The sequence below is a fragment of the uncultured Ruegeria sp. genome (assembly GCF_947489545.1).
In the GTDB taxonomy this organism is placed as follows: Bacteria; Pseudomonadota; Alphaproteobacteria; order Rhodobacterales; family Rhodobacteraceae; genus Ruegeria.
The window spans coordinates 112,058-168,101 of sequence record NZ_CANLDZ010000004.1 but is presented as its reverse complement, the minus strand read 5'-3'; the positions used below and the strand labels follow the sequence as shown (position 1 = coordinate 168,101).

The following is a 56,044-nucleotide window of genomic DNA, read 5'->3' as shown; positions in this document are numbered from 1 at the left end:
CTCAAGGCCTGTATGCATCGAGCCCATCAGGACTCGGTTCTTCAACGTGGTAAAGCCCAAGTCCAGCGGGGCCAGCATATTTGGGTACGCAGTCATGGCGAACTCTCCCTCCCGATTTGGACCGTAGATTGACGCGAACGTAATCGTTGTCACGCGAAACCTAACGTCACACCCTTTGCGGGCGCTGCGGCTCTTGTTACAGGTTGACCAAACAACCCATGAGGCCGCGCATGACCCCGGAAGACATCGCCAAATTACCCTATCGTCCCTGCGTCGGGCTGATGTTGATGAACGCAGAGGGCAAGATTTTCGTAGGTCAGCGCAACGACCGCCACAAGGACGCCTGGCAAATGCCTCAGGGCGGCGTGGACAAGGGGGAAGCCCCGGGCGATGCCGCCTTGCGCGAGTTGTGGGAAGAGACCGGAGTGACCGCCGATCTGGTCGAGATCATCGCTGAGACTGAAGGGTGGTTGCCTTATGATCTGCCCCACGACATCGTTCCAAAGATCTGGAAAGGCCGTTATCGCGGTCAGGAGCAGAAATGGTATCTGCTCCGCTTTTCCGGCCGTGACGACCAGATCAACATTGAGACCGATCATCCGGAATTCACCCGCTGGAAATGGCAGGATCAGGATCGTTTAGTAGAAGAAATTGTGCCCTTCAAGCGGGACGTTTATACACGCGTGGTTGCCGAGTTCAGCGATTATCTGGGTTAGCAACGTTCCCTCACTCGCGTTGTATGACTTGTCACTGACGCTCCGGAAACTGTGGACATCTAAGGTGTCAGCAGTTAGCGCAAGACATCCCATTTAAGATTTCGCCATGACCCAAACGACCTACCCAAGCCTGGTTCTGTCCCATCGTCGCGCTGATATGGTTGTCCATGCGATTGGGTTGGTATTGATCCTGTCGGCCGGCGGCTTGCTTGTCTCGAAATCCTACATCAACCTTCAAGGCGGGTTGGTGTTTGCGGTCGCTGTGTATGTCTTGTGCGCGCTCGCGTCCAACTTGGCCTCCTGCGCCTACCACTTCTCCGGGTTGCATCAAAATCGCAAATTGCTGCGCCGTATTGATCACGCCGCGATTTATCCCAGCATCTGTGGGACGTTCACACCATTTTTCGTGCTGGCCGGGACAACATGGACGATGACCTTGCTTTGGGTGTGTTGGGGTCTGACCGCAGTGGCCGTGTGGAACAAAATCACAAACGAAACGGTTAAATCCCGGTGGTCGACGGCTTCATATCTTGGGCTGGGGGCAATCGGATTGAGTGCAATACCCGATCTTACAAGCGTACCCATCGCCACATTGTGGTGTATCGTGGGTGGGGCGGCGTGTTATGTCATCGGCACGGTGTTCTACGCCCAAAAGGCTTTAGCTTTCCGGTATGCGATATGGCACACTTGGGTGAATTTTGGCGGAATAATGATGTTTGCAGGCATTTGGATGGCCCTGTTCACACAAGGATAGAGCCACCCAAGCGGAGAGAGCTTTGCGCCATCTCCAACGCGACGGGCTTTAAAGCAGCCCTTCGCCTCGCAACAGTTCAAGCATGTTTGCCTCGGGGCGTGGTCCGATGTGGCTGATGACTTCGCGGGCACAGACATTGCCGATGCGCGCGCAAGTCTCGTAGTCCCGGCCTGTGGCCATACCAAACAAAAACCCGGCGGCGAATTGATCACCGGCACCTGTTGCATCCACTGGCACAACTTTTTCTACTGGAACGTCGATACGGCTACCTTTGCTTAGAACGGTCACACCATCGCCTGAACGGGTGCACACGATCAGCGGACAAATCTCGGCCGTTTTGGCCAAGGCCTCTTCCAGGTCGTCGGTTTCAAACAGCGATTTGATCTCGGCCTCGTTGCCAATCACGAAATCCAATTCGTTTTCGATCAGCAGCAGGAAATCCACGCGGTGGCGTTCCACGCAAAACGGATCGGAAATGGCGATCCCGGCCTTGCCGCCGTCCTTATGGCAGTTGCGGGCCGCTTCAAGGAATGCGGCTTTGCCCTTTTCCTTGTCGAACAGATACCCCTCAAGGAACATGATCTGGCTGTTGCCCGCCACGTCACTGGAAACGTCTTTCGAGGAAAGCTCGGACGAAATCCCCAAATAGGTGTTCATCGAACGCTCACCATCGGGCGACACAAAGATCATTGATCGGGATGTGGGCAATTCTCCACCCGGTACCGGAGGGTTGACGAAATCCACGCCATCTTCGTTCATGGCGTCGGCGTAAAACCGGCCCAGCGCGTCATCATGCACTCGCCCGATAAACGCGGCGTCCAGACCCAATGCACCCGCACCTGCAATCGTATTGGCGACAGACCCACCGGGTGTCTGAACCCGGGTTTCCATTGCGGCATACAGAACTTCACCGCGATCCCGTTCGATCAGCTGCATGATGCCCTTTTCAATGCCCATCAATTCCAGAAAACTGTCATCAGCCTGAGAAATAACGTCCACAACGGCATTGCCGATGCCTGTCAGTTGGTAGGTTTTCATAGAGTTTTGTCCTCAAATTCGCAGAGATCGCGGATGATACAGGTGGGGCATTGCGGCTTGCGCGCTTTGCAGTGATAGCGGCCATGTAGGATCAGCCAGTGATGCGCGTGCAGCTGAAAATCGGCCGGGATGTTGTCTTCGATGGCCCGTTCGACGGTGTCAACGTCTTTGCCCGGGCAAATTCCGGTGCGATTGCCGACGCGGAAAATATGGGTGTCCACCGCCTGTGCCGGCTGTCGCCACCACATATTTAGAACCACATTCGCAGTTTTCCGTCCGACACCCGGTAATGATTGCAGTGCGGCGCGGGAATTGGGGACCTCGCCGCCGTAGTCTTCGACCAGAATACGGCTCAGCTTGATCACGTTTTTCGCCTTTTGGCGAAACAGGCCGATGGTCTTGATATGTTCGATCAGGCCCTCTTCGCCCAGGTCCAGCATCTTTTGCGGTGTATCGGCGACTTTGAACAGGTCGCGCGTGGCTTTATTGACGCCTGCGTCCGTGGCCTGCGCCGACAAGGCAACGGCCACAACCAGCGTATACACATTCACATGCTCCAGCTCACCCTTGGGTTCCGGGTCGGCGTCGTGGAAACGTGTAAAGATCTCGCGGATCGTGTGGTAGTCGAGTTGTTTTGCCATCCGGCCCTTAATGCCGCCGGTCTGGCCTTGGCACAAGCCCAAAGGCTTTGCGCAAGTTCCGGGTCGCGAGGTCGTGGCCTGCGCGCTATTGTTGTTTCAACGAGTGAGGTAAGTCATGAACATTCAGAATCCCGAGACCGGCTATCACTACAACGTCATGCGGCGGGCGATCGAGTTGATCGATCAGGGGGGCGAAAACCTGAGCCTTGAAGATCTCGCCCGCCAGATGGATATGAGCCCTGCACATTTCCAGCGGCTATTCTCACGCTGGACCGGTGTGTCGCCAAAGCGGTATCAGCAATATCTGACGCTGGGCCACGCCAAGGCGTTGCTGCGTGAGAGATTCACAACACTGGAAACGGCCCACAATGTCGGGCTGTCCGGCAGCGGCCGTTTGCACGATTTGTTCCTGAAATGGGAATCCATGAGCCCGGGCGAATATGCTCGCAAAGGTGCCGACCTGACCATCTATTGGGGGTGGTTCGAAAGCCCGTTCGGTCCGGCTTTGGTCATGGGGACAGACAAGGGCATCTGTGGTGTGGCCTTTGGTGCCGAGACCGGCGAAGAAAACGCGATGGAGGACATGTTGTCCCGCTGGCCAATGGCGGCATTTGTCGAAGACCCAATGCGTCTGCGGCCCTGGGCTCTTAGCGCCTTTGGCTCGGCCAGCGATCGGTTAGAACTCACGCCGCTTTATCTGATCGGCTCACCCTTGCAGATCAAAGTGTGGGAGGCCCTGATGCATATCCCGTCGGGTCAGGTCACGACATATTCCGAGATCGCACAACGGGTTGGATCGCCGCAGGCGGTTCGCGCTGTGGGCACGGCTGTTGGGCGAAACCCTGTGAGCTGGCTGATCCCCTGCCACCGCGCCCTGCGCAAATCCGGTGGATTGGGCGGGTACCATTGGGGTCTGCCGGTCAAACGCGCCATGCTGGCCTATGAAGCGGCGCAGGTTGACGCTTAGGGCGAGAAAAGGTTTGGGCTTTCTAGGTCGGTTCATGTGATACTCGGCTGTTAATGACGCAAGATTCCTGGCCGACACCCCAAACATTTGCCGCATGGACCATTCCGGTATCCGTTGCCGTTCTGACATTAAAGCTTCTGGCCTGGTGGTTGACCGGATCCGTTGCATTACTGTCGGATGCGTTGGAATCAATCGTCAATGTTGCTGCGGCTTCACTGGCCTACTTCGCCGTTTGGATTTCATCGAAACCACCCGACAAGAAACACCCGTTTGGCCACAAAAAGGCTGAATATCTGTCCGCCGTCGTCGAAGGCGTCCTGATCGTTCTGGCCGCAGTTCTGATCATCCGCGAGGCCATTTCGGCGTTGCCCAATCCACATCTGGATGATTCCCCTTTTCTTGGGCTGGCGATCAACATGCTGGCCACTTGCCTGAATGGCGCCTGGGCTTTTGTTCTTCTTCGGGTCGGGCGACGCGAGAAATCGCCAGCTTTACAAGCCAGTGCCCGTCATATCTTCACTGATATTCTGACTTCGGTTGGCGTTGTCGCTGGATTGTTGTTTGCCATGGCAAGCGGATGGCTGATCCTGGACCCGATCATCGCGATTCTGGTCGCCCTGAACATCCTGTGGGAGGGGTGGAAGGTCATCCGGCACTCGGTCGACGGGTTGATGGATGTCTCTTTGTCTGATGCTGAATTACAGGCTGTTCGCAATGGTATTGAGGCAAATCTCGGCCCGGCGCTGCAATATCACGACCTGCGCGGTCGCCGGTCTGCCAATATGATTTTTGCCGAGTTTCATCTGGTGGTCGACGGCAAAATGTCCGTCGCTGCGGCGCATGATATCTGCGACGATATCGAAGCCGCTCTTCTGAATGAGTTCCCGGGGTCGGTATTCGTTATCCATCTTGAGCCAGACAGTGAGTTGAAAAGCGCAAGCACTTGATTGACAGGGCGTTCAACCGATGACAATACACCGCGCAGGTTCGGGTATCCTGCCGTTCGCGGTCAATTGGCCATGGTGAAACCCGAGTGTCCTGACATCTGTTGCCCAATCTCCCGGCGCACGGATGGAAATGCGAACCCCGTCCAGAATTCGCGCCCGTTCAAGGAAACGAGGCAAGACATGAAGACATCAGACATCGCTCGGATTGACGAGCTGAAAGCCCACGCGAAACGATTGCGGGAAGACCTGCGACATGAGGGCGTTGAGATTTCACATAGCAGGGCGCTGGAATTGCTGGCCCATCAGCACGGCGTTCGCGATTGGAACACGTTGCACGCAATGGCCGGAAACCGGATGCGTTTGCGCGTTGGCGACCGGGTTTTCGGGCGCTATCTAGGGCAGCCATTTACTGCGGAAATCCGTGGAATGACCATGCTGGGTGACGGAGGACATCGCCGCGTTACTCTGCATTTCGACGCGCCCGTGGACGTTGTGCAGTTCGACAGCTTTTCGGCCTTTCGGCAGCGCGTCACCGGAGAGATTGGATGGGATGGTCGATCCAAGCGACATACGTCAAACGGCGAGCCGCAATTGGTGGTGCACCCGGTTTGATCGAATAAGGCGGGGGGCGAAAGGCCCTTCGCCAACCAAACACTGACCATTCCGACCCGTTTCCTGCACAATCTTAACTTCGCAATCGCTTCGAGCAGTATCCGGGTCGCGGGATCATCAGGCGGTGTTTTATCGGTTCTCCTGCCAATAAACAGGAGACTTGGAATGGATTTTGCAGATCAGACACTCATTGTCACCGGAGCGAACAGCGGCATCGGCAAGGCCGCCGCTGAGGTGCTGGCGAAACAGGGTGCGCGACTTGTCCTTGGCGCCCGCCGATCCGAGCCGTTGGACAGCGTCGCACACGAGATTGAAAAAAAAGGTGGCCATGCGATCGCCGTGGCCGGGGATATCGGCGACCCAGACTACGCGGCAAAGCTGGTCAAGGCAGCTGAAGATCACTTCGGATCCCTGAACGGTGCCTTCAACAATGCGGGCATTGTTGGAGATCTGGCGGCGGCAGAAAACATGTCTTTGTTGACCTGGGACGATGTCCTGCGCACCAACCTGACCAGCGCCTTTCTGGCAGCGAAGGAGCAAATCCCGGCCCTGAAACGCGCGGGCAGCGGCACACTGCTGTTTACGTCGTCATTCGTTGGTTATTCAAACGGTGGCTTGCCGGGAATGGGGGCCTATGCTGCGTCAAAGGCCGGCTTAATTGGTTTGGTGCAGTCGTTGGCCGCGGATCATGGCAAAGACAACATCAGGGTCAACGCAATCCTGCCTGGTGGCACCATGACCCCTATGGCCGGAGATGACCCGGATATTCATACTTATATCTCGGGCAAGCACGCGCTGGGGCGCTTGGCGCAGCCCGCAGAAATAGCGCGGACGGCGCTGTTCCTGTTATCTCAAAACGCCAGTTTCGTGACTGGCTGCGCGATGCTGGCCGATGGTGGCGTGTCCGTGCGTTTTGATTGAACAGTTTTGGCCGCCTGAATGAGGCGGCCAAAGCCCAACCTGCCGGTTACTCGGCGGCCCAGCCGCCAACAGCTTTGACCTCTAGGAAGTCCTCCAGGCCCCAGACGCCGCCTTCGCGGCCGTTGCCGGATTGCTTCATACCGCCAAAGGGCGAACCCGCACTGCGCGATTTGCCGTTCATCTCGACCATCCCGGATCTCAGCACGCGCGCCATACGATTGGCGCGGTCGCCGTCCTGCGTCTGGACATAGTTGGTCAGGCCGTAAGGCGTGTCGTTGGCGATCTCGACGGCCTCTTCTTCGGTGTCAAACGGGATCATGGTCAGCACTGGGCCAAAGATCTCCTCGCGGGCGACGGTCATCTGGTTGTTGGCGTCAGCAAAGACTGTGGGGCGCACTTAGTACCCCTTGTTCAGGCCCTCGGGCCGTCCAGTGCCTCCAGCAACAAGGCGGGCACCTTCGTCGATGCCTTTCTGGATCAGGTCCTGGATCTTGCCCCACTGAAGCTCGTTCACAACCGGGCCGATATGGCGACCTTCTTCCGACGCCGGTCCAACTGAAACCTTGTTGGCCACCTCTGCCGCCGTCTCTACGGCCTGATCATAGATCGGGCGCTGCACCAACATCCGGCTGGGGGCGTTACAGCTTTGACCGGTGTTGTTCATCATATGCAAAACGCCGCGTTTGACGGCCTTTTCATCGGCATCCGCAAAGACGACATTCGCGCCTTTGCCACCCAGTTCCAGATGCACCTTTTTCAACGTATCGGCTGCGGCTTTGGAAATCGCCGTTCCTGCACGGGTCGAGCCGGTAAAGCTGACCATATCCACATCCGGATGCGCCGAGAGTTGCGAACCGACACCTGCGCCATCCCCGTTCACCAAATTGAACACACCGGGCGGGAAGCCTGCCTCATCCATCATCTCGGCGAAGATCATCGCGTTCAACGGGCTTTGTTCGGACGGCTTCAGAACCATCGTGCAGCCCGCAATCGCCGCCGCACCAACTTTTAGCGTGACTTGATTCATCGGCCAGTTCCATGGCGTGATCAACGCTGCGACTCCAACGGCCTCATAGATGATCCGGTCATTGGGGGCATGCTCGCCCAGTGGGCGTTCAAACTCAAACGCTTTGGCGGCGCGAACAAAACCATCAAGATGCCAGGACCCGGCACCGACCTGTTGACTGCGCGCCATGTCAATTGGCGCGCCCATCTCCTGTGACATGGCTTGTGCCAGATCCTCAGTGCGGGTCTGGTAAATGCCGATCAGTTTTTCAACCAACGCAATACGATCAGCGGCGGGGGTTGCCATCCAGCCGGGCAGGGCCGCCTTGGCTGCAGCAACGGCCGCGTTGGTATCTGCTTCGGACCCCAGTGAAATCACCGCACACGGATCTTCGGTCGATGGGTTGATCACCTCGAAGTCATTTGCCGCAGATGGGGCAGCCCACTGTCCGTTGATATAGAAATTGCGTTTTTCGATCATGGCACATCCTCCTGACCATACAGCCACTGGGGCAGTTTCGCGGCCACTCTGTCACCGGTATGCAGGGCGGGCAAGAGGGAGAAATCGAAATTTGATCAAATTTTTTCGGGCGAAACAGAGCTAAATAAATTCGGCGGTTCCAAACGGATGGTTTAACCTGCGCGCAAAGTGTTTAGGTTTACAACAACCGACTCGGTTTTTAATAGGAAAGGAGATGCCCCATGGGTTTGCGCATCAACGATACGGTTCCGAATTTCACGGCAGAAACGGATCACGGCACTATTCAGTTTCATGACTGGATTGGCGACAGCTGGGCCATCCTGTTCTCACACCCGAAAGACTTCACGCCTGTCTGCACCACCGAGTTCTCGGCCGTTGCCCAGTTGAACGACGAATGGGCCGCCCGGAACACCAAGGTGATCGGTGTGTCTGTGGATGGCGTTGAAGACCACAAAAAGTGGAAAAAGGACATCGAGGAATACGGCAAAGCCAATGCCGGATTCCCGATTATCGCCGACGACGGCCTGGCCGTGTCTAAAGCCTTCGATATGCTGCCCGCCGAAGCTTATCTACCCGACGGCCGCACGCCAGCCGACAGCGCCACGGTGCGCTCGGTTTTCATCATCGGGCCTGACAAGCAGCTGAAGCTTTCGATGACATATCCGATGACAGTTGGTCGGAACTTCGCCGAGATCCTGCGTGCGCTGGATGGTCTTCAGATGAGCTCAAAGGGTGTTGCGACGCCAGCAAATTGGGTGCCGGGTGAAGATGTCATTATCCCACCCAGCGTTTCGAACGAAGATGCCAAGGCGAAATTTGGCGAGTTCGAAACGATCTTCCCTTATCTGCGCAAAACCAAAGCGCCATCGTAATATGGAAGGGGGCCGCTGGCCCCCTGATCCTCGTTAGGCGCATTCCAAGTTTGGTGACATCGGCGGGAGTTGCGGATGTAGGTGCAGTTTTGTCCGGTACGCAGCACGTTTGAACTCGCGGGTCGTCTTGTCACTGACGGGTGGATTCGATTGAATTGTCGAACCGCCGATTTCACTTGCCACTTCCTGATTTCCGCGGCCGGATGGGGTTTGTAGCGAAATTTTGCGCTGTTTGACCGGTATCTGGACATGGTGATCGGGCGTTGCAATCGGCCGCAGAATCTCCAGAACCTGCTTTATGCTGTCCAGGTCTACGCGTAGGCCTGCTTTGGCGATGATTGCGAGGCCGGTCCGCTTTTCCATCATTTTTTGCCATATCTGGCGGTGGCTTTGAAAGGCCCCGATTTCTGCAGGTCGCAAAGCGAAGGGATAATGGCTACGGTGCAGTTTACCGCGATGGATGCGGATACCCGCGACCTGATCCGTGTCCCGCCCATCTACAGCCTACAAGAGCTTTGCATTGGGCAAGTCTCTGCAAAGCTGTTCGGCATTGGGCCGTCGCGCTGTGCTGGTAGACACATGGATGATAAAGGACCGCATGCCCACTGCGCAGAATACGAAGCTATGTGGGGGAAGCGAAACCGGGGGTAAACACTGCCAGTTGATTGGGCCAAAATCCATAGCGTCGGTTTAAACGGATACGGATCGTTCTAAGGTTGTTGTGGGCGAACCCGAGCGTCACGCTGACTGAGGTGCCCTGTGCCCAGCCGAACAGAAAAATCGCGTTGCAACAAACGTGCCTCGTACGGTTTCATTACAGGCAAAGCCGTCTCCCCATACCCAGTGTCCTTGGTCATCAGTTTAGGAAACAGGTCGTATAGTTCGCGCTTGGTCTCTGCGGCCAGCGCGCCGAGCGTAACGGCGCCGGGGAAGAAAGACTCAGACCAGATGCCTTCGACATTCACCAACTCATGCTGGTCAAACAGGATGTGAATATATTCAACACCCCGGTCGGGCGGTTCTTGAGTGATTGTCGTACCATCAATCAGCCCCTTGGCCGGGGCGAGCATGACCGGATCCGCGTAGTAGAGCTCCATGCTAACGGACGAGACTGCAATCCGGTGTTGGGGTGAGACCAGAAGGTCGCGGCTTGGGCAGTCCTTTCCGAAACTGCCCTTCCTGATCCGAATGGGGCATAGATGTGGGTCCTGTTTCAACTCGGCCGCCGAGAGGCGCCGCCGCCCGATCCAACGGACCGGTTTCACGCTGCCGTCGCCAACATGTACCGGATCACCGGGATGAAGCGTCTCAATCCGACGCATGCCTGTTGGCGTCTGGATCAGTGAGCCTGAGGTGAAGCAAACAAATGTCGGTAGTGTATCGTAGTCAACAGGCGGGGCGGTTATGATTGAATTGTTGGTGCCCGCAATGACGTTGCCCACTTGCACCTGGCCTGAGGTAACGACGATGTACTGCGGGTTGGAGAATTGCAGCAAAGTAAACGTGACCGGATTTCCGCCCACATTTCCGCTATAGGTTTCGAAGGTCTGGAAGTTTGTGGAATTGCCGATAAATCCGGGAACGCCGCTGACATCAATCTGCTGGCCCCCGTCCGCATCAGGGTCTTCCAGCGCATCGTCACCGTCGACAATCGCAACCTGAAATGACTGCAGAACCGTGACATTTGTACTGCTTAGCGGGTCGTTATTGATCTCGTAAATGGTAATGAACTTCATGGCTGAAATACGCCTCAGGAAAACTCAAAAGTTTAAATGCTTCTATATTTATACACGCGTAACGTGCATATGCCTAGCGTTGTTCAGGACTATCAGCAGGTCAGGTATTGTGCCGTCGCAAAAGACAAGGTGTCGTGCATTGAGCTTGCAGCGTCCTCCGCCGTCATGCTTGACGTTTGAAATCTACTACGCGCAACAAAAAAAGACCCCGGTCAAAACCGGGGTCTTCCGCGTTTAAAAAGGAAGGACAGATTACTCTGCGCCTTCTTCTTTCTTTTCTTTCTTCTCAGGAGCGATCTCTTCGCCGGTTTCCTGATCAACGATTTTCATTGACAGGCGAACCTTGCCGCGATCGTCAAAGCCCAGCAGCTTGACTTTCACTTCCTGACCTTCCTTCAGAACGTCCGACGGATGGTTCAGGCGGCGGTTCTCGATCTGGGACACGTGAACCAGACCGTCGCGCTTGCCAAAGAAGTTCACGAAGGCACCGAAGTCGACGATCTTGACCACCTTACCAGTGTAGATCTGACCTTCTTCCGGCTCGGCGACGATCGAGTGGATCATCTCATAGGCCTTCTTGATCGACTCACCATCGGGCGAGGCGATCTTGATGACGCCATCGTCATTGATGTCGACCTTGGCACCCGAAACCTCGACGATTTCGCGGATGACTTTACCGCCCGAACCGATCACTTCACGGATCTTGTCGGTTGGGATGTTCATGGTCTCGATGCGCGGGGCGTGGACCGAGAATTCGTTGGTCTCGCTCAGCGCCTTGCCCATCTCGCCCAGGATGTGCATCCGGCCGTCCTTGGCCTGTGCCAGGGCTTTCTCCATGATCTCGGGCGTGATACCCGCGACCTTGATGTCCATCTGCAGCGAAGTGATGCCGTTTTCGGTACCAGCGACCTTGAAGTCCATGTCGCCTAGGTGGTCTTCGTCACCCAGAATGTCCGACAGGATGGCATATTCGCCGTCATCTTCCAGGATCAGACCCATGGCCACACCGGCAACTGCCGATTTCAGCGGAACGCCTGCATCCATCATCGACAGCGAACCGCCGCAGACCGACGCCATCGAGCTGGAGCCGTTGGATTCAGTGATCTCCGACACGATACGGATTGTGTAGGGGAAGTCGGTTGCCGCAGGCAGAACCGCCTGCAGTGCGCGCCATGCCAGTTTGCCATGACCAATCTCACGACGTCCCGGAGGACCCACACGACCAGCTTCACCAACCGAGTAGGGAGGGAAGTTGTAATGCAGCAGGAAGTTCGATTTGAAGTTGCCATGCAGCGCGTCGATGAACTGTTCATCGTCACCGGTGCCCAGCGTGGTCACGGCCAGAGCCTGCGTTTCACCACGGGTGAACAGGGCAGAACCATGGGTCCGTGGCAGCATCGAGGTTTCTGCGACGATCGAACGGATGTCGGTGGTAGACCGACCGTCGATCCGCTTGCCGCCTTTGACGACGTCTCCGCGCAGAATGCCAGCTTCCAGCTTCTTCATTGCGGAACCGAGGTTGCCGTCTTCCAGTTGTTCTTCGGTCAGGGCTGCCATGATTGCTTCACGGGCCGCGGCAACAGCGGCGGTGCGCTCTTGCTTGTCGGTGATCGCGAAGGCTGCGCGCATCTGCTCTTCACCTGCGGCCTTTACGGCAGCGGACAGCTCAGAATAGTCGGGTGCCTGGAAGTCAAACGGCTCTTTCGCGGCGTCTTCGGCCAGTGAGATGATCAGGTCGATCACCGGCTGGATCTGTTCATGTGCGAATTTGACGGCACCCAGCATCTCGGCCTCGGACAACTCGTAAGCTTCCGATTCAACCATCATCACGGCGTCTTTGGTGCCGGCAACAACCAGATCCAGTCGCTGTTCAGGGTTGAGGCGCAGGTCCTGCATGTCGTCTACGGTCGGGTTCAGGACGTAATCGCCATCCTCGAAACCCACGCGGCAACCGGCGATCGGGCCCCTGAACGGTGCGCCGGAAATGGTCAGCGCGGCAGAGGCTGCGATCATCGCCACCATGTCGGGGTCGTTGACCAGATCGTGGCTCAGCACGGTGCACATCACCAGAACTTCGTTCTTGAAGCCGTCAACGAACAGCGGGCGGATCGGCCGGTCGATCAGACGCGCGGTCAGCGTCTCTTTTTCAGTCGGGCGCGCCTCGCGCTTGAAGAAGCCACCCGGAACTTTACCGGCGGCATAGTATTTCTCTTGGTAGTGGACGGTCAGCGGGAAAAAGTCCTGACCGGGTTTTTGTTTCCGCGCAAAGGTCACGTTTGCCATCACGCTGGTCTCGCCCAGCGTGGCAATCACGCTGCCGTCCGCCTGACGGGCAACCTTGCCGGTTTCCAGTGTCAGCGTCTCTTCGCCCCACTGAATTGATTTCTTTGTTACATCAAACATTTGCGTATCCTAGAAGGGAGCACTCCCGCCCCTGCGGGTCTCCCGTTTTGCATGGCGGCCCCATTGCCGCCGACCCCATTTTAGCTTTCGTCTGAGTGCAGGGGTCAGGGCACAACGTCTCAGATGCAGCGCCCATACATGAGAATGGGCCGGATTGAAAGAGGTGTCACTTTCGTGAACGACCATTGGTCTGGGTAAGTCTGGCTTGAACCGCGAAGGTCCCCAAGCTCAGAATGATCGCTCGCGAGATTTGCGCAGCCCCCGGATGTCGGTTGCCGTTTCCGTCTCGGGAGATGAGGCCGGCGCGCGCGGGGTTTCATTGCCGTCAAATTTCAGCAGCGCAAGTGCAGCCACTGACCAAATCCACGAATTGAGCCAAAGAAGGGCGGCGCCCGAAGCTATCCCTTTCAGAATGGTGTCGAGATCGAAACTCGGCAACGACTGCGTGAGTACAAGAGACACAACCGACAGAATGAGGGGAAAGATCGCAAACAAAGAGGTAAAAACGTCGAAAAAGAACTGCAGGAAGATTGAAACGAAGAAGACGCAGAACAATGGAATGAAACTACGTCCGAACCCATTGAAAAAGCCTTTGCTTGGCGCACCTTGGCCTGATCCTCGGGCTGCGCTTGCCATTGGTACGGCCATGACGGCATAGGCAACCGCCAACAGAATGTATGCCACGACAACTTTGACGCCCATAGCGAGAAATGCGAACGAAATCTTGATGGGTTCTGCAGCATCCCTGAGCGCAGTCAGGGATACCGGCTCGCCTAACGTCCATAGGGAAGACAGCACAGCTACGATATTTGCAAAAACGGCTAAGCCACCTAATGCGACCATAAAGAACACCCCGTACAGGAGTGAGTTCAATGCCAGCGTCGTTAGATCTGTGCGGCGTAAATCACCTTTGATTGCCAAGGCTACACGAATTCCGAACAGGCTGATGAACACCGCTGTGACCGGCCCGCTGATGTAGCCAGCCAACCCAAGGGTGACGATATTCAGAATAACCGACACAACCATAGAGGCGACGCTGATTAGAATGACTGGGAAAATCATGCGCACAAAAACAGTGAATGAAAGGGGGATCGATTTGAGGATAATCGTCATGGAAAGAGCCTGTAGATATTGGGTTGTGTTTGCGCAAGGCGGGACGTTCGACCCGTCTGACAAAGTTCTTTGTCTAGGATAATACCTTGAGTCATTGAAAATTTTGCTTTGCAAGCATCTACCTACAGTAGATTTGTTTGCAATAGGTCGGCGTAGGTATTTAAACAGTTTCCCAACGTCAGCTCTCGCTGGTGTAAATTAGCCTCTTGTCTGGAAAGATAGGCGACCGCTGTCTGCGCGACTGATCGTCCTACCAGGATTGTGACTATTTTCTGGATGGACGCGCGCGTCATTCGACTTAGGATCGTTGCCTGTGTAACATGCGCTGATTGCCCGAGGACGCCATGACCTTCCGCCTGCAGTTCATTACCTGGACCTTACTGGCCCTTTGGGGAGTTACAGCGGTGAATGCGTCGCCCGTGTCAGTTGGATGGCCCGATCTGCCGGATCCGGCGATGCAGGAGTTCGACGATCCCTACCGTGATCTCAGCCCGGAACAGTTCGACGATGTCCTTTTTGTGGTTCGCCTGCGCGGCAGGTTGCAGCAGGATGTCGGCACCGAGGAAGAACGGCAAACGTGGCAGGAACTGCTTTTGGAAACCGAGGATGCACTGACCTCGGACGACATAGATGTCGACTGGCTTCTCGAACAGGTTCCGGTCGTCACCGAACGCCGGGAACGGGCTGGCGCGGCCGGCAATCCGCAATTCGATGGCCAGACTGTCACGCTGAGCGGCTTTGCCATTCCGGCACCACCGGAGGCAGATGGCCAGGAGGTTGCCTATTTGGTGCCCCAGTTTGGAATGTGCAGTCACATGCCTCCGCCGCCGCCAAACCAGATGATCCGCGTGCAGTTGGATGGCACTTGGACCCCGAATTACGCCCATGTTCCGGTTCGTGTAACCGGAACGCTGTCTATTGATCCGTCTGATCGTGAATTTGTCGTGGTAGATGGCTTGGTGCCGATGCGGGCGACGTTCAAACTGGACGTGACAGAGATTGAGGATTTGAGTGAGGCGGGCGATGCGCCCGGGGCGCAACTCAGCCTGACGGACCGAATTCGGGCAGCTGCGCACAAAAAAACAGGCGGTGGAAAAGCAACCGAGTAGGGTTATCAGCTAATGTGTTCGCCTCAGTCCGATTCACTGGGAACCGGGCCGAGGTAGAGATGTCACAGGATCGCATGAGCCAGGACCATCACAACGCCGCAGCCCAACGCATAACCGGCATCGACCGTGATCGCGAAGCCGCTTTTCTGCGCCCAAGCGCCAACCGAGACCGCCTGTGCTGCCACCGCAAGGATTGCCAGCAGGGCAACACTCAGACTGTTGGTGGTTTCGGTCACTGCAATCACCGCTGCCAGCAAGATCAGGAACACAATTTGCGCGGCCATTGCTGCCAGTGGTGGTGTGTCAGGCGGTGTTGGGTCAATCCGTGTGCCCTCGGCCCAGCGCTTTTGAAAACCGAACGGTCCATAGACCAGATAACCCAACAGAAATGCCGCGATTACCCCTATTGCAAGCGCCAACCAGTTGATCACAGCGCGTCCTCCAGCGCCACCAATATTGCGGTCCAGCCACCTTCGTGGTTGTCCCGGCTTTCCTGCGACGGGAACCGGATGTGATGCAGGCGCAACTGCGTACCTTTGTCAGTTGGGGTGAAATCCAGCGTCACGGTGGAATCGTCCTGACTGTAAGGAGAGTTCCAGGTGAATTGCAGCCGGTTCGGGCGGTCGATGACCTTGTATTCGCCCTCATGCGGCAGATCGCCGGCCTCGGGGGCGCGCATGACGATTTTGAACCGACCGCCGACCTTGGCGTCGGATTGCGCCTCGGACACCGTCATTCCTGGCCCGGGCAACATGAATTTGGCCAGCATTTCCGGGTTCAGCCAGGCATCGAATACCTTGTCGGGCGGATGCGGGATGGCGCGTGTTATTTCAAGTGACAGATCCGTCATCTTCTGGGTCCTCCAATGCAGTTTCCAAGGCGTCCAGCCGAAGCGTCCAAATCGAGCGCAACCCGGCAAACCAAGAATCAACGGCTGACAAGGGGGCCATCTGAACCTCGATCAGATGCTCACGCCATTCTGTCCGGCGCTGCACCAACTCGGCGTTTTCCAGCACCTTGATGTGCTTGGACACCGAATTGAGGCTCATATCAAACTGCCGCGCGATGTCCGTCACCCTCAAAGGTCCCTGTTGCGCAAGCATCGTCAGGATTGCGCGGCGGGTTGGGTCAGACGCGGCCTTCAATATCGCGTTGAGGTCATATCGACTCTCTCGTTCAACCATTCGGATGAATTACAACCTTATTCTGCTTCAGTCAACCACTTGGGTGAATAACACATCACCCGAACGCCTGGCCAGTCAATGTTGCGAATTGCTGCCACTGGATGTCGATGGCCGGTTGGCCTTGCCCTGATTGGCGCTCGGCACAGATGTTCCAGGTGACGAGCGACATGGTTTCGATCAGTTTGACCACCCTTTCGGCGACCTGCTCGGCGAAGGTCTTGGGAACCCCCCAAACACAAATATCGCACCGATCAGCAGTGAGGCCAGGAAGGCATAGTCGCTTTCCACCTGCAGCATCGATCTGCCGACTTTCGAGCATCTCGATCAGGGCCTGCCGGTCGCTTACCACCATATTGCCGCGCGTTTGCAGTGAATCCTCCCATGCGCTCTGAAGTACCGGAGCGACAAGAGTTCGCGTCGTCAGGGATCTGAAGCCGATATGCACCGCTTGTTCAGTTTCTGATCGAATGCGTTTGATCTGGCAGTGTTAGGCCGCAAACTCAGCCTGCGATTTCTGGGCAGCGGCCAGGGGCTTTTCGGATGACAGCTGTTGCTTCGCCGGGTTTGCACGGCTTGAAGATCCCCAAATAACCTCTCGTTGAAGACCAGTAGTGAACTTGAGGGTTGGCTATCGCTAACATAACAAAAAATGAATGCGTTTTGTGAAATTTTGATGACAGTGTAGGCTGTTACCACTCAACCCGCGGTCGAAATGACGGAAACACGCCAAGGGGGTCACAATCTCATTCCCGTCCGTCGGCCGAATACCTTGGCGCTTGCACTTAGCGAACAAAGGGCAGTCGAATGGTACAAACGAAGAAAATGTTGGATCCGGATCCACGGATTTACGACTTCGAAACGGAATACGAATTGGGGCAGGACAACGTCCGACCGTTCGGTCTGGACATCCACAATCCGGTCTTTTTGATCTCGAGCATCCTGATTTTTGCGTTCGTTCTGATCGCTCTGGCAAACCAGGAAGCCGCCGCCACGTTTTTTGGATGGCTCAGGCCCTGGCTCACCAGCACATTCGACTGGTTTTTGGTTCTGTCTGTTGATGCAATCACCTTGTTTTGCCTGGCTCTGATTATCCTGCCGGTGGGTAAGGTTCGTATCGGCGGAAAGGATGCTAAGCCAGACTATTCCTATGCTGGATGGATCGCGATGATGTTCGCGGCGGGCATTGGTATTGGTCTGCTGTTCTTTGGCGTGATGGAGCCAGTTTACTACAACTTTGCCGAGGATGGTGGTGCCAGCCCCTTGGGTATCGATATCGCGGTGCCAGGCAATGAATATGCCGGTATCGTCGGAACGATCCACCATTGGGGCCTGGAAGGCTGGGCGATCTATGCTGCTGTGGGCCTGAGTTTGGCGATCTTCAGCTACAATCTCGGGTTGCCACTGACGCTGCGATCCGCCTTTTACCCGATCCTGGGCGAACGTGTCTGGGGCTGGTGGGGTCATATGATCGACACACTGGCGGTGTTTGCGACGTTGTTTGGCCTGACAACCTCTTTGGGTCTGGGCGCGCAACAAGTCGCGGCGGGTCTCAATGAGGTCTTTGGCATCGAACCCAGCCCGACAGTCACCGTATTGCTAATCATCGGTATCACACTGATCGCTTTGGGATCGGTTCTGATGGGCATGGACGCAGGCGTCAAACGGCTGAGCGAGATCAATATGGTCATGGCCGTAGGTCTGTTCCTCTTTGTCATCGCTGTTACCGGCATTGGCACTGCGATTTCACGTTACTTCAGCGTGATGACGGACTATGTCACGCACTTGCCCGCCCTTTCGAACCCGTTCGGTCGAGAAGACACCAGTTACTTCCACGGCTGGACAACCTTCTATTGGGCCTGGTGGATTGCATGGTCGCCTTTCGTAGGCATGTTCATCGCCCGCATCTCAAGGGGCCGTACGGTGCGTGAGTTCATCATTTGCGCCTTGCTGGCACCGACCGCAGTCTGTGCGCTGTGGATGTCCACCTTTGGTGGCGCAGCCATCGACATGCTGAACGCAGGTGGTGCAGAAGGTGTCCGCGCCACAGTGATCGACAGCTACGCCCCCGAAGGCGCGCTGTTCGGTTTCCTGAAGGAACTGCCGCTCTACAGCATCGTCGCCCCCATTTCGCTGGTCCTGATTGTGATCTTCTTTGTCACATCGTCAGATTCCGGCTCGCTTGTGATCGACACGATCACCGCGGGTGGCAAGATGGACGCGCCTGTGGTGCAGCGCGTGTTCTGGTGCACACTTGAAGGGCTGGTGGCTATTGCACTCTTGCTTGGCGGTGGCCTGTCGGCGCTTCAGGGCGCTGCGGTGTCAACGGGCATACCGTTTACGCTGGTGGTTTTGATGATGTGCTACTGTCTGTGGCTGGCGCTGAAATCGGAACGCGCAAAGATCTGAACCGTAGTCTTGAAACACATGAAACGCCCGCCAATCCGGCGGGCGTTTTCTTATGTGGGTGCGTGTTGGTCAAAGGGTTGCTTGCTCTACAGAGCGACGGCTCGACCTGTCAACTCCACCTTGGAAAGCGCGCCCTATTCGGCCGGAGCAAACCCCGTAATCAGCTGACGCAGCCCGATGGCGGCCCCTGCGAAGATTGCGATAAAGGCAATTGGTGCGCTGAAGGCAAGCACCGAAAACGCCGAGATTCCCTGACCAACGCTGCAGCCGACCGCAAGAATTGCGCCGGGGCCCATGATAGCGGCGCCTAGTAACTGGCGCCGCAATTCTCGGGGATCTTCACACGCTTCCCATCGGAAATGGCCCTTGGAATATGATCCTAAAACCGCCCCAATGACGACACCCACGACCGATCCGACGCTAAACGACAAGGCATTGCCCGAAGCGGTCATCCCATAGATGATGGTGTCTCCGATCGGCGCCGCGAAGGTGTGTGTTTCAATTGGCTCGGCATCAAACCCGGTTGTGGCGATCCAATAGGTGCCCGCCCAGCCAGATACCACAGCAAGCCCGACCACAGATGCCCAAAAGATTTGTTTGTATGATGGCCGCGTTTCGGCGCGTGCGATGGCGAGCACAACAAGCCCGGTTCCGATCACGAGGCCGGTGACCAAAGGGGCCACACCGTAAACTTCAAACAACTGCGCGAACCCCTGAGGAGAAGTGGCACCCGTCACTTCGGGGAACAACCAAACGCGGGCATGGGCCAATGGTCCGGACATCACGAAATAGGCGGATAACGCCATCACGACGACGATGACAAAAGACCGCAAGTCGCCTCCCCCCAGACGCGCCAAAGCGCCGTAGCCGCAATTTCCGCTCAGCGCCATGCCGTAGCCGAACATCAGACCCCCGATGATGGTGCCAAGCGGGTTCCAAACGCGATCAAGATAAGCGGTTTCCGACCCGTCAAGCATGCCGAACCCAATTGCCAGATGCGCCCCGACAATGGCGACACCGATGGCAATGGCCCACATTTTCAAGCGACGGTTGTCGGCCCCGTAAAGCGCGTCTTCGATTGCACCAAGCGTACAAAACCGCCCGATTCTGGCGGCAAGGCCAAGTGCGATTCCACCGATCAAACCGATCAGTGCGGCAGTGTTTGCTTCTCCGAGTGTCTCCAGCACCTGGGTCCTCCCCCGACCAAATACCAGTTACCTAACCGGTCAGTCTGTACGACAGAACAGATCGTACACGACCTCCATGATTTGTCTTGGTCGGTCGTCCGCCAGGCTGTAGTAGATGGCCTTGCCTTCGCGCCTTGGCACAACGAGCCCCTCATAGCGAAGGCGCGACAATTGCTGTGAAACAGCGGCTTGTCGGGCGGAGAGCAGCTCCTCAAGCTCAGTCACCGATTTTTCGCCCGATGCCAGATGGCACATAATCATCAACCGGCCTTCGTGGCTGATGGCCTTCAGAAAGTTGGATGCGCGTTGCGCATTTTCCATCATGCGCTGCATGTCTTCTGCACAGATGTTCTTGTCGAACACCGGCAGACGCGAAACAGTTTGAGGTGTGCTTTCAGTGTTGTAGGTCACAAAAAGGTTTCCTTTACCCGGTTTGTTTCAAGTCTATTCCTGCGCGTTCGAACATCATGGCCAGCAGGCCCCAGAAAAAGTCTTCCCCCGGGTATCCCTCAATTCGCCCGACTTCACGACCATTTTCAACCAGAATAAATGTTGGAGTAAAGTGAACCCTGCGATCGAACGCAACGTCGGGTGCTTCGCTGTGCACGTCATAACGCTGCAAAGGGGCGGTGCGCCCTTCTGCGGTTTTTGGATAGATATGTGCGATTTCCTCGTTCCATTTGGCGCACCAATAGCACCCCTGTTCCTCTGCCATCAGCAGATAGGGGTCAGCTGTTGCTGAAACCGGCAACATCAGAGCTAAACAGGCGACCAACGCCTTTATCATTTTCAGACGTCCCAAATTGACGAGGACTGGTTCTTTCATCATAATTATATTTTTGAATATCTCAAGCTGTGAGGCCAGAGCGACATGTTTGACGTGACGATTATGGGTGCAAGTGTCGCTGGGCTGCTGTCCTTCCTGTCGCCTTGTATCTTACCCATCGTGCCTTTCTACCTGAGCTATCTTGCCGGCGTTGGGATGAACCAGATTTCGGCAAAGGCTGAAATTTCGCAAGCGGTGCGGGTCAGGGCTGTTCTGGCCGCGTGTTGTTTCGCGTTGGGCGTCGTTACGGTTTTTGTGGGACTTGGTGCAACCGCGACCGTGTTCGGCGGCCTGCTGAGAGAGTATTTTGATGTACTGCGCTGGTTTGCGGCCGCGATCATCATTGCGATGGGCCTGCATTTCCTTGGGGTGATCAAAATCGACTTTCTGTACCGCCAATTCCGCGCCGATGCTGGCGACACCTCGAATGTTGGCCTGTTGGGGGCCTACGTCATCGGGTTGGCATTTGCATTTGGTTGGACGCCCTGTGTTGGGCCGGTTCTGGCGGCAATCCTGTTTACGGCTGCGGGGCAAGACACTGCCGATCAAGGGGCGCTGCTGCTATTGGCATATGGGCTGGGCATGACCTTGCCCTTCGTTGTTGCCGCCTTGTTCATCGGGCCATTCATGTCCGGGATGGGCCGGTTTCGAAAACACCTTGGCTTGATCGAGAAACTGATGGGGGCGTTCTTGATCCTTTTTGGCATTCTGATCGCTACCAACTCGATCAACTACATTGCTCAATGGATGCTGGAACATGTGCCTTGGTTCAGTGCGATTGGATAAATCCCAGGAGGAGATCATGAAAAGACTAGTCCTAACGTTGGTTTTGATGCTGATGGTTCCGGCGGCCCTTGCGGCCGAGCTTGGCCATGATGGCCTGCACAAGGCACCTTGGATGCGCGATACATTCATGGATTTGCGCGAAGACCTGGCCGAGGCTAATGCGGAAGATAAGCGCCTGATGATTATCATCGAACAGCGCGGCTGCATCTATTGCAAGAAGATGCATGAAGAGGTGTTTGTCATCCCGGAAATCGAACAATTCATCGAAGACAACTATTTTGTTTTACAGATCAACATGTTCGGGGATGTCGAGGTGACCGATTTCGATGGCACTGTGCTGCCCGAAAAGGACATGGTAAAACGCTGGGGCGCCTTGTTTACACCCAGCATCTATTTCTTTCCATCCGCGGTGGGCGATGACCTGACTGCTCCGCAAGCTGCAGTGGCCAAAATGCCCGGTGCCTTTGGTCGGTGGACAACCTTCAATATGCTGAACTGGGTTGTCGAAAAAGGATATGAAGGGGACGAGCCGTTCCAAAAATATCATGCCCGCAAGTTTGAAGAGCAAAACGGCTGATGATCCGTTGGCTTTGAAATTTTAGTGCGAAATTTTCTGCATCAGCAAAGTAATTGAAAAATTCATCTAAATGAATTTATTGTTGCGAACTGCCGAATGTGTGCATTAGTGTGCAGAAAACGACCGACAAGAATCGTCTTTGGGAGGAGGCATGAGAAACGCGTTGAAGCTAGGCTTTGCCATGATGCTATGTGCATCAACCGCCACAGCGGGTGAACTGAAACCGATGGACGTGTCCTTTACGGATGGCGCGGTTGAAACATCCTTGACCGGCGTCGCCGGTGATCCAGCAACGGGCAGGGCGGTTTTTGCAAACCGCAAAGAGGGTAACTGCCTCGCCTGCCATACCAACTCGGAAATACCCGAAGAAGGCTTCCACGGCGAAGTTGGCCCACCAATGGACGGCGTAGCGGATCGTTGGACCGAAGCTGAACTCCGCGGGATCGTTTCGAACTCGAAGAATATGTTCGAAGGGACGATCATGCCCGCTTTCTACATCGACAGCGGCTATGAGCGGCCACTGGATGATTTCGCAGGCCAGAGCATTTTGACCGCGCAGCAGGTCGAAGATGTCGTGGCCTACCTGATGACGCTGAAAGAACAGTAATCCACGAAATTTGGAGCATGATATGGAACTGACACGGCGAAAAATCCTCGCGATCGGCTCCGGTACGCTTGCCCTGGCAAGCTTTACCGGTCTTCCGGCGTTTGCCAGCCTGACGGACGAAGCGATCGCAGCCCTGACCGGGGGCGCTGACATTGGGGAAGGTGTGGTTGTACTGACCGCGCCGGAAATCGCAGAGAACGGTAATACCGTACCCGTCAAGGTCGAAGCACCCGGTGCCGTTTCGATCACGCTGTACGCAGACGGCAACCCGGTGCCGAACGTCGCAACGTTCAACTTTGGCCCGCTCAGCGCGTCACGCAGTGCATCAACGCGTATTCGCCTTGCCGCAACACAGAACGTTGTTGCCATCGCCAAGATGGAAGACGGTTCATTCCAGATGGCGAAAGCCAATGTCAAAGTAACAATCGGCGGTTGCGGCGGCTGAACTCACGAAACGCAAGGAGAGACACTATGGCATCTGGTGTAAAACCCCGGGTCAAAGTCCCAAAAACGGCGGCAGCAGGTGAGACGATCACCATCAAGACCCTGATCAGCCACAAGATGGAAAGCGGGCAGCGTAAAGACGATGATGGCAACATCGTCCCACGCTCGATCATCAATCGCTTCACCGCTGAATTCAATGGCCAGAACGTGATCGATGTGACGTTGGAACCGGCGATTTCAACCAACCCCTATTTCCAGTTCGAAGCTGTTGTCCCGGAAACCGGTGAGTTCAAGTTCACCTGGTATGACGATGACGGGTCCGTCTACGAAGAAAGCAAAAAAATATCGGTCTCGTAAGAAGACAAGGGTGCAGAGCCAGGGAGGTAGCCACATGCGCGCGACATTATGGATTACGGCAGCAGCGATTGGGTTGGCCGGCGCCGCGACTGCTCAGGACAGCAATTCGCTGAGCATTGACGGTGAGGCAATGATCACTGAGGTGGCAGCGCCGGATCATTTGGAAAATATCGACACTATCTATTCCGGATGGCGGTTTCGTTCGCCGGAAACTCAGGCCCTGGAAGTGGACGACTTTGACAACCCGGCATTTGTGTTCGTTGAGCAAGCCGAGGATCTGTGGGAGCAGGTCGATGGGTCAGCCGAGAAATCATGCGCGTCCTGCCATGAGAGTGTTGAAGATTTCGCAGGGCTACGAGCTCAGCTGCCACGTGTCGAAAACGGCGAACTTGTTACGCTGGAAGATCTGATCAACCGCAGCCGTGTCGAACATATGGGTGCCGAGCCTTGGAAATGGTCGGGCGGCCAGATGACGGCGATGACCGCGCTTATTGGCGTGCAATCACGTGGTATGCCTGTCGAAGTTGCCATCGACGGCGATGCCGCGCCTTTCTGGGAAAAAGGAAAGGACCTGTACTATACGCGTGTCGGTCAGCTGGACATGGCCTGCTCGAATTGTCACGAAGACAATTATGGCGTCATGATCCGGGCGGACCACCTGTCCCAGGGCCAGGTCAATGGCTTTCCCACCTATCGTTTAAAGAACGCCAAGCTGAATTCCATCCACGGGCGCTTCAAAGGATGCATGAAGAACATTCGGGCCACACCCTTCAAAGAAGGCGGTGACGAGTTCAAAGCGCTGGAGCTTTACATAGCGTCGCGCGGCCAGGGCCTGTCGGTCGAGACGCCTTCTGTAAGAAACTGATGATCTGACTGGCCCCGTGTCATGCACGGGGCCATTGCACTAACTTAAAATTCAAACATGCGCATGTGTTTACGGGAGCTGGCAACTATGATTTCGCGTCGGGACTTTTTGCAGGTCGGGATGGCAGCTTCAGCCATTGTCGGCGCGTCCGGTTTCGGGAATTGGGCTCGGCTTGCAGCACAACAGTCTCTGACACAGGACCAGTTGTTAGAGTTCGACACGTTCGGCAATGTCTCCCTGATCCATGTCACGGATATCCACGGACAGCTGAAACCGATCTATTTCCGCGAGCCGTCAATAAATATTGGCGTCGGCGGCAACAAGGGCGTTGTACCACATGTGACGGGTGCTGACTTCCGGAAACTCTATGGCATCGCCGATGGCAGCCCAAGCCACTATGCGCTGAGTTCCGGGGATTTTTCATCGCTTGCACAGACCTATGGGCGGGTTGGCGGGCTTGATCGGGTTGCAACTGTGATCAAGGCAATCCGCGCAGATCGTCCAGACGCCATTCTTCTGGATGGCGGCGATACCTGGCACGGTTCTTACACCTGTCTGAAGACGCAGGGCCAGGACATGGTCAATGTGATGAACGCCCTGGCGCCGGACGCCATGACATTTCACTGGGAATTCACCTTAGGCAGTGATCGCGTCGCCGAGTTGGTTGAACAGCTGCCCTTTGCGGCCTTGGGGCAGAATATCTTTGACGCGGAATGGGACGAACCGACCGAGCTGTTCCCCCCCTACAAAATGTTTGAACGCGGCGGCACAAAGATCGCGGTCATTGGGCAGGCGTTCCCGTACATGCCCATCGCAAATCCCGGCTGGATGTTCCCTGAATATGCCTTTGGCATCCGTGACGAACACATGGCCGCGATGGTGGAAGAGGTGCGCGCCGCCGGGGCGGAATGTGTCGTCGTGCTCAGCCACAATGGGTTCGATGTTGATAAGAAGATGGCGAGCGTTGTCCCTGGAATCGACGTCATCCTGTCTGGCCATACGCACGACGCCCTGCCCGAGCCGGTACAGGTTGGTGAAACCATCATCGTGCCGTCAGGCTCGAACGGAAAATTCGTTAGCCGTGTTGATCTTGATATCCGTGACGGTCGGATGATGGGGTATCGGGCGAAACTGATCCCAATCTTCTCGGATGTGATAACTTCGGACGCCGAAGTGGCCGCCCTGATCGACGAACAGCGCGCGCCCTATCTGGCCGAGATGTCCGAAGTCATCGGGCAGACCGACAGCCTTTTGTATCGGCGCGGGAATTTCAATGGTACCTGGGACGACCTGATCTGCGACGCACTGCTCAGCGAGCGTGACGCGGAAATCGCGCTCAGCCCCGGTGTACGCTGGGGCCCATCGCTGGTGCCCGGTCAGGATATCACCCGCGAAGATATCTTTGGCGTGACTTCGATGTCTTATGGTCAAGCCTATCGCACCGAGATGACAGGGGATTTCCTGAAAGTCGTGCTTGAAGATGTTGCTGACAACATCTTCAACCCGGATCCCTATTACCAACAAGGCGGCGATATGGTGCGCACTGGTGGGCTTGGCTATCGGATCGACGTGTCCAAGCCGCAGGGCGAACGTATCTCGAACATGACGCTTGTGAACACGGGCGAGGCGATCGATCCGGCTAAATCCTATGTGGTCGCCGGATGGGCGTCGGTTAATGAAGACACCGAAGGTCCGCAGATCTGGGATGTCGTGGAAAGCCACATTCGCAAGCTGGGTACCGTGACGGTACAGGATAACACCAATGTCGACGTTGTCGGCGTTTAAATAAAACTGGAGACTTGAGACATGGATGAGATGTTCAAGCCGTCCCGCCGAGCCTTCCTGAGAGGCGGCGCCGCGATCGCGGCCGGCTCGGTTGCGGGCTCGGTTGCCGCCCAATCTGCTGACCCGTTGATCACCGACCTGCAGGACTGGGCCTCGTACACCGGCGCAGGCGTTGATGAAACGCCCTATGGCCTTCCGATTCACTTCGAAAGCGATGTGGTGCGTCGGAACGTGGAATGGTTGACGGCTTCGCCGATATCATCGATCAACTTCACGCCGATTCATGCGCTTGACGGGACGATCACGCCGCAGGGATGCGCATTCGAACGGCACCATTCCGGCGCCATCGAACTGAGCAAAGGTGACTATCGCCTGATGATCAACGGGTTGGTCGATCAGCCGCTGGTCTTCACCTATGACGATCTTCAGCGGTTCCCGCGCGAAAACCATGTCTATTTCTGTGAATGCGCCGCCAATACCGGCATGGAATGGGCAGGTGCACAGCTGAATGGTGTGCAATTCACCCATGGCATGATTCACAACATGGAATATACCGGTGTGCCGCTGCGCCTGTTGCTGCAAGAGGCCGGTTTGGATGCGGCCGGGGACTTTGCGGACAAATGGGTCTATGTCGAAGGCGCGGATGCGTCGTCCAACGGCCGGTCGATCCCAATGGAAAAAGCGCTGGATGACGTTTTGGTCGCGTTCAAGGCCAACGGCGAGGCGCTGCGGATGGAGCATGGCTATCCTTTGCGTCTGGTCGTGCCCGGCTGGGAAGGCAACATGTGGGTCAAATGGCTCCGCCGGGTTGAGGTGACGGATGCAGCCGTGGAAAGCCGCGAAGAAACGTCGAAATACACGGATGTGTATGAAAACGGAGTTGCGCGGAAATGGACCTGGGTCATGGACGCGAAATCGGTCATTACCTCTCCCAGCCCTCAGATGCCGATCAAACATGGCCAGGGCCCGTTGATCATTTCCGGTCTTGCATGGTCCGGCCATGGTCAGATCACCAGGGTCGACGTCTCCAAAGACGGAGGCATTACCTGGGACACGGCGCGGCTGGGGAAACAGGGTGACACAAAGGCCCTGACTCGGTTCTATCTGGATACGGACTGGGACGGCGCGCCGATGCTGCTGCAAAGCCGGGCGATGGATGAAACCGGATATGTCCAACCGACCAAGGAACAGCTGCGTGAAAAGCGCGGCGAAAACTCTGTCTATCATAACAATTGTATCCAGACCTGGTACGTGAATGCAGAAGGGATCGCCGAGAATGTCGAAGTCTCTTAGTAGTATCTATCTTCCTGTATTTGGTGGCATCGCGCTGGTTTCCAGCCTCGCTGTGGCGGTTGCAAATCGCGGGTATGGCGACGGCCAGATTGACACGCTGAAGACACGGCTGTCGCAGGTCGAGACTCATGAGGCCGCAGCGCGGGCATTGGCGGACGAAAATGCGGCGCGGGTTGCCGAACTGGAAACGCAATTGCAGGAGGTGCAGGCCAACAGCAGCCCGGCCCCTGCCAGTATGGGCGTTTCAGAACAGGCGCCCGCACATGACGGGAAACTTGGGGTTGGACGTGAAGCTCTTCCGGCAGAGATCGCTGCATGGGATGTAGATGTTCTTCCGGATGGGCGTGGTCTGCCGGAAGGTTCAGGCGATGTGTTCACGGGGGAAGAGGTCTTTGCCGATAAATGCGCCTCCTGCCACGGAGATTTTGCCGAAGGCGTCGACAATTGGCCGGTTCTTGCTGGCGGTTTTGACACGTTGGCCGACAAGGATCCGGTTAAAACCGTCGGCTCGTACTGGCCGCATTTGTCTACGGTCTGGGACTACGTGAACCGCTCGATGCCTTTTGGCGAGGCCGGAACGCTAAGCGCTGACGAAACCTATGCAATCGTTGCTTATATTCTGTATTCCAACGATTTGGTGGATGATGAGTTCGAGTTGACCCAAGAAAATTTCGCAGCGTTCGGTATGTACAATAAGGACGGCTTTGTTATCGATGATCGGCCTGATCTGGAATACGCCGAATGGTCCGTCGAACCCTGTATGGAGAACTGCAAAGACAGCGTGGAAATCACCATGCGGGCCACGTTCCTGGACGTCACGCCGGAAGAGGGCGGAGAGTCGGTGATGAATGACGCAACCACGTCCGATACGCCGACGTTCACTGCGACCTCGACGTCAGCCGCTGACACCGAAACACCCGCAGTTTCTGCAGATGGCACTGCCAGCACCGCCGGAATAGACCCTGAATTGGTCGCGGCGGGCAAAAAAGTCTACAAGAAGTGCAAGGCCTGCCATGCTGTCGGGGAAGGGGCCACCAACAAGGTGGGCCCGCAGTTGAACGCTTTGATCGGGCGGGAATTCGGTGCGGTTGATGGCTTCAGTTACTCGTCCGTCTTCAAAGCGGCACATGACGAAGGCCGTGTTTGGGACGAGGTTACGCTGGACGAATTCCTGGCAAAGCCAAAGGCCTATATGAAAGGCACCAAGATGAGCTTTGCCGGGTTGAAGAAAGAGCAAGACCGGGCCGCAATAACAGCGTATCTCAAATCAATCGGTGAATAGTAGATGGTGCCATTTTTGCGACTCTATTTCTCAGTTCTCGCCATGACGGTTTCTACCGTCGCGGCGGCGAATACGCTCGGGGATCCCGAGGCTGGAAAGAAGGTTTTCGCAAAATGCAAAGGCTGCCATCAGGTCGGCGAAGGGGCGCGGAACCGTATTGGACCGCATCTGAACGGCTTGTTCGGCCGCCCCGCCGCCGGGTTGAAGGAGTTTACCTATTCCAAAAGCATTCAGCGCGCTGGATCCAGTGGGCTGGAATGGCATGCTGAAACCCTGGATGCGTTTCTGGAAAACCCACGGTCTTACGCCTCTGGAACACGTATGAGCTTTCGTGGGCTGAAAAACCCTGAAGACCGGCACAATGTCATCGCGTATCTGCGGTTGTTTTCGGATGACCCCGCAAACATCCCCGAAGCGGACCCAACTGCAACGGCAACCGATCATGACATCGATCAGGCCATTTTGGCAATTCAGGGCGATCCCGAATATGGCGCGTATCTAAGCAGTGAATGCACAACCTGCCATCAGGCGGACGGAGGGGATGCGGGCATCCCGTCAATCGTACTATGGCCGGAAGACGAATTTGTTGTCGCCATGCATGCCTACAAGACCAAGCAACGCAACCATCCTGTCATGCAAATGATAGCAGGACGGCTCAACGATGAAGAAATCGCCGCCTTGGCGGCGTATTTCAACAGCCTCGACAACTGAGGCAAAACAGGGAGGAGACTGCAATGAAGATGAACAGGAGGATTTTTCTGGGCAAAACCGCCGTGGCGACGGCCGCCGTGGCAGCGCCAATGGTTTTGGCGGATGGCCATGCCAAACCACGCGTCGTCGTTGTCGGAGGGGGTGCAGGTGGTGCGACCGCAGCCCGCTATATCGCCAAAGACAGCAAAGGCGAGATCGACGTAACACTTATCGAGCCGACGCGGACCTATTACACCTGCTTCTTTTCAAACCTCTATCTTGCAGGCTTCAAAGAGATCGAGGATATCGGCCATTCATATGGCGGCCTCGCAGCCGGTGGTGTAAATGTCGTGCATGACTGGGCCGTAGGTGTCGACCGCGATGCCAAGACAGTATCGCTTGCCGGTGGTGGCAGCGTGAAATACGACAAGCTGATCCTCAGCCCCGGTATTGATTTCGTCGATATGGCCGTCCCCGGTTGGGACATCTCGGCACAAAATGCGATGCCCCACGCGTATAAGGCCGGATCACAAACCGAACTGCTGAAAGCGCAACTGATGGCGATGCCCGAAGGCGGCACATTTGCAATGGTGGCCCCGACAAACCCGTATCGTTGCCCGCCCGGCCCGTATGAGAGGGTCTCGATGGTCGCGCATTATCTGAAAGCCAATAACCCCACTGCCAAAATCATCGTTGCGGATCCCAAGCCAAAATTCTCGAAAATGGCGCTGTTCCAGGAAGGTTGGGCGAACCATTACGAAGGGATGATCGACTGGATCGGTGAAGATTTCGGTGGCGGCAATGTCAGTGTGGACCCGGCTGCAATGACTGTGACGATTGATGGTGAGGAAACCAAGGTTGATGTCTGCAATGTTATCCCGGCCATGAAAGCCGGTCGTATTGCCGAGATTGCGGGTGTGACCGATGGCAACTGGGCTCCGGTCAACGCGGCGGACATGTCCACCAAGGCCGATCCCGACATCTATGTCCTGGGGGATGCCTCGCAACAAGGGGACATGCCCAAATCGGGGTTCTCGGCCAACAGCCAGGCCAAGGTGTGCGCCAATGCTGTGCGTGGTGCGTTGACGGGATCCAAAGTGTTCCCGGCCAAGTTCTCGAACACCTGCTGGTCCCTCATCGAAACCAATGATGGCGTCAAAGTTGGCGCTACTTACGAGGCGACACCCGAAAAGATCGCCAAGGTGGATGGGTTCATTTCCCAAACAGGCGAAAGCGCTGATCTGCGCAAAGCCACCTACGAAGAATCTGAGGGTTGGTATTCAGGAATTACCGCCGACATGTTCGGTTGAGGCGATTGGACGTCCTTTTTGCGTATCAGGCATCAAGGGCGTCTCTTTGAACTCTCCGCATAACGTTTAAAGGCCCCGGCCGCAGATCTGACGGCGCTGAACGAAGAAGGAGCTGCAATATGAAGACGACACTTTTGGCACTTGCCATGACCGCTGGTGCAGCCGCCGCCGAGCCAATACTGGTGCCATTTGATGGCAGCTTCGATGACGCAACCTTTGCCGTCGAAAGCGCGATTGTCGGCAAAGGGCTGGTGATCGATTCCGTCAGCCATGTTGGTGACATGCTGAACCGCACAGGTCAGGATGTGGGCAGCGAAGTGACGATTTTCGACGATGCCGATATCTTCCTGTTCTGCTCGGCCGTCATCTCGCGCGAGGTGATGGAAGCGGACCCGATGAATATCGAGTTTTGTCCTTATGGTATCTTTGTCACAGATCGGGAAGGCCAGGTCATGGTAGGGTATCGATCATACCCAGATGGGCCGATGCAGAAAGTGCAGGCCCTTCTCACTGACATTGTTGCTGAGGCAGCGGGGAACTAATGAACTACCAAGGCTTCTTCCGATCCAAACTGACGCGCTTGCGTGATGAAGGCAATTATCGCGAGTTTGCCGAGCTTGAACGCCACAGGGGGCAATTCCCCAGCGCGACCTGTCACAATGGGCCGGGCGAGGTCACTATATGGTGTTCGAACGACTATCTGGGCATGGGACAATCCCCCAAGGTGCTGCAAGCCATGCATGACGCGCTGGATCGCACCGGAGCCGGGGCAGGAGGAACGCGCAACATCTCCGGCACCACGCATGATCACGTGTTGCTCGAAGATGAGCTGGCTGATCTTCATGGCAAGGAAGCCGCGCTTTTGTTCACCTCGGGATATGTGTCCAACTGGGCCGCCCTGAGTACTCTGGCCTCAAGCATTCCGGGCTGTGTCGTCCTGTCTGACGCGCTGAATCACGCGTCGATGATCGAAGGGATTCGTCATTCCCGCGCCCAAAAGGTGATCTGGAAACACAACGATCTGGCCGATCTGGAATCGAAGCTGGCCGCACTGCCGATTGACCAGCCGAAACTGATCGCGTTTGAAAGCGTCTACTCGATGGACGGAGACATCGCCCCGATCAAAGAGATCTGCGATCTGGCCGAGCGCTACAATGCGATGACCTATCTTGATGAGGTCCACGCCGTTGGTCTTTATGGTCCAAGGGGTGGCGGTATTGCCGAACGCGAGGGTCTTATGGACCGGCTGACGGTCATTGAAGGCACGTTGGGTAAGGCCTTCGGCGTCATGGGCGGTTACATCGCGGCCTCGGCCGAGGTTTGTGATTTTGTGCGTTCATTCGCCAGTGGATTCATATTTACCACCGCGCTGCCACCCGCCATTGCGGCCGGGGCGGCGGCCTCGATCCGGCATCTGAAGGACAGCGATCGGGAGCGTTCGATGCAACAACAGCGGGTGGCCGAAGTGCGGGCCAAGCTGGATGCGATAGGTTTGCCCCATATCGACAACCCCAGCCATATCATTCCCGCGATGGTGGGCGACCCGATCAAGTGCAAGTTCATCTCGGACACGCTTCTGAAGGACTACGGCATCTACATACAGCCCATCAATTACCCGACTGTGCCGAAAGGGACCGAGCGTCTGAGGATCACGCCGTCCCCTGTTCACACGCAGCAGGACATTGATCGATTGGTCACAGCACTTGAAGACCTTTGGTCCCAGTGCCAGTTGGCCCGGCAGCCTTTGGCGGCGCAATAACCAGCTAGATCGGACTACGAATTGACCGATCTGGCGTCGCGCCCCGAGGTCATCAGGACATGGGTTCCAATCGCACCGATCCACATGCAAAAGATGGCAACCCATGCCGTCAGTGCAAGACTGGCGCCGCCCGACATACCGGCCCCAACGGCGCATCCGCCTGCCAGCATGCTGCCAAACCCCATCAGAACACCTCCGGCCAGGTAACTCTCCATCGGTGTGTCGGCCTCGAACCGTTGGATCTTGGCCTCACCGGTGACAAGCGCGACGCTCAGGGCACCCATAAAGACGCCGGGAACCAGCCCCAGTCCGAAACTCATGGGCAACACGCGTTCATTGACCAATGCCATCAGGGTGTCGGCGGACGGTCCTGTGAAGGTGATGGATTGAACGGGAACCACCTCGAAGGAAACCGCAGCGACCCGGTAAGTCAGGAACCAGCCCGCAAAAACCGCCGTGCCCACAAGCGCTGCTGAGAGCAGTTCTGATTTTCGCAGGTTCTGCGACATGCCAAATGCTAGGGCTCCCAGCAAGGCCAGCCCACAAGCGATCCCGACAACAGGCGTGGTTTCGAGCAGCAACCTTTCTGACCCGCCGGAAACTGTCCAGATCCCGGCCAGTTTTTCGCGCACCGGGGCCAGAACGCCGCGATACGATGCCTGCGCCGTCAAGGTCAGAACAAGGCCTGTCACAATTGTCCGAAGGTTGCCTGAGGCAGACAGAACCAGGAGCCGGCTGGCACAGCCCCGCGCCAGAACCATGCCGATTCCGAACAACAGACCCCCTATTACGGCGCCAGACAGGCTGCCGGTTCCGGCAAGTTGCCGCGCGGTGCTGACATCCAGATGACCTGACAGAATTGCGATTTGAACCATTGCCAGCCCGGCAGCAAACGCCACAAGCCAGATCGCCAGTTTTGGCCCAAACGAAAGTTGCGCAACCTCTACCGTCGCAGCCCGTAAGCAAAACCGCGAATGGTAGGCGGCCGCGCCAAAGACAAGCCCGACACCAGCGCCTGACGCCATCAGTAGCTTTGGTTCACCAATCTGATCAATGAGTTGTTCCATTCAAACCGCTGGCTCGTGGTCAGTTGAACCACCATGCATCGGCTGATTCAGAGCGTCCTTGACTTCGCGCAATTGTGGCGGGTCTAACCGGCAGTCGAAATATCAATCTCGGGGTATTCAATTTGGCGACACCCGGTGGCACCCGCCTACTCAAACTCCATCTGCTCGTACACGCGTCCGGCATTGCGAGTCGCCAGTTCTTCGAACGTATCGAGATTTGCGTAGGGGCTTTGGTCAACATAGTAGGCCTCGGCCAGATCCCCGCCATTGTCCAGATGTTCGCCGACTTTCTCGCGCAGATAGACAAGATAGTCGTGCGTGTATCGACGGACCTGATCCATGTTGGTCGGATGGCCGTGCCCCGGAATGACATAGGTGGCATTCAAGGGCTCGAAGGCTTTTTCCCAGGTTTCGATCCAGTCCAGCACGATTGTGTCCTCAAAAATGGGTAGCATACGCTCGTGAAAGGCCATGTCCCCGGCAATGACAAGGCCCTGATCGGGCAGCCACACCTGGGTATCACCCGGCCCGTGCGCGGGGCCCAGATGCAGCACGTCAATCCGGAACCCTCCCATTTCGATGGTTTTCTTGTCTTCGAACGTCTCGGTCGGGGCGGCAATGAACGTGCCTTCGGCCTTGTCCCGGTTGTAGCCCTTCATTTGCTCAAGCAACCGGTTTCCCTGTTCCTCGACCTCATGCGCCGCGTCGACATGTGCCAGGATCGGTACACCCTGTTCGGCCCAGTACGAATTGCCCAACACAGCATGACCCTGACCGTTCTCGTCGATGACCAGTTTCACGGGTTGGTCCGTGATGGCCTTGATTTCTTCGTGTAATGCCCGTGCCAGAATATAGGCCGCCCCGCCATTGATCACGATGACGCCGTCCCCCGTCACAATGAAGCTGAGGTTATTGTTGTGACCACTGTTGTCGTAGGTTGGCGGGGCAGTTGCACCTATCGCGGACCATACATGTGGAATGACTTCGACCGGTTTGGAGTACAGCGGGGATCCCGGATACTGATCTGCAATATCTTCGCTGGCAAAAGCCGGCGACGCCAGAAGGATCAGAGAGATAGTTTTGTGCATGATCAACCCTCGATAAACCGATAACCGTCACCGTCTGCAACGGCGCGACCAATGCCTCCGTTGGGCAGGTGAAATCCAACAAGGCTCAGGTCTTCGTGCGTCAGGCGATCAAACAGCATCTGCCGGGTTGTCGCAGCCAGTTCGGCGTTCTGATCAGACCCGCTGAGCCAGCTTGGTTTGCGAAACGCCACGTGGTGATTGCCAATCGCATCGCCTGCAATCATCGCGGCTGAATTTCCCTGCCTGATCTCAAAGGACATGTGCCCCGGCGTATGTCCGGGCGTCGCGACGGAAGCGATCCCTGGCAGTATCTCTTGATCGGTATCGAACAGGTGAACGCTGTCTTCGATCGCTTGCATTCGACGCTTGGCACCCACGGCAAAGGCAGCGCGGGCCTCTCCGATGTCAGACACGGTTTCCGGGTTCCACCAGTAATCCCACTCGGCTCGTCCCATCATATAGGTCGCGTTGTAGAACACAGGCTCGTCAAACTCATCCAGAAGGCCCCAGATGTGATCGGGATGGGCATGGGTGAACACGACATGTGTGATGTCTTCCGGTGCCAACCCAGCAGCGTCCAGACTGTCCAGCACCGTCCCGGCGGAAGGCATGAAATCCGCGCCGGATCCCACATCAAAAAGAACCGTATTCTTCCCATCGCGATAAAGGGTCAGGTTGCACTCGGGCAGGAGCGTTTCGCCCGACACACCATACTCGGCCAGGATCGGCGCAAGGTCGTCTTGCAGCATGGGCGCGAACAGGAAGCTGCCGGGCAATGTAAGGTAGCCATCGCTTATGGTTGTAAGGGTTGCGGACCCAATTGAAACTTCGGCTTTCGAAAGAGTTGGAAAGGCGCTTACCAACGGCGCAACCGTGGTGGCCTGCAGAAACCTGCGGCGCGAAAATGACATCACATCCCTCCATTGAATTCTCTTATACGAATATGAATGAATATCAATTGGATCGCAAGAAAACTATATCGCTTTGGGACTGGATGTCCGGGCTAAGTGCCTGGCTGTTCGGCGTTTAAATCATCAGACGGATGGCAAAAGCGACGATTGCCAAGACAGCGACCCCGGCCAGCCAAAGCCCGGCAAACCAAAGCCACTTGGACAACGAAGACCGCTTGGCCATTAATGGTACCCCTCATTTGGGTCCATCTTGCCGCGGAACACCCAATAGGCATAGGCCGTGTAGGCTAGGATAATCGGGATCAGGATCACGGTTCCAACCAATGCAAACGCAAGGCTTTCATCCGGTGCGGCCGCTTGCCAGATTGTCAAAGATGGCGGGATGATCATCGGGTAGAAGCTGATGCCAATCCCGATGAAACTCAGTACGAAGAAACCAAGCGCCGACAGGAAGGGTTGCAGATCCTTCCGGTCATTGAGCCCGGCAAAAAACGTCCAGGTTAGGGCCAGCATAAGCAATGGAACCACCATCGAAATCAGGCTGCCCGGAAGGTTGAACCAGCGCTGGAAATAGACCGCGTCCTGAAACGGTGTCAGGATGCTGACCAGTCCGATCAGTGCAAGTGTCATGGCCCCCAGCCACCACGAATAGCCGCGCATTTGGAGCTGCAAGTCGCCTTCGGTCTTCAGAACCAGCCATGTCGCGCCTAGCAGGGCATAGCCGATGACAACAGCCAGCCCGGTCAGGATTGAAAACGTCGTCAGCCAGTCAAACCAGCCACCCGCATAGGTGCGGTCGGCGATATCGATGCCTTGCACCAAAGCACCAAGTGCAACGCCCTGACAAAACGCGGCCAGCACCGAGCCGCCGAAAAAGGCCATGTCCCACACACCCTTCCAGCGTTTGGTACGCCAGCGGTATTCAAAGGACACACCGCGAAAGATCAGGCCTAACAGCATCAGGGTGATCGGGATGTAGAGCGCTGGCATCAAGACGGCATAGGCCAGCGGGAAGACGGCAAAAAGCCCGCCGCCGCCCATCACAAGCCAGGTCTCATTGCCGTCCCAGACTGGCGCGACCGAATTCATCATCAGATCTCTGTCGTGGTCGGATTTCCCAAACGGGAACAGAATGCCGATACCCAGATCAAAGCCGTCAAGCACCACATAGGTAAGAACGGCAAAAGCGATAATACCGGCCCAGATAAAGGCAAGATCGAATGGCATGATCAATTCTCCTTGGGCTGAGCGCCGGGAATGAAATTGGGATCAATCTGTGCTGCAGGTGTAATACCTGCGGCGCGGACTGGCCCGTCGTGAAGACCAGTCTTCGGGGTCGCTGGGCGTTGGTTCATCATGCGCAGGATGTAGAATACGCCCGCTCCGAAGACGAAGAAATAGACCACCACAAAAGCCACTAGCGATGTGGCAACAGCCGGGGCGTCCACAGGGGCCAAACTGTCCGATGTGCGCAGCAGGCCATAAACTGTATAAGGTTGTCGGCCGACCTCGGTCGTGATCCACCCCGCCAGCACGGCGACGAACCCGCTTGGCCCCATCACAAGCGCTGCGCGATGTAACCATGGCCAGTCATACAACCCGTTGCGCCAGCGCGCCCAAAGGCTCCACAGGCCCAGGCCCAGCATCGCAAAGCCGATCGCGACCATCACCCGGAAGCTGAAGAACACAATCGCGACCGGCGGCCACTCTTCCCGGTCGAACTCGTTCAAACCCTTGATCTGCTCGTCAATGGTATGGGTCAGGATCAGGGAGCCGAGATACGGAATCTCGATCGCATGATCCAGCCGACCGTCTTTTTCGTTTGGGATGCCAAACAAGGCAAAGGGCTGATGATCGCCTTCCCGGTCAAAATGACCTTCCATCGCGGCAACTTTGATAGGTTGATGTTCCAGCGTGTTCAGGCCGTGAAGATCCCCCGCCATGATCTGCATCGGCGTGACCACAACCGCCATCCACATGGCCATCGAAAAGGCACGGCGGGATTCTCGATCCGCCCGGTCGCGGAGCAAATGCAGCGCACTGACAGCGCCGACCACAAAGGCGACGGTCAGAAAGGCGGCCAGCACCATATGCACCAACCTGTAAGGGAATGAGGGGTTGAATGTGATGGCCCACCAATCCAGCGGAATGAACTGCTCGTTTTCGCCGATACCAAAGCCAGCAGGTGTCTGCATCCAACTGTTCACAGCCAAAATCCAGGTGGCCGACATCAACGTGCCAACCGCCACCATGGCTGTCGCGAACATGTGCAGCCTGTCGCCTACGCGGTCCCGGCCAAACAGCATAATGCCTAGAAACCCGGCCTCGAGGAAAAAGGCTGACAGCACTTCATACGCCATGAGCGGCCCGACAACCGGCCCGGCTTTATCGGAAAACACCGACCAGTTTGTGCCGAACTGATAGGACATCACAATGCCCGAAACGACGCCCATGCCAAACGCCATGGCAAAGATTTTTTTCCAGTAGTTGAACAAGTTCAAATAGGTTTCGTCCCGCGTTCGCAGCCACAATCCGTTCAACACTGCCAAATAGCTGGCCAGTCCAATTGAAAACGCCGGGAAGACAATGTGGAACGAGACTGTGAACGCAAATTGCACCCGCGCCAGGGTCTCTGCACTAAAACTTTCAAGCATTAGATCGGTTCCTTTTCGACAAGGCGAATGGCCGCCATCGCAGAGGACAGGCGCCGCAGCGCCCACTTGGAGCATGTTGAGATTTCAGATGAGACGATCAGAGCAACATCACCAGGAATTCGTGACATGAGTCTTCCTTTCCGATCTTGTCGTTTGCAATCCACATAGGTGGGTTCAGCATCGTCTTCAGTGACAAAATCACTGGACTTGTAGAAAAGTTATATTCTTTTTAGAGTTTTGTTCGAGAGGACAAAATGAAGCTGACATCTTATTCGAATTATGCGCTGCGATCCTTGCAACTTGCGGCACTGAAGGCCCCTGATCGTATTCGGGTAGACGATGTCGTTCGCGTCCATGGGTTGGCCCGACCTCACATAGTGAAAATCGTGCACGAGCTTGGGCGCGCCGGATACCTTAAGACCTTGCGCGGTCGGGGCGGCGGGTTTTTGCTGGCCAAGCCACCGGGTGAAATTGTCATCGGCGATGTCATCAGATTGACCGAGGGCCCGCTGGATGTTGTCGAGTGTTTCAATCCGGAGAAAAACACATGCCCATTGATCGGCATTTGCAAGCTGTCACTTGCGATGCAGAAGGCAACTCATGCATTCTTGGCCGTGCTGGATGATCTGACCCTGGCGGATATCGCTTCGAACAAAGGGGAACTGCTGGCGCGCATTGCTCCGATTGAGGACGGCATAGTGGCACCCATCAGGAAAGCGCGATGACGATCACGGACTGGACCGAACGTTTTCAAGGCACAAGCAGGCTGCCGCGGTCCGTCCGCGATCGCCTTGTGTCGGCTGCGCGCATCGTGCGGTTTTCCAAAGGTAGCCAGGTTTTTGGTCCGGATAACGTGCCAGATAGCCTGTTTTTCCTCTACGAAGGCAGAATCCGGGTGTCGCAAAGCTCGGAATCAGGGCGCGAGATAGTGCTTTACCGGGTCGAGGCTGGTGAAAGCTGCGTTCTGACCACCGCCTGCATGTTGGCCGAAGAAGCGTATAATGCTGAAGGCGTCGCTGAAACAGACGTGACGGCGATTGTGCTGCCAAAACCCGCCTTCGACCGGCTGGCTGCCGAAGAGGACACGTTTCGCAATTTCGTGTTTGCGGCCTATTCCCGTCGTCTGATCGACCTGCTGCGGGTCGTGGACGACGTTGCCTTTGGGCGCATCGATGTCAGGCTGGCCGAACGTCTTCTGTCCCTTGCCGGCGACAAGGCCGAAATTCTAGCCACACATCAGCAGCTTGCCAGCGAGTTGGGAACCGCTCGCGAAGTGGTGTCGCGGGTCTTGCATGATTTTCAAAAGCGCGACTTGGTCGCTCAGTCGCGTGGCCAAATCTCATTGATCGACAAGCCCGCATTACGTGCGCTGGCGCAAAGCGATTGAGGTATCGTGGAATATTTCTGAGTTTGGGTGACATTGTCACTGAAGATCTGTTCTCAAAGTTATATTTTCAGACGAGCTTTATAAATAGGAGAACGAGATGACCGCCAATGTCGGAGTAATCGACCGAGTGCTGCGCGCCGCGCTGGGTCTGGCCCTGCTGTACCTTGCCTTCTTCAGTGCCCAGCCTTTGTTTGCCGAACCGCTGTACAAATATGGCGCGGCGGTCATCGGAGGCGTCGTTTTGTTGACCTCGGCCATGAAAATCTGCCCGCTGTATTCGCTGCTCGGCATCAAGACCTGCAAGGCCTGCTGATATGGAAACCGCATTCACCCCATTTGCGTCTCTGAGCGGCGGCTTGATGATTGGGTTTGGGGCCGTGTTGCTGATGCTGGGCCTTGGGCGCATCATGGGGGCCACCGGCATCATGTCCGGACTGGTCTTTGCTGAAAACACGGCCGAGTTTTCCTGGCGGGCGGTACTGGCGGCAGGGATGATCCTTGCGCCGGGCCTGATCTATGCAGTGACTGGCAACATGCCTGCAATTGACGTTCCGATCAGTCCCCTGATGATCGTCATCGGCGGTGTGATTGTTGGGCTGGGCGCGAGCCTTGGGTCCGGATGTACATCCGGTCACGGTGTATGTGGCCTGTCGCGCATGTCCGTGCGCTCGCTTGTGGCCGTGCCGACCTTCATGGTGACTGCTGCAATCACCGTCTTTGTGATCCGCCACATGTTCGGAGGGTAGGGGATGCGACTGATCTTTGTATTTGTGACCGGCCTTGTGTTCGGCCTCGGGATTGCGATCTCGGGCATGATGAACCCGGCCAAGGTGCTTAACTTCTTCGATCTGGCCGGAACTTGGGATCCCAGCCTGGCCTTTGTGATGGGGGGTGCCTTGGTGGTTACCTTTGTCGGCTACCGCCTTGTCTGGCGCCGCGATTCGCCGTTGTTTGCAAGCCTGTTTCAGATCCCGACCTCGAAGGTTGTCGACACAAAACTGATCGGTGGGTCGGCCCTGTTCGGAATCGGTTGGGGGATCGCAGGGTTCTGTCCCGGTGCCGCCATTCCAGCAATAGGAACAGGCCGGTGGGAGGTCTTGTTGTTTCTGGGCGCGGTCGCCATGGGTCTGGCTTTGGCCCGTATCCTGCAAGGCCAACCGTTGTTTTCCCGCTCAGCCAACGCCTGAACAGCGATCAGCAGGCGACAGCCAGCACTCAGACTCCAAGCCGCAGCCGCTGCACCAGCGCCTTTAACCGGGCGCGGCAGGCCGCCATGCGCATTGCACGAATTGATTATGGATCAGGGCCGAGGTCACCGATCCGCCCTGACCAATAACAGGAGAACTGAAATGATTGACTACCCCATTGATATGAATGTCAAACCCGACGTTCAGGCGTTTTTCGATGAGGCCACGAATACAATCAGTTACATCGTGAAAGACCCGACATCCAATGCTTGCGCCATTGTCGACAGTGTGATGGACATTGATTATGCCGCCGGTCGCATCACCTATGATCACGCGGATGAACTGATCCGTCAGGTCAAAGCACAAGGGCTGGTTCTGGAGTGGATCATCGAAACCCATGTGCATGCCGACCACCTTTCGGCGGCGCCCTATATCCAGCAGCAACTGGGCGGCAAAATCGGAATCGGCGACAAGATCATGGTCGTTCAAAACACGTTCGGCAAAGTATTCAACGAAGGCACCGAGTTTCAACGTGACGGCAGCCAATTTGATGCGCTGTTCAAGGATGGCGATACCTACATGATCGGCAACATGCGCGCGTTTGCCATATACACACCCGGCCATACCCCCGCCTGCATGGTCCATGTCATGGGGGATGCAGCCTTCGCCGGGGACACGTTGTTCATGCCTGATGGTGGATCGGCGCGGGCGGACTTTCCGGGAGGCGACGCCGGTACGCTATACGACTCGATCCAGAAAGTGCTGAGCCTGCCGGACGAAACACGTTTGTTCATGTGCCACGATTACGGCCCCAACGGGCGCGATATCAGATGGGAAACTACAGTTGCCGAGGAGAAAACACATAATATCCATGTAGGCGGTGGCAAAACAAAGCAAGAGTTCGTCAAGTTTCGGACTGAACGCGACGCGACGCTGGCCATGCCGAAACTGATCATTCCATCTTTACAGGTGAACATGCGGGCTGGTGAAGTTCCGACCGACAAGGACGGAAACCCGATGCTCAAAGTGCCTGTGAATGCGCTGTGAAGAGGATACGAGCATGGAGATGAAGAAGATATCTGATGCGCTCTCGGTTTCCCCTCAGATCGTGCAGGATGATATCGCGGCTATCAAAGCGGCTGGGTTTCGCGCAATCATCTGCAACCGACCCGATGGTGAAGGGGCCGATCAACCCACGTTTGAAGAGATCGAAGCCGCGGCCGAGCGCGTCGGTATCGAGGCGCGCTATGCCCCGGTGCAAAGTGGGTTGGTCAAGGATGAAGATGCCAAAACGTTTGGTATCGCGATGACGGAATTGCCGGGGCCGGTTCTGGCCTATTGCCGAACTGGGACACGTTCGGCGACGCTGTGGTCGCTGAACGAGGCGGCACACAAGCGCCCGGTCTCTGAAATCCTGGCCGCAACAAAAGCCGCCGGTTATGACATGAGCGGCGTGGCCCGCCGTATCGCAAATGGTGGCCGCACCCCGACGGATACTGGCGATGCGTCTTTCGATGTGGTCATCGTGGGTGGAGGCGCCGGAGGGATCGCGACAGCGGCCAGCCTGCATGCACGCAAATCCGACCTTTCGATCGCCATCATCGATCCTTCGGATGTGCACTATTACCAGCCCGGCTGGACTTTGGTCGGGGGCGGTGTTTTTTCGCCGGAACAGACAGCAAAGACCATGGGGTCTCTGATCCCGCGCGGTGTCAAATGGATCAAGGCCGCTGTGGCCGCCTTTGAGCCGCAGAACAACGCGGTCATTCTGGACGGCTGCCGGGTGGTGAAATACGGTCGTCTGGTTGTTTCACCGGGGCTCAAGCTTGACTGGGGTGCGGTTGAGGGGCTTGAGGAAACACTGGGTCGTAACGGAGTGACGTCCAACTATCGCTACGACCTGGCGCCTTATACCTGGCAATTGGTAAAAGAGATGAAAGAAGGTCGCGCGCTGTTCACGCAACCGCCAATGCCCATCAAATGCGCTGGCGCGCCGCAAAAGGCGATGTATCTGTCCGGTGACGCCTGGTTCCGAAGCGGCGTTCTGAAGGATGTTGACATTCAGTTCATGAATGCGGGCGGCGTTTTGTTTGGCGTCAAAGACTACGTTCCGGCCTTGATGGAATATGTTCAGAAATACGACGCGACGCTGAACTTTTTCCACAACCTGACCGCCGTGGATGGTGCCGCAAAAAAGGCGACATTCACTGTGGGCACGCCGGACACTGAACCACAGCAGGTCACCGTCGATTTCGACATGATGCATGTTTGCCCGCCGCAGGTTGCACCCGATTTTATCCGCGTCTCGCCCCTGGCGGATGCTGTGGGGTGGGTCGATGTGGATCAGGCAACGCTGCGCCACAAAAGCTTTGAGAACATCTGGTCGCTCGGCGATGTTATGAATGCGCCAAATGCCAAAACGGCCGCCGCTGCGCGCAAGCAGGCCCCAACCGTGGCGGACAATATCGTGGCTGATATCAATGGCGGTTCGCCTGTTTCAGCCTATGATGGCTACGGGTCCTGCCCCTTGACGGTCGAGCGCGGCAAGATCGTATTGGCCGAGTTCGGCTATGGCGGTGTGCTCAAGCCCAGCTTTCCAAAGTTTTTTGTCGACGGGACCAAGCCGACACGGGCGGCCTGGATCTTGAAGGAAAAGCTCCTGCCGCCGATCTACTGGTCGGCCATGCTGAAGGGGAAAGAGTGGATGGCGAAACCTGAACCGCTGAACGTGGCGGCCGAGTAGCCCGACGCCGGGCCAAAACAGCGCCGAAATCCAGAACGGCTGATCTATTCGGGCCCATCCTCATTTTGTCCAACCATTATCAGGTGGTCAGAGCTGCAAGGCTCTGACGGCCGCCGTTTCAGGGCGTTGATCCGATGCAAAGTTTTCTTCGATATCTCCCCATCCTTGACTGGGGCCGTCAGTATGATCGGGCAGCGCTGTCCAACGATCTGATTGCGGCAGTGATCGTCACGATCATGCTGATCCCGCAATCGCTGGCCTATGCGTTGCTGGCCGGGCTGCCGCCCGAAGCGGGGATTTACGCGTCGATCGCGCCGATCATTCTATACGCGATATTTGGCACCAGCCGGGCGTTGGCGGTCGGACCGGTGGCTGTCGTGTCCTTGCTGACAGCATCAGCAGTGGGGCAGGTGGCGGAACAAGGCACGGCGGGTTACGCGGTGGCTGCGCTGACGCTGGCCTTTTTATCGGGGGGATTTCTGGTGTTGCTTGGTGTGTTTCGCCTTGGTTTTCTGGCCAACTTCCTCAGCCATCCGGTCATCGCCGGGTTTATTACTGCGTCCGGTATTCTGATCGCAACCAGCCAGCTTAAGCACATTCTGGGCGTCGAGGCGCACGGGCATACTCTGCCCGAAATGCTGGGCTCAATCCTGGGCCATCTTGATCAGGTCAACGGCATCACGATGATCATTGGTGTCTTGGCCACGGGGTTCCTGTTCTGGGTTCGTAAGAACCTAAAGCCAACGCTGCTCCGTCTAGGCATGCCACCCCTTTTGGCGGATGTGATGACCAAGGCCGGCCCTGTGGCGGCCGTCGTTGCAACAACAGTTGCCGTCTGGGCAATGGGGCTGGCAGGCCATGGTGTCAAGATTGTGGGCGAGGTTCCGCAAAGTCTGCCACCGCTGACAATGCCTGGGTTTTCGCCCGATCTAATCAGTGCATTGCTGGTGCCCGCGATCCTGATCTCGATCATTGGGTTCGTCGAAAGCATTTCGGTCGCGCAAACGCTGGCTGCCAAAAAGCGGCACAGGATCGATCCGGATCAGGAATTGATCGGGTTGGGCGCGGCCAATCTGGGCGCCGCCTTTACCGGTGGTTATCCTGTCACGGGCGGGTTCGCGCGATCCGTTGTCAATTTCGACGCAGGCGCCGAAACCCCCGCTGCCGGAGCCTACACCGCGATTGGTCTTGCGTTCGCGGCCGTGTTCCTGACGCCGCTTGTCCACTTTCTGCCCAAAGCCACGTTAGCCGCAACGATCATCGTGGCCGTGCTCAGCCTCGTGGATATGTCGATCCTAAAAGAGACCTGGCGGTATTCCCGAGCCGATTTCACCGCTGTTGCTGCAACCATCGTGCTGACTCTTGTGATGGGGGTCGAGGTTGGTGTGGCCAGTGGCGTCGCCACCTCGATCCTGCTGCATCTCTACAAAACGTCGCGACCTCACGTGGCCGAGGTTGGACTGGTGCCCGGTACTCAGCATTTCCGCAACATCCTACGCCACAAGGTAGAAACCGACCCTACACTAGTGACGCTGCGGGTGGATGAAAGCCTGTATTTCGTCAACGCACGGTTCCTTGAGGATCTGACCCAATCGCGTGTGACCGACGGGTGTGAGATCCGGAATGTCGTGCTGATGTTTTCGGCCGTGAACGAGGTTGACTACTCGGCGCTGGAAAGCCTTGAGGCAATCAATCACCGGCTGCGCGACATGGGTGTCGGACTGCACCTGAGTGAGGTCAAAGGGCCGGTCATGGATCGGCTTAAGACCTCGCATTTTCTGGATGAGCTGCACGGTCAGGTGTTTCTGTCGCAATATGATGCGTGGAAAACCCTGGCGTCCAGAATTTAGTTTGCGACAACCAGATCGATGTCACGATCCCGAAGCATTGTGGCGATCTCGGCAGGGGGGTCTTGATCTGTCACCAGAACATCCAGTTGCACCGAGTTATCCAACGCAATCGGCGCGCGTTTGTTGAACTTTTCACCATCGGCGACGGCAATGCGAATCTGGGCGTTCTTCGCCGCGATTTTGGTCAGGTTGGCCTCTTGCAGGTCGTGCAGCATAAAGCCCATTTCAGCACTGATTGCGCCGATCGAAAGTATCGCAAACTGAACATTCAGTTTTTGCACAAGCTCAATCGCCTCGGCGCCAAATGCGCCCCCATCGTGCTGACGCAGCTCGCCGCCCGCCAAAAAGACTCGATTGTTGTTATGGGAGCTGAGGGTATACGCGACAAAAACCGAGTTGGTCACGATCAGCAAATTTGATCTGACTTTGAGTGCAGTTGCCACATAGGCCGTCGTCGATCCGATATCCAGAAAAACAGAATCTCCATCGCTGATCATTTCAACGACAGAAGCGGCCAATCTGGCCTTTTCCTGCGCATGCGTGTCCATTCGGCTTTGAAAAGGTTGCTCTGTGACAGATTCAACAAGATGAACACCACCATGAACCTTGCGAACGGCCTGCGCATCCTCGAGCGTTCGGATGTTCCGGCGGATCGTCTCGTTCGAAACATCCAGTCGATTTGCCAAATAGCTGACGCGGCACGAACCACCAGCGCGCTGCAATTCCCGCAGAATCTCTTCCTCACGCTGGTTCGTGGTTTTTCTTGGTCTCGTCATGGTGCCTCCGCACGGTGTGATAAGAAGCGCTGTGGTGAAACGCAACAAAAAGCCTAGTTTCCGGTGCCAAACCCCAGAATATTGAGGCTTCTAGGTGATAATTTGTGACATTATGTGGTTTTAATTGACTGATATGCAAATTTTCCGCAGTCTGTTTTCAATAAAAAGAACAATACTCACAAAAAGCCACAACCGGGAGCAAGAGATGACACGAAAAATCAGTGCCTTGGGCGCATTCGCCTTCGCAGCAACGACATCGATATCCGCAGTTTGGGCGGCAGAATCATCCGATCCGATCAAGCTGACGCTGCACGACTGGTCGGGCCAATTGATCAACACCAAGATCATGGGCTCGATCCTGCAAGAGGCGGGATACAACGTTGAATATGTGCAAGCCGACTACATCGCACAGTTTGCGGGTCTTAAGACCGGCGACCTGCACCTGGCAATGGAAATCTGGGAAACCACTGGTCGCGAAGCGTTGGACGAAGCCACCGCCACCGGCAATGTGGTCAATGTGGGTGAGACCGGGCTGATGGCGATCGAAGAGTGGTGGTACCCCTCGTATATGAAAGACCGCTGCCCCGGCCTGCCGAATTGGGAGGCGCTGAAAGACTGCGCAGAAGAATTCGCCACAGCTGAAACCGATCCGATGGGACGCTACGTAGGTGGCCCCGTAACCTGGGGTGGCTTTGACGAAGAACGTGTTGAGGCGTTGGAACTTGAATTCGAAGTTGTCCATGCAGGCACCGATGCCGCCTTGTTTGCCGAGTTGGAATCTGCCTACCAGCGCGAAGATCCAATCATGCTTTGGGTCTATGTCCCGCATTGGGCTCCGGCAAAATACGATGGCGAATTCGTCGAATTCCCACCGTTCTCAGCGGAATGCTATTCGGACCCATCGGTCGGCGTGAACCCAAATATGGCCTATGATTGCGGCAAGCCCCGAGGCCCGATTTGGAAAGCGGCCTGGTCGGGTCTGCAGGAAAAATGGCCCGACGCTTATGACATCATCGAAGCCTACACCATCGAAAATGACGAAATGAGCGCCATGGTCGGCAAGGCAGACCTGGAGGGGGTCGAAATCGACACGGTGGTTGCGGATTGGATGCAGACCAACAAAGATCGCTGGTCTGGTTGGGTCTCGAAGTAATCCGTATGGCCGGGGCAGCCTCCTCTCTCTCGCCCCGGTCCTTTTCCAGCCTTTCGACCGGAACGCAAAATGACTCCGAAGACGAAATTGTCCTGTCGTAATGTTTGGAAACTCTACGGTGCCAACGCTGCGTCTTTGTTGCGGCGATCCGCTAATCCGACTGAACAGGATATCCGCTCGGCCGGTGTCATAGGCGCGGTACGCAACGCGAATATCGAAATTGCCGAGGGTGAGATTTTTGTCATCATGGGCCTGTCCGGGTCTGGCAAATCCACCCTTGTGCGGTGCCTGTCGCGCCTGATCGAACCCACCGGTGGTGAGGTGTTGTTTGACGGGATTGATCTGCTGCGCGCCAGCGATGCCGAGCTGATCGAAATTCGCCGTCACAAGATGGGCATGGTATTTCAGCATTTCGCACTGCTGCCACATCTGACCGTTCTTCAAAATGTTATGTTCCCTTTGACGATACAGGCCGTTCCGAAACCGGACGCCGAAGCAAAAGCGCGTGAGGTTGTCGAACTGGTCGGCCTTGAAGGGCGCGAGGACAATTACCCGCGCGAACTGTCCGGCGGGCAACAGCAACGTGTGGGCATCGCCCGCTCATTAGTCACTGAGCCGGACATTTGGTTTCTGGATGAGCCCTTTTCCGCGCTTGATCCGTTGATCCGACGTGAAATGCAGGATGAGTTTCTGCGTCTTCAGGAACGACTGCATAAGACAATTGTCTTTATCACCCATGATTTCGAAGAGGCCGTCCGCCTCGCTGATCGCATCGCGATCATGAAAGATGGTGAAGTGATCCAGATCGCCACCCCCGAACAATTGGTGATGAACCCTGCCACAGATTACGTGGCCGAATTCACCCATCATATTCCGCGATCCAAGGTCCTGACCGTGGGCGGCGTGATGAGTGGCGAATTGCGTGGCGAAGGCGATCCCATCCCGCTGAATGCAAAAGTGTCTGATGTCGCCGAACAGATCATCGCCGCAGACGCGCCCCTGCCGGTATCAGACGGGGCAGGGCAAGTGGTTGGGTCAATCGACCGCAAAGCAGTTGCACGCGTGCTGTTCGGCAAGGGCGATCCCGCATGATCGGTCTGACTCGAAATCAGACAGTCATTCTGGGACTGGTGATCTTTACGATCCTGCTTGGGTATTTCGGGCGCGACCTGTCCAAGACGCTGGATGCCCGATGGCTGACAAAGTTCCCATCGGCTTGGGTGATCCCGTTCAAAACGTATATCTCGTCGGCGATGGCGTGGTTGATCGAAGATGCCGCCGTCGGGCCGGTGTCTTTCACCGATGTGACACGGACCATCGCTTGGGTCATTGAGCAGCCCTACAACCTTGTTCTGTCCCTTTTGGCGGATGGGTTTGTCCGCGGTCAGGGGAATGACGCGCAGGTCCTATTACCCGCCATCAGCTGGATCGTAGTGACGACCGTCGTTGTTGCGTTGGGCCAGTATTGCCGCGATTGGGGATTGGCCATACTTGTCGGCGCGTGCTTCCTGTATCTGGCGATCTTTGGCCAATGGGACAGCGCCATGGTCACGTTGGCATCGGTTTTGATTGCGGTGCCGATTGGCGCGGGTGGCGGGTTGATGCTGGGCATTCTGGCCTATCGCCACCCGGTGTTCGAACGCATCATCTCGCCTATCCTCGACCTGATGCAAACAATCCCGATCTTTGCCTACCTTGTGCCTATTCTGTTCATGTTTGGGTTTGGCCCAATCTCTGCACTGGTTGCGACAATCATCTATGCCACACCACCCATGGTGCGCATCACCACCTTGTCGCTTAAAGCCGTTGACCCGGAAATTTTGGATTTTGGCCGCATGGCGGGTTCCACCAAGCGGCAATTAATGTGGAGGATTCTGGTGCCTTCGGCCCGTCATAGCCTGATGGTCGGCGTGAACCAGGTGATCATGCTGACACTGAACATGGTCATCATCGCCTCGATGATCGGCGCGGGCGGACTGGGGTTTGACGTTCTGGCTGCATTGCGTCGGCTAGATATTGGCGCCGGGTTTGAGGCTGGCATCGCCATCGTTGTTCTGGCCATCGCCGTAGACCGGCTAAGCCAGGCCTTTGCCGAACGTATGGGGCAGGTCCATAAACCTGCCGCTGGCACGTGGGTGCACAGGCACCGCCGCACAACACTGGTTCTGATCCTGCTGGTTCTGACCTGGGTGCTTGGCCAGTGCTCGCCCCTGTTGCTGGAATACCCCGAGAGCCAGACAATCACCACTGGTGCCTTCTGGGATGACACGGTCAAATACCTGAATGTGAACTATTTCGACACGTTCGAAGCGATCAAAGTCTTTTTCCTGAACTGGTTTATGATCCCGATCAAAAAGGTGTTGCTGGGTATCCCGTGGCTTTGGGCAATTGCCATGCTGACCTTGCTGGGCTGGCATGCGGGGGGCTGGCGGCTGGCACTGCTGTGTGGCGGCATGGCGTCGTTGATCCTGCTGTCGGGCCTATGGGCCAAGGCAATGGTCACGGTCTATCTGTGCGGCGCGTCGGTGATCCTGGCGACGGTGATCGGGGTTCCGATGGGAGTTCTGGCGGCATTGAACAAACGTGCGGGCACGGTGATCAACCTGCTGATCGACACGCTGCAAACCCTGCCCAGCTTTGTCTATCTGATCCCAGTGGTGATGCTGTTCCGCGTTGGGGATTTCACAGCGCTGATCGCCATCGTGCTATACGCGCTGGCCCCGGCGGTGCGCTATGCCGCCCACGGGGTGCGATCAGTCAGCGAGGATCTGATCGAGGCCGGGCTTGTCTCGGGCTGCACACCCGGACAGCTGTTGCGCCATATCCGTTTGCCAATGGCTCTGCCCGAGATCCTTCTGGGTATCAACCAGACGATCATGCTGGCCCTCTCCATGCTGGTGATAACCGCCCTGGTGGGCACGCGCGATCTGGGTCAGGAGGTCTATATTGCCCTGACCAAGGCAGATACCGGCCGGGGGCTGGTTGCAGGGCTGTCCATCGCCTTCATTGCAATTATCGCCGACAGGTTGATCAATGCCGGTGCACGTCAGGCCCGCATCCGCTTTGGACTGGAGAGTTGAGATGAATCAATCCGATCTGATGACCCGCATCCGCGCGTTGCCCATCTGGCAGGGTGACATCACAGCCCAGCCTCTGGTTGGTGGCATCACCAACGTCAATTATCTGGTTCAGGACAGGGCAGGCAAATTTGTCGTGCGTGTGGGCGCAGATATTCCTTTGCATCAGGTCATGCGCTTTAACGAACTAGCGGCAAACAAGGCAGCGCATGCCGCAGGGCTTTCGCCGGCGGTGGTTTATGCTGCGGGCGATCTGACGGTTCTGGATTATGTCGAAAGCCGCACGTTGACCGAAGAGGATGTGCGCCAGCCCGATATGCTGCCCCGTATTCTGGAGTTGGTGAAATCTTGCCATCGCGATGTTCCCAAATATCTACGCGGCCCATCGCTGGTGTTCTGGGTGTTTCATGTCATCCGGGACTATGCCGCAACGCTGAAAGACCGAGGAAGTTCGCATCTGTCACTGGTGCCCGAGCTTGTCGAGACGGGCAATCACCTTGAACAGGAGGCCGGGCCCTATGACATTGTGTTCGGCCATAATGACCTGCTGAGCGGCAATTTTCTAGACGATGGGAGCCGACTGTGGCTGATCGATTTCGACTATGCCGGGTTCAACTCACCGCTGTTCGATCTGGGTGGTCTGGCCTCGAACAACGGCCTGTCTCCACAACAGGAAGACTGGATGCTGCAGACCTATTTTGAGGCTCCGGTGACGGCTGATCTGCGCCGCCGTTACAGCGCAATGAAATGCGCGTCTTTGTTGCGGGAAACCATGTGGAGCATGGTTTCCGAACTGACATCTGACATCGACTTTGACTACGCGGCGTACACAGCCGAAAACCTCGTGCGGTTCCGCACGGCCCTGGCAGATTTCAAAAATACCTGAGGACAGATATGACAGAACTCCCCTCTTCTGCAAAAGCGGTCATTATTGGTGGCGGTATCATCGGTTGCTCGACTGCTTACCATCTGGCCAAACTGGGCTGGACCGACACCGTTCTGCTGGAACGTAAAAAGCTGACCTCGGGCACGACATTTCACGCGGCGGGGCTGGTGGGCCAGCTGCGCTCGAATGCCAATATCACCCAGCTGCTGGGATACTCGGTGGACCTGTACAAGAAGCTCGAAGAAGAAACCGGGCTTGGCACAGGGTGGAAGATGAATGGCGGGCTGCGTTTGGCCTGCAATCAGGAACGCTGGACCGAAGTAAAGCGACAGGCCACGACGGCCCATAGTTTTGGTCTGGACATGCAGTTGCTGACGCCGAAAGAGGCACAGGATTTGTGGCCGCTGATGGACATCTCTGACGTCATTGGCGCGGCCTTCCTGCCAACCGATGGGCAGGCGAACCCGTCTGATATCACGCAGGCTTTGGCCAAAGGGGCCCGCATGGCGGGTGCCAAGATGTTCGAGGATACCAAAGTCACGGATTTGGAGGTCGAGAACGGCAAGATCCGTGCCGTTGTCACCGAGAATGGGCGCATCGAATGCGAAAAGGTCATTGTCTGCGCCGGTCAATGGACTCGCGATTTTGCATCGCGATTTGGTGTCAACGTGCCGCTGGTGCCGATGGAGCACCAATACATGGTGACTGAACCCTTTGGCGTTCCCGGTGACCTGCCAACCCTGCGCGACCCCGACCGGCTGACCTACTACAAGGAAGAGGTCGGCGGGCTGGTCATGGGCGGGTATGAGCCCAACCCGATCCCCTGGGCGAAGGACGGCATTCCAATGGGCTTTCACTACACTTTACTCGATAGCAATTTCGATCACTTTGAACAGATCATGGAGCTATCACTTGGCCGCGTGCCAGCGCTGGAGACGGCTGGGATCAAAACCCTGACCAACGGACCCGAAAGCTTTACTCCGGATGGCAATTTCATCGTCGGCGAAGCGCCCGAGCTCAAGAATTTTTTCGTGGGCGCGGGGTTTAACGCCTTTGGTATCGCGGCAGGTGGCGGGGCTGGCATGGTGCTGGCGGAATGGGCTGCAAAGGGTGAACCTCCGTTCGATCTTTGGTCTGCGGATATCCGTCGCTTTGGGCGCCCGCATTTCGACACGGATTGGGTACGCACCCGCACCGTCGAGGCCTATGGGAAGCACTACACCATGGCGTGGCCGCATGAAGAACATGACTCGGGCCGGCCCTGCCGAAAATCTCCTTTGTATGACGCGCTGAAACAGCGAGGCGCGTGTTTTGGCGAGAAGCTGGGCTGGGAACGGCCCAACTGGTTCGCGGATACAGCTGCGGGTGAGGTCGCCAAAGACGATTACAGCTTTGGCCGTCAAAATTGGTTCGCCGCCGTGGGTCGTGAACACAAGGCTGCACGCGAGGCTGCGGTGCTGTTCGACCAGACCTCATTCGCCAAGTTTTCTTTGAAGGGTTCAGATGCGCTAGCGGCTATGAACTGGATTTGCGCCAATGACGTGGACAAGCCGGTGGGCGCACTGATCTATACACAGATGCTGAACGACAAAGGCGGGATCGAATGCGATCTGACCGTCGGTCGTGTGGCGCATGACGAGTTCTACATTGTCACCGGCACCGGCTTTGCCACCCATGATTTTGACTGGATCAGCCGCAACATCCCCGACGGCCTGAATTGCCAGCTGTTCGACATCACCTCGTCCAATGCAGTTTTGTCCCTGATGGGGCCCAAGGCGCGGGAAGTTCTGACGGCTGTAACACGCGACGATGTCTCGAATGACGGGTTCAAATTTGGCACCATCCGCACCATTGGCATCGCCGGATGCCCGGTCAAAGCGCTGCGCGTAACTTATGTGGGTGAGCTGGGGTGGGAATTGCACTTGCCGGTTGAATACGCCCACACCGTCTATGATGCGTTGATGCAAGCAGGCAAACCGCACGGATTGGTGAATGCTGGCTACCGCGCCATTGAAAGCCTGCGCCTGGAGAAAGGCTACCGCGCATGGGGGTCGGATATCGGCCCCGACCATACCCCGTTTGAGGCTGGTCTCGGATGGGCGGTCAAGCTGCGCAACAACACAGATTTCAAAGGTCGTGCAGCGTCCGAGCGGCAAAAAAGCGAGGGCGTCAAGAAGATGCTGGCCTGCTTTACCGTCGATCCCGACGTCGTTCTGCTGGGTCGCGAGACGATCTATCGCAATGGCGAGCGGGTTGGGTGGCTGACCTCGGGTGGCTACGGATACACAATTGGCAAATCGATTGGCTATGGCTATGTGCGCGATGCGGATGGCGTGACATCCAACGACGTTCTGTCCGGAGCTTATGAACTGGAGGTTGCAACAGAACGTGTCGCGGCCAACGTGCAGTTGGAGCCCCTATATGACCCCAAAATGCAGCGGGTCAAACTATGACAAGACTTTCTTCGCACGGCGGGCATGCTTTGCCTCTTTCTGATCCGAACAAGGTTACGCATCTGGGGCCGCTTGCCGATTTTGGCGCGCATGCCAAACAGATCACCCAAATTGCTTCAGAGATTGTGATGGACCACTTTCGCAATACTCTGGATGTGTCCTTCAAGTCTGATGAAAGCCCGGTGACACAGGCAGATAAGGCTGTCGAAGCGTCTTTGCTTGCCTACCTGGAAGGTCATTTACCTAATCACGGGGTCTATGGCGAAGAATACGGGCAAAAGAGGCTGAACAGTGAATACCTGTGGGTTGTCGATCCGATTGACGGCACGCGATCTTTTTTGTCCGGCCATCCCCTGTTCGGCTTTTTGCTGGCGTTGTTGCAGAACAGCGAACCTCAGATGGGCATCGTCGCGATGCCAGCCTTGAACGAGGTCTATATGGGCGTGAAAGGGAAAGGTGCGTGGTTAAATTCTGACCCGATATCCGTTTCAAATGCCACCCGGATGGACCGCTCGATCCTTTACGTCAACGAGGGCGACAAGATTTTTCAGAGTGAACCACAGCTGTTCAATCGGTTGATGCAATCCGGGCAGACCCGCCGCTTCGCATATGATTGTTATCCGCATGCACTGTTGGCGGCGGGTCACATCGATTTGGTGTTCGACTATGACCTTCAGCCCTATGACTTCATGGCGGTTTCTGCGTTGGTTCACGCCGCCGGTGGTGTGGTGACTGACTGGGAAGGTAACCCGGTGGATTTATCCTCGGACGGTCGGATCATTTCCGCGTCAACGCCAGAATTGCACCAGCAGGCGCTTGCGTTGGTCAACGCGTAAGGCGCGGTGGGTCTGCTCAACCATTGCCTATGGACCGAACTGGTGCCTTTGTCGGGGTCGGCACTTCTTGTAAGACTTTAGAACTCCAACCGAAACGTGGCGCCGGTTTCGACCGGCAATGCTTCGATCCGCGCGCCAGCCTGATCAAGTATCGCCGCAACGATGGCCAGCCCCATTCCGGTCCCACCTGCATCCCGTCTGGTTGTGAAGAAAGGTTCCGCAATGCGCGCACGGTTTTTCTGGGAAATCCCACTGCCATTGTCCGCTATCAGCAGGCTGTTTGAGATGACATCAAAGGTCATTGTCACTTCGGTCGCGCCATGTTGCAGCGCATTTTGGAAAAGATGATGCAAAACGATCTGGCCTTGGTCTTTCGACAGCGGAAGGCATGTATCCGGATCAACCTGCAGATTAACCTCTAGGTCGGAAAACTCGACTGAGGCTGCCGCAACCATGTCGCTAAGCAGCGTAGGTGTTCGGTCAGTCTGAACACTTACCCTGGCCAATTCACGCATCCTGCCAAGAAGCGCATTCATGCGCTGACCTTCTTCCTGAATGTTGGACACCAGCTTTTTGTACCTGTCGCCCGCCATATCCGGATTGCTGTCGGCCAGCAGTTCCGCCGCGCCGATGATGGCGGTGACGGGGGATTTCAGCTCGTGTGTGACATGGGTTGTGTAGGTTTCGATTGCCGCGGACCGCTCGGACAAAGTTGACGCCATGGATACAACGTTGTCACCCAAATCTGCCAGTTCCTGAACGCCGTAATGGGGCACTGGGCTCGGGACTTGTTTCACCCCGCTTGCAACATCTCTGCTCTGTCTGCTGAGGTCATGGATCGGGCGCGAAATAAGGCGCCACAGAAGCGCGCCAACCAATGCGGCTGACAGCACCATAAAAATCGCCAACAACCCCAGCGTATATCGTTCCTGAAACAGGAATTTCCGCAGGTCCATTGGTGTTCGCGACAGGTAAACGGCGCCGATAACGCGGTTCTCCAATACAACGGGGTGGGCCACAAAAACCCGGTACGAGGTGTCCCGGCTTAGGGAATTCATCACATGTCGTTTGGTCTGATCGTCCCGGTATCGCAGCAGCGTCCCGGTATCGCCGCGCAAAGCTTGCGCAACCTCGGGGACATGCGCGAAGGACCCTGCCATGGATCCGCTGCTGGCAATGATCTGACCGGAGTGATCCAGGAAAAGATAACCTGAAAGCGTGGTTTTCTTGGCCTTCGCGGCCAGATGCGACAGCTCGTCGGATATTTTGGCATAAGGCGGATCAACCTCGTCCGAAGTGGTCA

The 56,044-nt window shown here is 56.4% G+C and carries 59 protein-coding genes and 1 pseudogene (2 of these 60 cut by a window edge); 36 read left to right on the top strand and 24 right to left on the bottom strand.

Features of this window, described 5'->3' with window-relative positions:
* A protein-coding gene (locus Q1B13_RS07890) for an NADPH-dependent 2,4-dienoyl-CoA reductase (RefSeq protein ID WP_299079182.1) crosses the window boundary here: on the bottom strand, positions 1-96 show its beginning. The gene continues 1,932 nt to the left of window position 1, outside the view; 96 of the gene's 2,028 nt are visible here — the first part of the coding sequence; it begins with the start codon at positions 94-96; the stop codon falls past the left edge of the window.
* A 134-nt stretch (positions 97-230) separates the two neighbouring features.
* Here Q1B13_RS07890 and Q1B13_RS07885 point away from each other — a divergent pair, with 134 nt between their 5' ends.
* On the top strand, positions 231-716 hold the full coding sequence (locus tag Q1B13_RS07885; protein ID WP_299079180.1) for an RNA pyrophosphohydrolase: 486 nt from the start codon (positions 231-233) through the stop codon (positions 714-716).
* Between the two features lie 106 nt (positions 717-822).
* The gene (locus tag Q1B13_RS07880; RefSeq protein WP_299079178.1) at positions 823-1,470 is read left to right on the top strand and encodes a hemolysin III family protein; all 648 of its coding nucleotides are present in this window, start codon (positions 823-825) and stop codon (positions 1,468-1,470) included.
* Positions 1,471-1,518: 48 nt separating this feature from the next.
* Here the strand turns inward: Q1B13_RS07880 and Q1B13_RS07875 are convergent, their stop codons facing one another.
* Positions 1,519-2,508 (bottom strand): adenosine kinase, encoded by a 990-nt coding sequence (locus tag Q1B13_RS07875; protein WP_299079177.1) that lies wholly within the window; start codon positions 2,506-2,508, stop codon positions 1,519-1,521.
* Entirely contained in the window at positions 2,505-3,149 is a 645-nt protein-coding gene (gene nth, locus Q1B13_RS07870) for an endonuclease III (protein WP_298934338.1), read from the bottom strand. Before nth ends, Q1B13_RS07875 begins: the two co-directional genes overlap by 4 nt.
* 115 nt (positions 3,150-3,264) lie before the next feature.
* Here nth and Q1B13_RS07865 point away from each other — a divergent pair, with 115 nt between their 5' ends.
* The 4 genes from Q1B13_RS07865 to Q1B13_RS07850 all read left to right on the top strand — a co-directional run bounded on the left by Q1B13_RS07865 (position 3,265) and on the right by Q1B13_RS07850 (position 6,596).
* Positions 3,265-4,116, top strand: coding sequence for a bifunctional helix-turn-helix domain-containing protein/methylated-DNA--[protein]-cysteine S-methyltransferase (locus Q1B13_RS07865; protein WP_299079175.1), 852 nt, complete (start codon positions 3,265-3,267; stop codon positions 4,114-4,116).
* Positions 4,117-4,169: 53 nt separating this feature from the next.
* Positions 4,170-5,063, top strand: a complete 894-nt coding sequence (locus Q1B13_RS07860) for a cation diffusion facilitator family transporter (RefSeq protein ID WP_299079173.1) — start codon at positions 4,170-4,172, stop codon at positions 5,061-5,063.
* A 180-nt stretch (positions 5,064-5,243) separates the two neighbouring features.
* Positions 5,244-5,675: a glyoxalase superfamily protein gene (locus Q1B13_RS07855; protein WP_299079171.1), complete on the top strand. Its 432-nt coding sequence runs from the start codon at positions 5,244-5,246 to the stop codon at positions 5,673-5,675.
* Between the two features lie 165 nt (positions 5,676-5,840).
* Entirely contained in the window at positions 5,841-6,596 is a 756-nt protein-coding gene (locus tag Q1B13_RS07850) for an SDR family oxidoreductase (RefSeq protein ID WP_299079169.1), read from the top strand.
* Positions 6,597-6,642: 46 nt separating this feature from the next.
* Here the strand turns inward: Q1B13_RS07850 and Q1B13_RS07845 are convergent.
* Positions 6,643-8,082: pseudogene (locus Q1B13_RS07845) on the bottom strand (aldehyde dehydrogenase family protein).
* Between the two features lie 221 nt (positions 8,083-8,303).
* Here Q1B13_RS07845 and Q1B13_RS07840 point away from each other — a divergent pair.
* Positions 8,304-8,954 (top strand): peroxiredoxin, encoded by a 651-nt coding sequence (locus tag Q1B13_RS07840; protein ID WP_298934350.1) that lies wholly within the window; start codon positions 8,304-8,306, stop codon positions 8,952-8,954.
* Between the two features lie 33 nt (positions 8,955-8,987).
* Here Q1B13_RS07840 and Q1B13_RS07835 read toward each other — a convergent pair whose 3' ends face one another.
* The 4 genes from Q1B13_RS07835 to Q1B13_RS07820 all read right to left on the bottom strand — a co-directional run bounded on the left by Q1B13_RS07835 (position 8,988) and on the right by Q1B13_RS07820 (position 14,206).
* Complete coding sequence (locus Q1B13_RS07835; RefSeq protein ID WP_299799760.1) at positions 8,988-9,317, bottom strand: hypothetical protein; 330 nt, start codon at positions 9,315-9,317, stop codon at positions 8,988-8,990.
* A 347-nt stretch (positions 9,318-9,664) separates the two neighbouring features.
* On the bottom strand, positions 9,665-10,690 hold the full coding sequence (locus tag Q1B13_RS07830) for a Hint domain-containing protein (protein WP_299079167.1): 1,026 nt from the start codon (positions 10,688-10,690) through the stop codon (positions 9,665-9,667).
* Between the two features lie 252 nt (positions 10,691-10,942).
* Positions 10,943-13,093 (bottom strand): polyribonucleotide nucleotidyltransferase, encoded by a 2,151-nt coding sequence (pnp, locus tag Q1B13_RS07825; protein ID WP_298934356.1) that lies wholly within the window; start codon positions 13,091-13,093, stop codon positions 10,943-10,945.
* A gap of 228 nt (positions 13,094-13,321) precedes the next feature.
* Entirely contained in the window at positions 13,322-14,206 is an 885-nt protein-coding gene (locus tag Q1B13_RS07820) for a hypothetical protein (protein ID WP_299079165.1), read from the bottom strand.
* Between the two features lie 344 nt (positions 14,207-14,550).
* On the opposite strand from Q1B13_RS07820, the gene Q1B13_RS07815 reads away from it, so the two are divergent.
* A complete protein-coding gene (locus Q1B13_RS07815) occupies positions 14,551-15,315 on the top strand; it encodes a DUF3299 domain-containing protein (protein ID WP_299079163.1) in 765 nt (254 codons plus the stop codon).
* Between the two features lie 62 nt (positions 15,316-15,377).
* On the opposite strand, the gene Q1B13_RS07810 is transcribed toward Q1B13_RS07815, so the two are convergent.
* Genes Q1B13_RS07810 through Q1B13_RS07795 form a run of 4 tightly spaced genes read right to left on the bottom strand, consistent with a single transcriptional unit; the run spans position 15,378 to position 16,851 of the window.
* Positions 15,378-15,746: a DUF1761 family protein gene (locus tag Q1B13_RS07810; protein ID WP_299079161.1), complete on the bottom strand. Its 369-nt coding sequence runs from the start codon at positions 15,744-15,746 to the stop codon at positions 15,378-15,380.
* The gene (locus Q1B13_RS07805; protein WP_299079159.1) at positions 15,743-16,165 is read right to left on the bottom strand and encodes an SRPBCC domain-containing protein; all 423 of its coding nucleotides are present in this window, start codon (positions 16,163-16,165) and stop codon (positions 15,743-15,745) included. The genes Q1B13_RS07810 and Q1B13_RS07805 overlap by 4 nt, the downstream gene beginning before the upstream one ends.
* Positions 16,146-16,499 (bottom strand): metalloregulator ArsR/SmtB family transcription factor, encoded by a 354-nt coding sequence (locus Q1B13_RS07800; protein WP_299079157.1) that lies wholly within the window; start codon positions 16,497-16,499, stop codon positions 16,146-16,148. The genes Q1B13_RS07805 and Q1B13_RS07800 overlap by 20 nt, the downstream gene beginning before the upstream one ends.
* A 55-nt stretch (positions 16,500-16,554) precedes the next feature.
* Positions 16,555-16,851, bottom strand: coding sequence for a hypothetical protein (locus tag Q1B13_RS07795; protein WP_299079155.1), 297 nt, complete (start codon positions 16,849-16,851; stop codon positions 16,555-16,557).
* A 452-nt stretch (positions 16,852-17,303) separates the two neighbouring features.
* Between Q1B13_RS07795 and Q1B13_RS07790 the strand changes: the two genes are divergently transcribed.
* Positions 17,304-18,905: a BCCT family transporter gene (locus Q1B13_RS07790; protein WP_298934370.1), complete on the top strand. Its 1,602-nt coding sequence runs from the start codon at positions 17,304-17,306 to the stop codon at positions 18,903-18,905.
* Between the two features lie 134 nt (positions 18,906-19,039).
* On the opposite strand, the gene Q1B13_RS07785 is transcribed toward Q1B13_RS07790, so the two are convergent.
* From Q1B13_RS07785 to Q1B13_RS07775, 3 genes are all read right to left on the bottom strand, one after another.
* On the bottom strand, positions 19,040-20,092 hold the full coding sequence (locus Q1B13_RS07785; RefSeq protein WP_299079153.1) for a YeeE/YedE family protein: 1,053 nt from the start codon (positions 20,090-20,092) through the stop codon (positions 19,040-19,042).
* Between the two features lie 39 nt (positions 20,093-20,131).
* Positions 20,132-20,425, bottom strand: coding sequence for a helix-turn-helix transcriptional regulator (locus Q1B13_RS07780; protein ID WP_299079526.1), 294 nt, complete (start codon positions 20,423-20,425; stop codon positions 20,132-20,134).
* A 91-nt stretch (positions 20,426-20,516) separates the two neighbouring features.
* Positions 20,517-20,846, bottom strand: coding sequence for a hypothetical protein (locus Q1B13_RS07775; RefSeq protein WP_298934551.1), 330 nt, complete (start codon positions 20,844-20,846; stop codon positions 20,517-20,519).
* Positions 20,847-20,963: 117 nt separating this feature from the next.
* Between Q1B13_RS07775 and Q1B13_RS07770 the strand changes: the two genes are divergently transcribed.
* From Q1B13_RS07770 to hemA, 13 genes are all read left to right on the top strand, one after another.
* The gene (locus Q1B13_RS07770) at positions 20,964-21,704 is read left to right on the top strand and encodes a cytochrome c biogenesis protein CcdA (RefSeq protein WP_299079149.1); all 741 of its coding nucleotides are present in this window, start codon (positions 20,964-20,966) and stop codon (positions 21,702-21,704) included.
* A gap of 16 nt (positions 21,705-21,720) precedes the next feature.
* Positions 21,721-22,281, top strand: a complete 561-nt coding sequence (locus Q1B13_RS07765) for a thioredoxin family protein (protein WP_299079147.1) — start codon at positions 21,721-21,723, stop codon at positions 22,279-22,281.
* Between the two features lie 151 nt (positions 22,282-22,432).
* Positions 22,433-22,888, top strand: coding sequence for a sulfur oxidation c-type cytochrome SoxX (soxX, locus tag Q1B13_RS07760; protein WP_299079145.1), 456 nt, complete (start codon positions 22,433-22,435; stop codon positions 22,886-22,888).
* Between the two features lie 22 nt (positions 22,889-22,910).
* Complete coding sequence (soxY, locus tag Q1B13_RS07755) at positions 22,911-23,333, top strand: thiosulfate oxidation carrier protein SoxY (protein ID WP_298934380.1); 423 nt, start codon at positions 22,911-22,913, stop codon at positions 23,331-23,333.
* Positions 23,334-23,359: 26 nt separating this feature from the next.
* Positions 23,360-23,689 (top strand): thiosulfate oxidation carrier complex protein SoxZ, encoded by a 330-nt coding sequence (soxZ, locus tag Q1B13_RS07750; protein WP_299079143.1) that lies wholly within the window; start codon positions 23,360-23,362, stop codon positions 23,687-23,689.
* Positions 23,690-23,723: 34 nt separating this feature from the next.
* Entirely contained in the window at positions 23,724-24,554 is an 831-nt protein-coding gene (soxA, locus tag Q1B13_RS07745) for a sulfur oxidation c-type cytochrome SoxA (RefSeq protein WP_299079141.1), read from the top strand.
* An 87-nt stretch (positions 24,555-24,641) separates the two neighbouring features.
* A complete protein-coding gene (gene soxB / locus Q1B13_RS07740) occupies positions 24,642-26,339 on the top strand; it encodes a thiosulfohydrolase SoxB (protein ID WP_299079139.1) in 1,698 nt (565 codons plus the stop codon).
* A 21-nt stretch (positions 26,340-26,360) separates the two neighbouring features.
* Positions 26,361-27,632, top strand: a complete 1,272-nt coding sequence (gene soxC / locus Q1B13_RS07735) for a sulfite dehydrogenase (protein ID WP_299079137.1) — start codon at positions 26,361-26,363, stop codon at positions 27,630-27,632.
* Positions 27,616-28,914, top strand: coding sequence for a c-type cytochrome (locus tag Q1B13_RS07730; RefSeq protein ID WP_299079135.1), 1,299 nt, complete (start codon positions 27,616-27,618; stop codon positions 28,912-28,914). The genes soxC and Q1B13_RS07730 overlap by 17 nt, the downstream gene beginning before the upstream one ends.
* A gap of 42 nt (positions 28,915-28,956) precedes the next feature.
* Positions 28,957-29,625 (top strand): c-type cytochrome, encoded by a 669-nt coding sequence (locus Q1B13_RS07725; protein ID WP_299079132.1) that lies wholly within the window; start codon positions 28,957-28,959, stop codon positions 29,623-29,625.
* A gap of 23 nt (positions 29,626-29,648) precedes the next feature.
* Positions 29,649-30,914, top strand: a complete 1,266-nt coding sequence (locus tag Q1B13_RS07720) for an NAD(P)/FAD-dependent oxidoreductase (protein ID WP_299079129.1) — start codon at positions 29,649-29,651, stop codon at positions 30,912-30,914.
* Positions 30,915-31,033: 119 nt separating this feature from the next.
* Positions 31,034-31,456 (top strand): DUF302 domain-containing protein, encoded by a 423-nt coding sequence (locus tag Q1B13_RS07715; protein ID WP_298934394.1) that lies wholly within the window; start codon positions 31,034-31,036, stop codon positions 31,454-31,456.
* Positions 31,456-32,673 carry a 5-aminolevulinate synthase gene (gene hemA / locus Q1B13_RS07710; protein ID WP_299079126.1) on the top strand — a complete coding sequence of 406 codons (1,218 nt, stop codon included), beginning with the start codon at positions 31,456-31,458 and terminating at the stop codon, positions 32,671-32,673. The genes Q1B13_RS07715 and hemA overlap by 1 nt, the downstream gene beginning before the upstream one ends.
* A 14-nt stretch (positions 32,674-32,687) precedes the next feature.
* On the opposite strand, the gene Q1B13_RS07705 is transcribed toward hemA, so the two are convergent.
* The 7 genes from Q1B13_RS07705 to Q1B13_RS07675 form a co-directional block, all read right to left on the bottom strand.
* Entirely contained in the window at positions 32,688-33,740 is a 1,053-nt protein-coding gene (locus Q1B13_RS07705; RefSeq protein WP_299079123.1) for a YeeE/YedE family protein, read from the bottom strand.
* A gap of 146 nt (positions 33,741-33,886) precedes the next feature.
* Positions 33,887-34,828 (bottom strand): MBL fold metallo-hydrolase, encoded by a 942-nt coding sequence (locus Q1B13_RS07700; protein WP_299079120.1) that lies wholly within the window; start codon positions 34,826-34,828, stop codon positions 33,887-33,889.
* Between the two features lie 2 nt (positions 34,829-34,830).
* Positions 34,831-35,739 carry an MBL fold metallo-hydrolase gene (locus Q1B13_RS07695; protein WP_299079117.1) on the bottom strand — a complete coding sequence of 303 codons (909 nt, stop codon included), beginning with the start codon at positions 35,737-35,739 and terminating at the stop codon, positions 34,831-34,833.
* Positions 35,740-35,854: 115 nt separating this feature from the next.
* Entirely contained in the window at positions 35,855-35,962 is a 108-nt protein-coding gene (locus Q1B13_RS07690) for a DUF2474 domain-containing protein (RefSeq protein ID WP_298934403.1), read from the bottom strand.
* Complete coding sequence (gene cydB, locus Q1B13_RS07685) at positions 35,962-36,966, bottom strand: cytochrome d ubiquinol oxidase subunit II (protein ID WP_299079114.1); 1,005 nt, start codon at positions 36,964-36,966, stop codon at positions 35,962-35,964. The genes Q1B13_RS07690 and cydB overlap by 1 nt, the downstream gene beginning before the upstream one ends.
* A gap of 2 nt (positions 36,967-36,968) precedes the next feature.
* Positions 36,969-38,393 (bottom strand): cytochrome ubiquinol oxidase subunit I, encoded by a 1,425-nt coding sequence (locus Q1B13_RS07680; RefSeq protein ID WP_299079111.1) that lies wholly within the window; start codon positions 38,391-38,393, stop codon positions 36,969-36,971.
* Complete coding sequence (locus Q1B13_RS07675; RefSeq protein ID WP_299079108.1) at positions 38,393-38,521, bottom strand: hypothetical protein; 129 nt, start codon at positions 38,519-38,521, stop codon at positions 38,393-38,395. Before Q1B13_RS07675 ends, Q1B13_RS07680 begins: the two co-directional genes overlap by 1 nt.
* A 126-nt stretch (positions 38,522-38,647) precedes the next feature.
* Between Q1B13_RS07675 and Q1B13_RS07670 the strand changes: the two genes are divergently transcribed.
* The 8 genes from Q1B13_RS07670 (at position 38,648) to Q1B13_RS07635 (ending at position 45,560) form a co-directional block, all read left to right on the top strand.
* Entirely contained in the window at positions 38,648-39,118 is a 471-nt protein-coding gene (locus Q1B13_RS07670; RefSeq protein ID WP_299079105.1) for an Rrf2 family transcriptional regulator, read from the top strand.
* Positions 39,115-39,780 (top strand): Crp/Fnr family transcriptional regulator, encoded by a 666-nt coding sequence (locus Q1B13_RS07665; protein WP_298934412.1) that lies wholly within the window; start codon positions 39,115-39,117, stop codon positions 39,778-39,780. Before Q1B13_RS07670 ends, Q1B13_RS07665 begins: the two co-directional genes overlap by 4 nt.
* A 97-nt stretch (positions 39,781-39,877) precedes the next feature.
* A complete protein-coding gene (locus tag Q1B13_RS07660) occupies positions 39,878-40,093 on the top strand; it encodes a DUF2892 domain-containing protein (protein WP_299079102.1) in 216 nt (71 codons plus the stop codon).
* A gap of 1 nt (position 40,094) precedes the next feature.
* Complete coding sequence (locus Q1B13_RS07655) at positions 40,095-40,526, top strand: YeeE/YedE thiosulfate transporter family protein (RefSeq protein WP_299079099.1); 432 nt, start codon at positions 40,095-40,097, stop codon at positions 40,524-40,526.
* Between the two features lie 3 nt (positions 40,527-40,529).
* Positions 40,530-40,967 carry a DUF6691 family protein gene (locus tag Q1B13_RS07650; protein ID WP_299079096.1) on the top strand — a complete coding sequence of 146 codons (438 nt, stop codon included), beginning with the start codon at positions 40,530-40,532 and terminating at the stop codon, positions 40,965-40,967.
* A gap of 162 nt (positions 40,968-41,129) precedes the next feature.
* Positions 41,130-42,014, top strand: a complete 885-nt coding sequence (locus Q1B13_RS07645) for an MBL fold metallo-hydrolase (protein ID WP_299079093.1) — start codon at positions 41,130-41,132, stop codon at positions 42,012-42,014.
* A gap of 13 nt (positions 42,015-42,027) precedes the next feature.
* Positions 42,028-43,710, top strand: a complete 1,683-nt coding sequence (locus Q1B13_RS07640) for a bifunctional protein tyrosine phosphatase family protein/NAD(P)/FAD-dependent oxidoreductase (protein ID WP_299079090.1) — start codon at positions 42,028-42,030, stop codon at positions 43,708-43,710.
* A 134-nt stretch (positions 43,711-43,844) separates the two neighbouring features.
* On the top strand, positions 43,845-45,560 hold the full coding sequence (locus Q1B13_RS07635) for a SulP family inorganic anion transporter (protein ID WP_299079088.1): 1,716 nt from the start codon (positions 43,845-43,847) through the stop codon (positions 45,558-45,560).
* Here the strand turns inward: Q1B13_RS07635 and Q1B13_RS07630 are convergent.
* The gene (locus tag Q1B13_RS07630; RefSeq protein WP_299079085.1) at positions 45,557-46,336 is read right to left on the bottom strand and encodes a DeoR/GlpR family DNA-binding transcription regulator; all 780 of its coding nucleotides are present in this window, start codon (positions 46,334-46,336) and stop codon (positions 45,557-45,559) included. The two genes, Q1B13_RS07635 and Q1B13_RS07630, sit on opposite strands and share 4 nt — an antisense overlap.
* Positions 46,337-46,541: 205 nt before the next feature.
* On the opposite strand from Q1B13_RS07630, the gene Q1B13_RS07625 reads away from it, so the two are divergent.
* From Q1B13_RS07625 to Q1B13_RS07600, 6 genes are all read left to right on the top strand, one after another.
* A complete protein-coding gene (locus Q1B13_RS07625) occupies positions 46,542-47,489 on the top strand; it encodes an ABC transporter substrate-binding protein (protein WP_299079082.1) in 948 nt (315 codons plus the stop codon).
* 69 nt (positions 47,490-47,558) lie between these two features.
* Complete coding sequence (locus Q1B13_RS07620) at positions 47,559-48,581, top strand: glycine betaine/L-proline ABC transporter ATP-binding protein (protein ID WP_299079079.1); 1,023 nt, start codon at positions 47,559-47,561, stop codon at positions 48,579-48,581.
* Positions 48,578-50,569 carry a proline/glycine betaine ABC transporter permease gene (locus Q1B13_RS07615; protein ID WP_299079076.1) on the top strand — a complete coding sequence of 664 codons (1,992 nt, stop codon included), beginning with the start codon at positions 48,578-48,580 and terminating at the stop codon, positions 50,567-50,569. Before Q1B13_RS07620 ends, Q1B13_RS07615 begins: the two co-directional genes overlap by 4 nt.
* 1 nt (position 50,570) lies before the next feature.
* Positions 50,571-51,452, top strand: a complete 882-nt coding sequence (locus tag Q1B13_RS07610) for a phosphotransferase (RefSeq protein ID WP_299079073.1) — start codon at positions 50,571-50,573, stop codon at positions 51,450-51,452.
* Positions 51,453-51,460: 8 nt separating this feature from the next.
* Positions 51,461-53,905: an FAD-dependent oxidoreductase gene (locus Q1B13_RS07605; RefSeq protein ID WP_299079070.1), complete on the top strand. Its 2,445-nt coding sequence runs from the start codon at positions 51,461-51,463 to the stop codon at positions 53,903-53,905.
* Positions 53,902-54,741, top strand: a complete 840-nt coding sequence (locus Q1B13_RS07600) for an inositol monophosphatase family protein (protein ID WP_299079065.1) — start codon at positions 53,902-53,904, stop codon at positions 54,739-54,741. The genes Q1B13_RS07605 and Q1B13_RS07600 overlap by 4 nt, the downstream gene beginning before the upstream one ends.
* 77 nt (positions 54,742-54,818) lie before the next feature.
* Here Q1B13_RS07600 and Q1B13_RS07595 read toward each other — a convergent pair whose 3' ends face one another.
* Positions 54,819-56,044, bottom strand: the 3' portion of a protein-coding gene (locus Q1B13_RS07595; protein ID WP_299079063.1) for an ATP-binding protein. It continues 331 nt past the right edge of the window; 1,226 of the gene's 1,557 nt are visible here — the last part of the coding sequence; its start codon lies beyond the right edge, outside the window — the gene reads right to left on this strand; the stop codon is at positions 54,819-54,821.

Bases quoted from the DNA above. Each gene is read 5' to 3' on its own strand.
- Q1B13_RS07605 (WP_299079070.1), top strand. From the start codon at position 51,461: ATGACAGAACTCCCCTCTTCTGCAAAAGCGGTCATTATTGGTGGCGGT.
- Q1B13_RS07765 (WP_299079147.1), top strand. From the start codon at position 21,721: ATGAAAAGACTAGTCCTAACGTTGGTTTTGATGCTGATGGTTCCGGCG.
- Q1B13_RS07670 (WP_299079105.1), top strand. From the start codon at position 38,648: ATGAAGCTGACATCTTATTCGAATTATGCGCTGCGATCCTTGCAACTT.
- Q1B13_RS07695 (WP_299079117.1), bottom strand. From the start codon at position 35,739: ATGTCATTTTCGCGCCGCAGGTTTCTGCAGGCCACCACGGTTGCGCCG.
- Q1B13_RS07835 (WP_299799760.1), bottom strand. From the start codon at position 9,317: ATGGAAAAGCGGACCGGCCTCGCAATCATCGCCAAAGCAGGCCTACGC.
- Q1B13_RS07705 (WP_299079123.1), bottom strand. From the start codon at position 33,740: ATGGAACAACTCATTGATCAGATTGGTGAACCAAAGCTACTGATGGCG.
- Q1B13_RS07655 (WP_299079099.1), top strand. From the start codon at position 40,095: ATGGAAACCGCATTCACCCCATTTGCGTCTCTGAGCGGCGGCTTGATG.
- Q1B13_RS07620 (WP_299079079.1), top strand. From the start codon at position 47,559: ATGACTCCGAAGACGAAATTGTCCTGTCGTAATGTTTGGAAACTCTAC.
- Q1B13_RS07790 (WP_298934370.1), top strand. From the start codon at position 17,304: ATGGTACAAACGAAGAAAATGTTGGATCCGGATCCACGGATTTACGAC.
- Q1B13_RS07850 (WP_299079169.1), top strand. From the start codon at position 5,841: ATGGATTTTGCAGATCAGACACTCATTGTCACCGGAGCGAACAGCGGC.
- Q1B13_RS07775 (WP_298934551.1), bottom strand. From the start codon at position 20,846: ATGTTGCCGGTTTCAGCAACAGCTGACCCCTATCTGCTGATGGCAGAG.
- soxA (WP_299079141.1), top strand. From the start codon at position 23,724: ATGCGCGCGACATTATGGATTACGGCAGCAGCGATTGGGTTGGCCGGC.
- Q1B13_RS07615 (WP_299079076.1), top strand. From the start codon at position 48,578: ATGATCGGTCTGACTCGAAATCAGACAGTCATTCTGGGACTGGTGATC.
- Q1B13_RS07650 (WP_299079096.1), top strand. From the start codon at position 40,530: ATGCGACTGATCTTTGTATTTGTGACCGGCCTTGTGTTCGGCCTCGGG.
- Q1B13_RS07600 (WP_299079065.1), top strand. From the start codon at position 53,902: ATGACAAGACTTTCTTCGCACGGCGGGCATGCTTTGCCTCTTTCTGAT.
- Q1B13_RS07630 (WP_299079085.1), bottom strand. From the start codon at position 46,336: ATGACGAGACCAAGAAAAACCACGAACCAGCGTGAGGAAGAGATTCTG.
- Q1B13_RS07690 (WP_298934403.1), bottom strand. From the start codon at position 35,962: ATGGCCAAGCGGTCTTCGTTGTCCAAGTGGCTTTGGTTTGCCGGGCTT.
- hemA (WP_299079126.1), top strand. From the start codon at position 31,456: ATGAACTACCAAGGCTTCTTCCGATCCAAACTGACGCGCTTGCGTGAT.
- Q1B13_RS07815 (WP_299079163.1), top strand. From the start codon at position 14,551: ATGACCTTCCGCCTGCAGTTCATTACCTGGACCTTACTGGCCCTTTGG.
- Q1B13_RS07665 (WP_298934412.1), top strand. From the start codon at position 39,115: ATGACGATCACGGACTGGACCGAACGTTTTCAAGGCACAAGCAGGCTG.
- Q1B13_RS07770 (WP_299079149.1), top strand. From the start codon at position 20,964: ATGTTTGACGTGACGATTATGGGTGCAAGTGTCGCTGGGCTGCTGTCC.
- Q1B13_RS07800 (WP_299079157.1), bottom strand. From the start codon at position 16,499: ATGGTTGAACGAGAGAGTCGATATGACCTCAACGCGATATTGAAGGCC.
- soxY (WP_298934380.1), top strand. From the start codon at position 22,911: ATGGAACTGACACGGCGAAAAATCCTCGCGATCGGCTCCGGTACGCTT.
- Q1B13_RS07625 (WP_299079082.1), top strand. From the start codon at position 46,542: ATGACACGAAAAATCAGTGCCTTGGGCGCATTCGCCTTCGCAGCAACG.
- Q1B13_RS07880 (WP_299079178.1), top strand. From the start codon at position 823: ATGACCCAAACGACCTACCCAAGCCTGGTTCTGTCCCATCGTCGCGCT.
- Q1B13_RS07820 (WP_299079165.1), bottom strand. From the start codon at position 14,206: ATGACGATTATCCTCAAATCGATCCCCCTTTCATTCACTGTTTTTGTG.
- Q1B13_RS07720 (WP_299079129.1), top strand. From the start codon at position 29,649: ATGAAGATGAACAGGAGGATTTTTCTGGGCAAAACCGCCGTGGCGACG.
- Q1B13_RS07865 (WP_299079175.1), top strand. From the start codon at position 3,265: ATGAACATTCAGAATCCCGAGACCGGCTATCACTACAACGTCATGCGG.
- Q1B13_RS07675 (WP_299079108.1), bottom strand. From the start codon at position 38,521: ATGTCACGAATTCCTGGTGATGTTGCTCTGATCGTCTCATCTGAAATC.
- Q1B13_RS07885 (WP_299079180.1), top strand. From the start codon at position 231: ATGACCCCGGAAGACATCGCCAAATTACCCTATCGTCCCTGCGTCGGG.
- Q1B13_RS07660 (WP_299079102.1), top strand. From the start codon at position 39,878: ATGACCGCCAATGTCGGAGTAATCGACCGAGTGCTGCGCGCCGCGCTG.
- Q1B13_RS07635 (WP_299079088.1), top strand. From the start codon at position 43,845: ATGCAAAGTTTTCTTCGATATCTCCCCATCCTTGACTGGGGCCGTCAG.
- Q1B13_RS07645 (WP_299079093.1), top strand. From the start codon at position 41,130: ATGATTGACTACCCCATTGATATGAATGTCAAACCCGACGTTCAGGCG.
- soxZ (WP_299079143.1), top strand. From the start codon at position 23,360: ATGGCATCTGGTGTAAAACCCCGGGTCAAAGTCCCAAAAACGGCGGCA.
- Q1B13_RS07795 (WP_299079155.1), bottom strand. From the start codon at position 16,851: ATGGTGGTAAGCGACCGGCAGGCCCTGATCGAGATGCTCGAAAGTCGG.
- Q1B13_RS07830 (WP_299079167.1), bottom strand. From the start codon at position 10,690: ATGAAGTTCATTACCATTTACGAGATCAATAACGACCCGCTAAGCAGT.
- Q1B13_RS07860 (WP_299079173.1), top strand. From the start codon at position 4,170: ATGACGCAAGATTCCTGGCCGACACCCCAAACATTTGCCGCATGGACC.
- Q1B13_RS07725 (WP_299079132.1), top strand. From the start codon at position 28,957: ATGACGGTTTCTACCGTCGCGGCGGCGAATACGCTCGGGGATCCCGAG.
- pnp (WP_298934356.1), bottom strand. From the start codon at position 13,093: ATGTTTGATGTAACAAAGAAATCAATTCAGTGGGGCGAAGAGACGCTG.
- Q1B13_RS07805 (WP_299079159.1), bottom strand. From the start codon at position 16,165: ATGACGGATCTGTCACTTGAAATAACACGCGCCATCCCGCATCCGCCC.
- soxX (WP_299079145.1), top strand. From the start codon at position 22,433: ATGAGAAACGCGTTGAAGCTAGGCTTTGCCATGATGCTATGTGCATCA.
- soxB (WP_299079139.1), top strand. From the start codon at position 24,642: ATGATTTCGCGTCGGGACTTTTTGCAGGTCGGGATGGCAGCTTCAGCC.
- nth (WP_298934338.1), bottom strand. From the start codon at position 3,149: ATGGCAAAACAACTCGACTACCACACGATCCGCGAGATCTTTACACGT.
- Q1B13_RS07855 (WP_299079171.1), top strand. From the start codon at position 5,244: ATGAAGACATCAGACATCGCTCGGATTGACGAGCTGAAAGCCCACGCG.
- soxC (WP_299079137.1), top strand. From the start codon at position 26,361: ATGGATGAGATGTTCAAGCCGTCCCGCCGAGCCTTCCTGAGAGGCGGC.
- Q1B13_RS07700 (WP_299079120.1), bottom strand. From the start codon at position 34,828: ATGCACAAAACTATCTCTCTGATCCTTCTGGCGTCGCCGGCTTTTGCC.
- cydB (WP_299079114.1), bottom strand. From the start codon at position 36,966: ATGCCATTCGATCTTGCCTTTATCTGGGCCGGTATTATCGCTTTTGCC.
- Q1B13_RS07840 (WP_298934350.1), top strand. From the start codon at position 8,304: ATGGGTTTGCGCATCAACGATACGGTTCCGAATTTCACGGCAGAAACG.
- Q1B13_RS07680 (WP_299079111.1), bottom strand. From the start codon at position 38,393: ATGCTTGAAAGTTTTAGTGCAGAGACCCTGGCGCGGGTGCAATTTGCG.
- Q1B13_RS07780 (WP_299079526.1), bottom strand. From the start codon at position 20,425: ATGCAGCGCATGATGGAAAATGCGCAACGCGCATCCAACTTTCTGAAG.
- Q1B13_RS07715 (WP_298934394.1), top strand. From the start codon at position 31,034: ATGAAGACGACACTTTTGGCACTTGCCATGACCGCTGGTGCAGCCGCC.
- Q1B13_RS07875 (WP_299079177.1), bottom strand. From the start codon at position 2,508: ATGAAAACCTACCAACTGACAGGCATCGGCAATGCCGTTGTGGACGTT.
- Q1B13_RS07730 (WP_299079135.1), top strand. From the start codon at position 27,616: ATGTCGAAGTCTCTTAGTAGTATCTATCTTCCTGTATTTGGTGGCATC.
- Q1B13_RS07610 (WP_299079073.1), top strand. From the start codon at position 50,571: ATGAATCAATCCGATCTGATGACCCGCATCCGCGCGTTGCCCATCTGG.
- Q1B13_RS07640 (WP_299079090.1), top strand. From the start codon at position 42,028: ATGGAGATGAAGAAGATATCTGATGCGCTCTCGGTTTCCCCTCAGATC.